Origin of the sequence: Arsenicicoccus sp. UBA2120, from assembly GCF_002330965.1 — a bacterium.
GTDB lineage: Bacteria > Actinomycetota > Actinomycetes > Actinomycetales > Dermatophilaceae > Arsenicicoccus > Arsenicicoccus bolidensis.
In genome coordinates this window covers 56311-111762 of sequence record NZ_DCYC01000070.1, presented here as the reverse complement: position 1 = coordinate 111762, position 55452 = coordinate 56311, and the positions used below count along the sequence as shown (strand labels likewise).

Annotated in this window: 56 protein-coding genes and 3 tRNA genes (2 of these 59 cut by a window edge); 37 read left to right on the top strand and 22 right to left on the bottom strand. The window is 69.9% G+C overall.

Annotated features, from left to right (window positions below; all coding sequences use genetic code 11):
* From gap to tpiA, 3 genes are all read left to right on the top strand, one after another.
* Window positions 1-383, top strand: the end of a protein-coding gene (gene gap, locus B2P18_RS10715; RefSeq protein ID WP_286958334.1) for a type I glyceraldehyde-3-phosphate dehydrogenase. It extends 619 nt beyond the left edge of the window; 383 of the gene's 1002 nt are visible here — the last part of the coding sequence; its start codon lies off the left edge, out of view; the stop codon is at window positions 381-383.
* 13 nt (window positions 384-396) lie between these two features.
* Window positions 397-1593, top strand: a complete 1197-nt coding sequence (locus B2P18_RS10710; protein WP_286958953.1) for a phosphoglycerate kinase — start codon at window positions 397-399, stop codon at window positions 1591-1593.
* A 102-nt stretch (window positions 1594-1695) separates the two neighbouring features.
* A complete protein-coding gene (tpiA, locus tag B2P18_RS10705; RefSeq protein WP_019286028.1) occupies window positions 1696-2484 on the top strand; it encodes a triose-phosphate isomerase in 789 nt (262 codons plus the stop codon).
* Between the two features lie 74 nt (window positions 2485-2558).
* Here tpiA and B2P18_RS10700 read toward each other — a convergent pair whose 3' ends face one another.
* Window positions 2559-3470: a DUF4349 domain-containing protein gene (locus B2P18_RS10700; RefSeq protein WP_286958951.1), complete on the bottom strand. Its 912-nt coding sequence runs from the start codon at window positions 3468-3470 to the stop codon at window positions 2559-2561.
* Between the two features lie 106 nt (window positions 3471-3576).
* Here B2P18_RS10700 and hemQ point away from each other — a divergent pair, with 106 nt between their 5' ends.
* From hemQ to B2P18_RS10680, 4 genes are all read left to right on the top strand, one after another.
* Entirely contained in the window at window positions 3577-4305 is a 729-nt protein-coding gene (gene hemQ, locus B2P18_RS10695) for a hydrogen peroxide-dependent heme synthase (RefSeq protein WP_029210517.1), read from the top strand.
* Window positions 4306-4529: 224 nt separating this feature from the next.
* On the top strand, window positions 4530-5231 hold the full coding sequence (locus B2P18_RS10690; RefSeq protein WP_019286025.1) for a hypothetical protein: 702 nt from the start codon (window positions 4530-4532) through the stop codon (window positions 5229-5231).
* A gap of 89 nt (window positions 5232-5320) precedes the next feature.
* Window positions 5321-6004 (top strand): GOLPH3/VPS74 family protein, encoded by a 684-nt coding sequence (locus B2P18_RS10685; protein WP_286958943.1) that lies wholly within the window; start codon window positions 5321-5323, stop codon window positions 6002-6004.
* Between the two features lie 46 nt (window positions 6005-6050).
* Complete coding sequence (locus B2P18_RS10680) at window positions 6051-6422, top strand: VOC family protein (RefSeq protein WP_286958939.1); 372 nt, start codon at window positions 6051-6053, stop codon at window positions 6420-6422.
* A 68-nt stretch (window positions 6423-6490) separates the two neighbouring features.
* Here B2P18_RS10680 and B2P18_RS10675 read toward each other — a convergent pair whose 3' ends face one another.
* Together B2P18_RS10675 and msrB are read right to left on the bottom strand one after the other, a co-directional pair.
* On the bottom strand, window positions 6491-7333 hold the full coding sequence (locus B2P18_RS10675) for a GIY-YIG nuclease family protein (protein WP_019286023.1): 843 nt from the start codon (window positions 7331-7333) through the stop codon (window positions 6491-6493).
* A gap of 183 nt (window positions 7334-7516) precedes the next feature.
* Window positions 7517-7927: a peptide-methionine (R)-S-oxide reductase MsrB gene (msrB, locus tag B2P18_RS10670; RefSeq protein WP_286958341.1), complete on the bottom strand. Its 411-nt coding sequence runs from the start codon at window positions 7925-7927 to the stop codon at window positions 7517-7519.
* 62 nt (window positions 7928-7989) lie between these two features.
* Here msrB and ligD point away from each other — a divergent pair, with 62 nt between their 5' ends.
* Window positions 7990-9024 (top strand): non-homologous end-joining DNA ligase, encoded by a 1035-nt coding sequence (ligD, locus tag B2P18_RS10665; RefSeq protein ID WP_286958342.1) that lies wholly within the window; start codon window positions 7990-7992, stop codon window positions 9022-9024.
* A 13-nt stretch (window positions 9025-9037) separates the two neighbouring features.
* On the opposite strand, the gene B2P18_RS10660 is transcribed toward ligD, so the two are convergent.
* Together B2P18_RS10660 and B2P18_RS10655 are read right to left on the bottom strand one after the other, a co-directional pair.
* A complete protein-coding gene (locus B2P18_RS10660) occupies window positions 9038-9316 on the bottom strand; it encodes a hypothetical protein (protein WP_286958343.1) in 279 nt (92 codons plus the stop codon).
* Window positions 9317-9440: 124 nt separating this feature from the next.
* Complete coding sequence (locus B2P18_RS10655) at window positions 9441-10502, bottom strand: ATP-dependent DNA ligase (RefSeq protein WP_286958344.1); 1062 nt, start codon at window positions 10500-10502, stop codon at window positions 9441-9443.
* 94 nt (window positions 10503-10596) lie between these two features.
* On the opposite strand from B2P18_RS10655, the gene B2P18_RS10650 reads away from it, so the two are divergent.
* Together B2P18_RS10650 and B2P18_RS10645 are read left to right on the top strand one after the other, a co-directional pair.
* Window positions 10597-11832, top strand: a complete 1236-nt coding sequence (locus tag B2P18_RS10650; protein ID WP_286958345.1) for an alpha/beta hydrolase family protein — start codon at window positions 10597-10599, stop codon at window positions 11830-11832.
* A gap of 5 nt (window positions 11833-11837) precedes the next feature.
* A complete protein-coding gene (locus tag B2P18_RS10645) occupies window positions 11838-13097 on the top strand; it encodes a PPK2 family polyphosphate kinase (RefSeq protein ID WP_313534548.1) in 1260 nt (419 codons plus the stop codon).
* Between the two features lie 100 nt (window positions 13098-13197).
* On the opposite strand, the gene glgX is transcribed toward B2P18_RS10645, so the two are convergent.
* The gene (gene glgX, locus B2P18_RS10640) at window positions 13198-15543 is read right to left on the bottom strand and encodes a glycogen debranching protein GlgX (RefSeq protein ID WP_286958347.1); all 2346 of its coding nucleotides are present in this window, start codon (window positions 15541-15543) and stop codon (window positions 13198-13200) included.
* 181 nt (window positions 15544-15724) lie between these two features.
* On the opposite strand from glgX, the gene B2P18_RS10635 reads away from it, so the two are divergent.
* From B2P18_RS10635 to B2P18_RS10620, 4 genes are all read left to right on the top strand, one after another.
* The gene (locus B2P18_RS10635; protein ID WP_286958348.1) at window positions 15725-16789 is read left to right on the top strand and encodes a YihY/virulence factor BrkB family protein; all 1065 of its coding nucleotides are present in this window, start codon (window positions 15725-15727) and stop codon (window positions 16787-16789) included.
* A gap of 48 nt (window positions 16790-16837) precedes the next feature.
* Window positions 16838-16910 (top strand) — tRNA-Gly (locus B2P18_RS10630).
* Window positions 16911-16968: 58 nt separating this feature from the next.
* Window positions 16969-17039, top strand: a tRNA-Cys gene (locus tag B2P18_RS10625).
* A 1-nt stretch (window position 17040) separates the two neighbouring features.
* Window positions 17041-17115 (top strand) — tRNA-Val (locus B2P18_RS10620).
* A 129-nt stretch (window positions 17116-17244) separates the two neighbouring features.
* On the opposite strand, the gene B2P18_RS10615 is transcribed toward B2P18_RS10620, so the two are convergent.
* The gene (locus tag B2P18_RS10615) at window positions 17245-18108 is read right to left on the bottom strand and encodes an alpha/beta fold hydrolase (RefSeq protein ID WP_286958918.1); all 864 of its coding nucleotides are present in this window, start codon (window positions 18106-18108) and stop codon (window positions 17245-17247) included.
* Between the two features lie 78 nt (window positions 18109-18186).
* On the opposite strand from B2P18_RS10615, the gene B2P18_RS10610 reads away from it, so the two are divergent.
* The 4 genes from B2P18_RS10610 to B2P18_RS10595 are packed head-to-tail and all read left to right on the top strand — an operon-like array spanning window position 18187 to window position 22076.
* A complete protein-coding gene (locus tag B2P18_RS10610) occupies window positions 18187-19095 on the top strand; it encodes a TIGR03619 family F420-dependent LLM class oxidoreductase (protein WP_286958351.1) in 909 nt (302 codons plus the stop codon).
* On the top strand, window positions 19092-19862 hold the full coding sequence (locus B2P18_RS10605) for an enoyl-CoA hydratase-related protein (protein ID WP_286958353.1): 771 nt from the start codon (window positions 19092-19094) through the stop codon (window positions 19860-19862). Before B2P18_RS10610 ends, B2P18_RS10605 begins: the two co-directional genes overlap by 4 nt.
* A 28-nt stretch (window positions 19863-19890) precedes the next feature.
* Complete coding sequence (locus B2P18_RS10600; protein ID WP_286958354.1) at window positions 19891-21462, top strand: AMP-binding protein; 1572 nt, start codon at window positions 19891-19893, stop codon at window positions 21460-21462.
* A complete protein-coding gene (locus B2P18_RS10595) occupies window positions 21459-22076 on the top strand; it encodes an isochorismatase family protein (RefSeq protein WP_286958355.1) in 618 nt (205 codons plus the stop codon). Before B2P18_RS10600 ends, B2P18_RS10595 begins: the two co-directional genes overlap by 4 nt.
* A gap of 135 nt (window positions 22077-22211) precedes the next feature.
* Here the strand turns inward: B2P18_RS10595 and B2P18_RS10590 are convergent, their stop codons facing one another.
* The 3 genes from B2P18_RS10590 to B2P18_RS10580 are packed head-to-tail and all read right to left on the bottom strand — an operon-like array spanning window position 22212 to window position 24333.
* On the bottom strand, window positions 22212-23135 hold the full coding sequence (locus B2P18_RS10590) for an SDR family NAD(P)-dependent oxidoreductase (protein WP_286958356.1): 924 nt from the start codon (window positions 23133-23135) through the stop codon (window positions 22212-22214).
* Window positions 23132-23566, bottom strand: a complete 435-nt coding sequence (locus B2P18_RS10585; RefSeq protein WP_286958910.1) for a Zn-ribbon domain-containing OB-fold protein — start codon at window positions 23564-23566, stop codon at window positions 23132-23134. Before B2P18_RS10585 ends, B2P18_RS10590 begins: the two co-directional genes overlap by 4 nt.
* On the bottom strand, window positions 23563-24333 hold the full coding sequence (locus B2P18_RS10580; RefSeq protein WP_286958358.1) for an enoyl-CoA hydratase/isomerase family protein: 771 nt from the start codon (window positions 24331-24333) through the stop codon (window positions 23563-23565). The genes B2P18_RS10585 and B2P18_RS10580 overlap by 4 nt, the downstream gene beginning before the upstream one ends.
* Window positions 24334-24614: 281 nt before the next feature.
* On the opposite strand from B2P18_RS10580, the gene B2P18_RS10575 reads away from it, so the two are divergent.
* Entirely contained in the window at window positions 24615-25235 is a 621-nt protein-coding gene (locus B2P18_RS10575) for a GntR family transcriptional regulator (RefSeq protein ID WP_286958907.1), read from the top strand.
* A 1-nt stretch (window position 25236) separates the two neighbouring features.
* Here the strand turns inward: B2P18_RS10575 and B2P18_RS10570 are convergent, their stop codons facing one another.
* From B2P18_RS10570 to B2P18_RS10560, 3 genes are read right to left on the bottom strand one after another with little or no spacing between them, the layout of a single operon-like run.
* A complete protein-coding gene (locus tag B2P18_RS10570) occupies window positions 25237-26268 on the bottom strand; it encodes an acyl-CoA dehydrogenase family protein (RefSeq protein ID WP_286958360.1) in 1032 nt (343 codons plus the stop codon).
* 10 nt (window positions 26269-26278) lie between these two features.
* Window positions 26279-27448: an acyl-CoA dehydrogenase family protein gene (locus tag B2P18_RS10565; protein WP_286958361.1), complete on the bottom strand. Its 1170-nt coding sequence runs from the start codon at window positions 27446-27448 to the stop codon at window positions 26279-26281.
* Window positions 27445-29025: a class I adenylate-forming enzyme family protein gene (locus B2P18_RS10560; protein ID WP_286958362.1), complete on the bottom strand. Its 1581-nt coding sequence runs from the start codon at window positions 29023-29025 to the stop codon at window positions 27445-27447. Before B2P18_RS10560 ends, B2P18_RS10565 begins: the two co-directional genes overlap by 4 nt.
* Window positions 29026-29206: 181 nt before the next feature.
* Here B2P18_RS10560 and B2P18_RS10555 point away from each other — a divergent pair, with 181 nt between their 5' ends.
* The 9 genes from B2P18_RS10555 (at window position 29207) to B2P18_RS10515 (ending at window position 38384) form a co-directional block, all read left to right on the top strand.
* The gene (locus B2P18_RS10555; RefSeq protein ID WP_286958890.1) at window positions 29207-30829 is read left to right on the top strand and encodes an AMP-binding protein; all 1623 of its coding nucleotides are present in this window, start codon (window positions 29207-29209) and stop codon (window positions 30827-30829) included.
* Window positions 30826-31971 (top strand): acetyl-CoA acetyltransferase, encoded by a 1146-nt coding sequence (locus tag B2P18_RS10550; protein ID WP_286958364.1) that lies wholly within the window; start codon window positions 30826-30828, stop codon window positions 31969-31971. The genes B2P18_RS10555 and B2P18_RS10550 overlap by 4 nt, the downstream gene beginning before the upstream one ends.
* A 9-nt stretch (window positions 31972-31980) precedes the next feature.
* Window positions 31981-33570, top strand: a complete 1590-nt coding sequence (locus B2P18_RS10545; RefSeq protein WP_286958885.1) for a class I adenylate-forming enzyme family protein — start codon at window positions 31981-31983, stop codon at window positions 33568-33570.
* Complete coding sequence (locus B2P18_RS10540) at window positions 33567-33995, top strand: FAS1-like dehydratase domain-containing protein (protein WP_286958366.1); 429 nt, start codon at window positions 33567-33569, stop codon at window positions 33993-33995. The genes B2P18_RS10545 and B2P18_RS10540 overlap by 4 nt, the downstream gene beginning before the upstream one ends.
* Window positions 33992-34417: a MaoC/PaaZ C-terminal domain-containing protein gene (locus tag B2P18_RS10535; RefSeq protein ID WP_286958367.1), complete on the top strand. Its 426-nt coding sequence runs from the start codon at window positions 33992-33994 to the stop codon at window positions 34415-34417. The genes B2P18_RS10540 and B2P18_RS10535 overlap by 4 nt, the downstream gene beginning before the upstream one ends.
* Window positions 34414-35493, top strand: coding sequence for a TIGR03857 family LLM class F420-dependent oxidoreductase (locus B2P18_RS10530; RefSeq protein WP_286958369.1), 1080 nt, complete (start codon window positions 34414-34416; stop codon window positions 35491-35493). The genes B2P18_RS10535 and B2P18_RS10530 overlap by 4 nt, the downstream gene beginning before the upstream one ends.
* Window positions 35490-36614: a phosphotransferase family protein gene (locus B2P18_RS10525; RefSeq protein ID WP_286958876.1), complete on the top strand. Its 1125-nt coding sequence runs from the start codon at window positions 35490-35492 to the stop codon at window positions 36612-36614. Before B2P18_RS10530 ends, B2P18_RS10525 begins: the two co-directional genes overlap by 4 nt.
* Window positions 36611-37141 carry a Uma2 family endonuclease gene (locus B2P18_RS10520; RefSeq protein ID WP_286958371.1) on the top strand — a complete coding sequence of 177 codons (531 nt, stop codon included), beginning with the start codon at window positions 36611-36613 and terminating at the stop codon, window positions 37139-37141. The genes B2P18_RS10525 and B2P18_RS10520 overlap by 4 nt, the downstream gene beginning before the upstream one ends.
* Before the next feature lie 97 nt (window positions 37142-37238).
* On the top strand, window positions 37239-38384 hold the full coding sequence (locus B2P18_RS10515) for an alpha/beta hydrolase (protein WP_286958372.1): 1146 nt from the start codon (window positions 37239-37241) through the stop codon (window positions 38382-38384).
* Window positions 38385-38393: 9 nt separating this feature from the next.
* Here the strand turns inward: B2P18_RS10515 and B2P18_RS10510 are convergent, their stop codons facing one another.
* A complete protein-coding gene (locus B2P18_RS10510) occupies window positions 38394-39287 on the bottom strand; it encodes a LysR family transcriptional regulator (protein ID WP_286958873.1) in 894 nt (297 codons plus the stop codon).
* Window positions 39288-39426: 139 nt separating this feature from the next.
* Between B2P18_RS10510 and B2P18_RS10505 the strand changes: the two genes are divergently transcribed.
* The 8 genes from B2P18_RS10505 (at window position 39427) to B2P18_RS10470 (ending at window position 47327) form a co-directional block, all read left to right on the top strand.
* Entirely contained in the window at window positions 39427-40308 is an 882-nt protein-coding gene (locus B2P18_RS10505) for an enoyl-CoA hydratase/isomerase family protein (protein WP_286958374.1), read from the top strand.
* The gene (locus B2P18_RS10500; RefSeq protein WP_286958376.1) at window positions 40305-41510 is read left to right on the top strand and encodes a CaiB/BaiF CoA transferase family protein; all 1206 of its coding nucleotides are present in this window, start codon (window positions 40305-40307) and stop codon (window positions 41508-41510) included. The genes B2P18_RS10505 and B2P18_RS10500 overlap by 4 nt, the downstream gene beginning before the upstream one ends.
* Window positions 41507-43201, top strand: a complete 1695-nt coding sequence (locus B2P18_RS10495) for an FAD-dependent monooxygenase (RefSeq protein ID WP_286958377.1) — start codon at window positions 41507-41509, stop codon at window positions 43199-43201. Before B2P18_RS10500 ends, B2P18_RS10495 begins: the two co-directional genes overlap by 4 nt.
* Window positions 43198-44226, top strand: coding sequence for an MDR family oxidoreductase (locus tag B2P18_RS10490; RefSeq protein ID WP_286958378.1), 1029 nt, complete (start codon window positions 43198-43200; stop codon window positions 44224-44226). Before B2P18_RS10495 ends, B2P18_RS10490 begins: the two co-directional genes overlap by 4 nt.
* Before the next feature lie 45 nt (window positions 44227-44271).
* Window positions 44272-44892, top strand: a complete 621-nt coding sequence (locus tag B2P18_RS10485; protein WP_286958379.1) for a VOC family protein — start codon at window positions 44272-44274, stop codon at window positions 44890-44892.
* A gap of 44 nt (window positions 44893-44936) precedes the next feature.
* Window positions 44937-46163: a cytochrome P450 gene (locus tag B2P18_RS10480; protein WP_286958858.1), complete on the top strand. Its 1227-nt coding sequence runs from the start codon at window positions 44937-44939 to the stop codon at window positions 46161-46163.
* The gene (locus tag B2P18_RS10475) at window positions 46156-46965 is read left to right on the top strand and encodes an enoyl-CoA hydratase/isomerase family protein (RefSeq protein ID WP_286958847.1); all 810 of its coding nucleotides are present in this window, start codon (window positions 46156-46158) and stop codon (window positions 46963-46965) included. Before B2P18_RS10480 ends, B2P18_RS10475 begins: the two co-directional genes overlap by 8 nt.
* Window positions 46966-47111: 146 nt before the next feature.
* A complete protein-coding gene (locus B2P18_RS10470) occupies window positions 47112-47327 on the top strand; it encodes a hypothetical protein (RefSeq protein ID WP_286958383.1) in 216 nt (71 codons plus the stop codon).
* Window positions 47328-47343: 16 nt separating this feature from the next.
* Here the strand turns inward: B2P18_RS10470 and B2P18_RS10465 are convergent, their stop codons facing one another.
* The 7 genes from B2P18_RS10465 to B2P18_RS10435 all read right to left on the bottom strand — a co-directional run bounded on the left by B2P18_RS10465 (window position 47344) and on the right by B2P18_RS10435 (window position 54930).
* Window positions 47344-48372 (bottom strand): acyl-CoA dehydrogenase family protein, encoded by a 1029-nt coding sequence (locus B2P18_RS10465; RefSeq protein WP_286958384.1) that lies wholly within the window; start codon window positions 48370-48372, stop codon window positions 47344-47346.
* Window positions 48369-49505: an acyl-CoA dehydrogenase family protein gene (locus B2P18_RS10460; protein WP_286958385.1), complete on the bottom strand. Its 1137-nt coding sequence runs from the start codon at window positions 49503-49505 to the stop codon at window positions 48369-48371. The genes B2P18_RS10465 and B2P18_RS10460 overlap by 4 nt, the downstream gene beginning before the upstream one ends.
* 4 nt (window positions 49506-49509) lie before the next feature.
* The gene (locus tag B2P18_RS10455) at window positions 49510-50310 is read right to left on the bottom strand and encodes a crotonase/enoyl-CoA hydratase family protein (RefSeq protein ID WP_286958824.1); all 801 of its coding nucleotides are present in this window, start codon (window positions 50308-50310) and stop codon (window positions 49510-49512) included.
* Window positions 50307-51482 carry a thiolase family protein gene (locus B2P18_RS10450; protein ID WP_286958819.1) on the bottom strand — a complete coding sequence of 392 codons (1176 nt, stop codon included), beginning with the start codon at window positions 51480-51482 and terminating at the stop codon, window positions 50307-50309. The genes B2P18_RS10455 and B2P18_RS10450 overlap by 4 nt, the downstream gene beginning before the upstream one ends.
* Window positions 51483-51601: 119 nt before the next feature.
* Window positions 51602-52672 (bottom strand): ferredoxin--NADP reductase, encoded by a 1071-nt coding sequence (locus B2P18_RS10445; RefSeq protein ID WP_286958814.1) that lies wholly within the window; start codon window positions 52670-52672, stop codon window positions 51602-51604.
* Window positions 52669-53637: a Rieske 2Fe-2S domain-containing protein gene (locus tag B2P18_RS10440; RefSeq protein ID WP_286958389.1), complete on the bottom strand. Its 969-nt coding sequence runs from the start codon at window positions 53635-53637 to the stop codon at window positions 52669-52671. Before B2P18_RS10440 ends, B2P18_RS10445 begins: the two co-directional genes overlap by 4 nt.
* A gap of 120 nt (window positions 53638-53757) precedes the next feature.
* Window positions 53758-54930, bottom strand: a complete 1173-nt coding sequence (locus B2P18_RS10435) for an amidohydrolase family protein (protein ID WP_286958390.1) — start codon at window positions 54928-54930, stop codon at window positions 53758-53760.
* A 172-nt stretch (window positions 54931-55102) separates the two neighbouring features.
* Between B2P18_RS10435 and B2P18_RS10430 the strand changes: the two genes are divergently transcribed.
* Window positions 55103-55381 (top strand): acyl-CoA synthase, encoded by a 279-nt coding sequence (locus B2P18_RS10430; RefSeq protein WP_286958392.1) that lies wholly within the window; start codon window positions 55103-55105, stop codon window positions 55379-55381.
* Window positions 55382-55422: 41 nt separating this feature from the next.
* Here B2P18_RS10430 and B2P18_RS10425 read toward each other — a convergent pair whose 3' ends face one another.
* Window positions 55423-55452 carry the end of a class I adenylate-forming enzyme family protein gene (locus tag B2P18_RS10425; RefSeq protein WP_286958808.1) on the bottom strand. Its footprint extends 1533 nt past the window's final position, so the window shows 30 of its 1563 coding nt (coding positions 1534-1563); the start codon falls outside the window, past its right edge; the stop codon is at window positions 55423-55425.

Below are 55452 nucleotides of genomic sequence, written 5' to 3'. Positions count from 1 at the left end.
CGACCACCACGGGTGCCGCCAAGGCCGTCGCCCTCGTGCTCCCCGAGCTCAAGGGCAAGCTGGACGGCTACGCCATGCGCGTGCCGACCCCGACCGGTTCCGCCACCGACCTCACCTTCGAGGCCTCGCGCGAGACCACCGTCGAGGAGGTCAACGAGATCATCAAGAAGGCCGCCGAGGGCGCCATGAAGGGCAAGCTCGTCTACACCGAGGACCCGATCGTCTCCAAGGACATCGAGACCGACCCGGCCTCCTGCGTCTTCGACGCGGGCCTGACCAAGGTCATCGGCAACCAGGTCAAGGTCGTCGGCTGGTACGACAACGAGTGGGGCTACTCCAACCGCCTCGTCGACCTGACCGCCCTCGTCGGCTCCAAGCTCTGATCGGAGTCCCGAGATGAAGACCATTGCCGACCTGGGTGACCTGCGCGGCAAGCGAGTCCTCGTCCGCTCGGACCTCAACGTGCCGCTCGACGGTGACCGCATCACCGACGACGGCCGGGTCCGGGCCTCCGTGCCCACCATCACGGAGCTGACCGACCAGGGTGCCCGCGTCGTCGTGGTCGCCCACCTCGGTCGCCCCAAGGGTGCCCCGGAGGACAAGTACTCGCTCAAGCCCGTCGTCGCCCGCCTGGGTGAGCTGCTCGGCCAGGACGTCGCCTTCGCCACCGACACGGTGGGGGAGTCGGCCAAGGCCACGGTCGAGGGGCTGCAGGACGGCCAGGTGGCCCTCCTGGAGAACCTCCGGTTCAACCCGGGCGAGACCAGCAAGGACGAGTCCGAGCGCCAGGCCTTCGCCAAGGAGCTCGCGTCGCTCGCGGACGCCTACGTGTCCGACGGCTTCGGCGTCGTGCACCGCAAGCAGGCCTCCGTCTACGACGTCGCGCAGATCCTGCCGGCGGCCATGGGCGGCCTGGTCAAGACGGAGGTGGACGTCCTCAAGCGTCTGACCGAGGACCCCGAGCGGCCGTATGCCGTGGTCCTCGGCGGGGCCAAGGTCGCCGACAAGCTCGCCGTCATCGACAACCTCCTCGGCAAGGCCGACCGCCTCCTCATCGGCGGCGGCATGGCCTTCACCTTCCTCAAGGCCCAGGGCCACGAGGTGGGCAAGAGCCTGCTCGACGAGGACAACGTCGAGACCTGCAAGGGCTACCTCGAGCGGGCCGAGGCGTCCGGCGTCGAGATCGTCCTGCCGGTCGACGTCGTCTGCAACGCCGAGTTCAGCGCCGAGGGCGAGGTCACGACGGTCGACGCCGACAAGATCCCGGCCGACCAGATGGGCCTGGACATCGGCCCGAGGTCCGCGGAGCTCTACGCCTTCAAGGTCGCCGACGCGAAGACGGTGTTCTGGAACGGCCCGATGGGTGCGTTCGAGATGGCGCCCTTCGCGGACGGCACCAAGGCGGTGGCCCAGGCCCTGGTCGAGGCGACCGCCAAGGGCGCGCTGACCGTCGTCGGCGGTGGCGACTCCGCTGCCGCCGTGCGGCAGCTGGGCTTCTCCGACGACCAGTTCGGCCACATCTCCACCGGTGGCGGCGCGAGCCTGGAGTACCTCGAGGGCAAGGACCTCCCGGGCATCTCCATCCTCGGCTGACGCCGGCTGCACGACACGAGGCGGCCCCGTGACCCCGACCCGGGTGGCGGGGCCGCCTTCTCGTCATACGACCCAACACTGTTGACTCCCAAGGAGACCCACATGGCATCCCGCACGCCGCTCATGGCCGGCAACTGGAAGATGAACCAGGACCACCTGCAGGCCACCCACCTCGTGCAGAAGCTCGACTGGACCCTGCGCGACGCCAAGCACGACCACGCCGCCGTCGAGGTCGCGGTGCTCGCGCCGTTCACCGACCTGCGCTCGGTGCAGACCCTGGTCGAGGGCGACAAGCTGGACCTGCGCTACGGCGCCCAGGACCTGTCGCAGCACGACTCCGGCGCCTACACCGGCGACATCTCCGGCGCGTTCCTGGCCAAGCTCGGCTGCACCTATGTCGCGGTGGGCCACAGCGAGCGCCGCGAGGGCCACGGCGAGACCGACGAGCTGCTCAACGCCAAGGTCAAGGCGGCCTACAAGCACGGCCTGACCCCGATCCTGTGCTGCGGCGAGGCCCTCGACGTCCGCAAGGAGGGCCGTCAGGTCGAGCACGTGCTCGCCCAGATCGAGGCCGACCTCGCGGGTCTGCCCGAGGAGCAGGCCAAGAGCATCGTCATCGCCTACGAGCCCATCTGGGCCATCGGCACGGGCGAGGTCGCGACCCCCGAGGACGCGCAGGAGGTCTGCGGCGCGATCCGCGGCAAGCTCGCCGAGCTCTACTCCGCCGAGCTCGCGGACGGCGTCCGCATCCTCTACGGCGGCTCGGTCAAGTCCGGCAACGTCGCGCAGATCATGGCCAAGGAGGACGTCGACGGCGCCCTCGTCGGCGGCGCGTCCCTCGACCCCGAGGAGTTCGCCAAGATCGCTCGCTACCAGGCCCACAACGCCTGACCCGACGTATGCCGAAGCCCCGGGACCGGTCGCCTGACGGTGACCGGCCCCGGGGCTCGTCGTGCTGGGGGCGCTCAGCCGCGTCGGCGGGCCCTGCGCCGGTGCCACCACAGGACCAGGGGCACGACCACCACGGCGAGCGGCAGGACCAGCGGGAGGCTGAAGCCCAGCAGCGCTGCGAGGGCGGTGAGCAGGCCGAGGACGGCGCGCCACCCCGCGTGCCAGCCGGCCTGGAACCCCGTCCGGTCCTCGGCGGCGCGGGCCTCGGCAGCGGGCTGGGTCAGCGAGAGGGTGATCGTCGACATGGCGGCCTGCGACCGCAGCGTCGCGAGCTGCGCCTGCAGCCCCTCCAGGTCGGCCTCGCGACGCGTGAGCTCCGACTCGAGCCGGGTGATGTCCTCGATCGACGCCGCGCGGGCCATCAGGGCCCGGGTGCGGTCGAGGCTGGCCTGCATCGTCTTGACGCGCCCGGCCGTGTCGGCGACCTGGCCCGTGACGTCCTCGGCCCGGACGGTCCGCGCCGTGACGGTGCCGACCTTGGCGAGGTCCTCGACCGCCGCGTCGAACCTCGCCTCGGGCACCCGCAGGGTGAACGTGTCGGTGGAGGAGGAGCCGGGGCCGGTGGAGCGGCGTAGCTCCTCGTTGGCGACGACCCCGTCGTAGGACGCCACCAGCGTCCGCACCCGCGCAGCGGCCGCGCCGAGATCGGTGACGGTGGCCTCAAGGGTGCCGGTGCGGACGACGTCGCGCTTCTGGACGGCCCGCGCTCCGGACGACGCCCCGGGTGCCGTGGCCGCGACGGAGCCGGTGGGGGTGGCCCCGGGCGTGGCCGCCGAGGAGGCGAGCTGTTCCCGGCCGGGGTCGCCCGGTGCGGCTCCGGAGGTGGACGACCCGGACCCGCTGGTGCAGGCGGTCATCGCGATCAGTGCGGCGACCCCGAGAGCGAGGGGTGCGGCATACGGCCTGGGAGCTGCGTTGCGCCTCATGCCAGGTGAGACCGGACGGCCGGGCGAGAGCGTTCCGACCTGCGCGGTCACGGTCGGGTGACGATCCCGGTGCCGGGCTGTCAGTCCCGGATGGGATGATGCGGGCATGAGTCTGAAGCCCCAGCAGCACCGCCGTCCGTCCCCCGCCGAGGTCCGCGCGATCAACGACTCGATCCGCTACACCATGTGGTCCGTCTTCCAGGTCACCGACTCCGTGGGTGACGAGGCGGAGCGTGAGGCGCTGCTGGCCGAGGCGCAGCAGTTCTTCGCCGGGCTGGCCGAGGCCGGTCAGGTGACGGTGCGCGGGATCTACGACGTGGCGGGGCTGCGGGCGGACGCCGACTTCATGGTCTGGTGGCACGGCGAGTCGGTCGAGGCCGTGCAGCGCGCCTACCACGCGTTCCGCCGGACCGGGCTGGGCCGCGCGTGCGACCCGGTCTGGTCCAACGTCGCGATCCACCGCCCGGCCGAGTTCAACAAGAGCCACATCCCGGCGTTCATGGCCGACGAGACCCCGCGCGCCTACGTCTGCGTCTACCCCTTCGTGCGGTCCTACGAGTGGTACCTCCTGGCCGACGAGGAGCGTCGCGACCTGCTCGTCGAGCACGGCAAGATGGCCCGCGACTACCCGGACGTGCGCGCCAACACCGTCGCCAGCTTCGCCCTCGGCGACTACGAGTGGCTGCTGGCCTTCGAGGCCGACGACCTGCACCGGATCGTCGACCTCATGCGTCACCTGCGCGGGGCTGCCGCCCGTCGGCACACGCGCGAGGAGGTGCCGTTCTTCACCGGCCCGCGCGTGGAGCTCGAGCAGCTCGTCGCCGACCTGCCCTGAGCCGCCCCCGGCGGTTACATCGACCGGCCTTCGTCCCCCAGGCTGATGGGACGAAGGCCGATCGATCTGGCGTGGCCAGACCACTCTGTGCACGTTTCCGGGCCCGGTGGTGCGACCGTGCCGGCTGCATGGCAAGGTAAGCAATCCAGCGCGACGATGCCTCGGACGTCTCTCTACAACGCCACCGGTGTCGCCATCCCAGTCAACCGTTCCAGGAGCCGTCCATGTCATATCGTCGAGCGTCCACCGTCATCCTCATCGCGCTGGCCATGGGTGCTGCCATGCCGGCCGCACAGGCCGAGACCAGCAGCAATGGATGCGTGGTCACAGGGCCCAACCAGCTCAACGTGTACCAGCAAGCCATGAACTTCTCCGTGAACGTCGACCCCACACCCGTCGCGGGCCACGGGGGCTTCGAGGTGGTCAACCTGGTCAGCCCGTCGGCTGGCCTGGTCAACTCCGTGTTCATGGATCTGGACACCTCCAAGAAGTCCATGTTCATGTTCTCTACCGCGCACGGCGCGCACTACGGACTCACCTACGGAACCATCCATGAGGTGATGGATGGAACCGGCGGCTGCGGCGCCCTCTCTCGCCCCATCACGGTGAAGGCGGCCACGAGGCCATACGTCAGCTCCGCCCGCAGCGGCCGCTATGTCAAGGTGAACGGCACCGTGGAGTTCTACAACAAGGACGCGACGACTAACTACTACAACTACGGGCGCTGGGACCGGATCAACCGAACCTACCTGGACTTCCAGCGGCTGGAGGGCGGGCGCTGGGTGACGAAGAAGTCCGTCCTGACCGACGCGCGGGGCAACGCCAACACCGGCTGGATGAACTATCCCTCCGCCAGCACCTGGCGAGTTCAGTACCGCGGCGGCTGGTGGCTCCAGGCCACGAGCACCGGTTCGTCCGTCCGCTGAGGCAGGTCATCCCGCAGGGGGAGGTTTGGCGGGGCGAGCCATCCTCACGGGGGATGCCCCACGCCGCCGGCCCGCCTAGCGTCGTGGGTATGACGACGAACCAGCCCACCACGACCACCTCACTGTTCCTGCTGGTCCTCAAGGACAACGGCAAGCCCGAGTCGATGGGGCAGCAGACGGGCTACGGCCTCGCCGGGGCACTGCTCTCCGACCTCGTCGCGGCCGGACGGCTCGGCGTGAGCGACGACGGCAAGAAGCTGCGGGTCCTCGACGCCGGACCGACCGGGGACGACCTGCTCGACGAGGGTCTGCGCAGGTTCGGTGACAAGGACGGCAAGCGTCTCTCCTCGGTGATCCCCGGCGCCGCCCGCAAGCTCGAGCGTGAGGTCGGCGACTACCTCGCGCGACGTGGGGTCGTGCGCGTCGAGGAGGCAGGCATGCTGGGCCTCAAGCCGCAGCGCTACCCGATCGTCGACACGAGCCGCGAGGCCGAGCTGCGCCGCGGGCTGGGCGAGGTGCTGCGCGGAGCCTCGCCGACGGTCGAGCAGCACGCGCTGATCGGGCTGGTCCACGGCCTGGAGCTGGGCACCAAGGTCTTCGACCCCGACGAGGTCGGCCTGGACAAGGGCGACCTCAAGCGACGGATCAAGGCCGTCGCGGAGTCCGCGGGGCCCGGCGCGGACGGCGTCGCCCGTGCGGTGCAGTCCGCCAACACCGCGATGATCACGGCGATCACGGTGGCGACCGTCTCCTCCACGAGCGGCTCCAGCTGATCTCGGAGGCGCGACGGGCCTGGCGGGCGATCGCTAGGCTCGCCGCATGATCACCGCCGTGCACACCCTCATCTACTCCGACGACCCCGACGCGACCAGGGCGTTCCTGCGCGACGTGCTGCAGCTGCCCAGCGTCGGCGGCGACGAGTGGCCGATCTATCGCACCGGTCCCTCCGAGCTGGGCGTCCACCCGACGGTGTCGGAGCAGGACGGTCAGGCCTGGACCACCGGCACCCACCACGAGATCGCGCTGATGTGCGACGACGTCGCCGCCACGCGCGCCGAGCTGGAGGCGCGCGGAGCGACCTTCACGGGCGATACCCAGGACATGGGGTGGGGGATCGGCGCGACGGTCGAGGTCCCCGGCGCGGACGGGATCCTGATCTACCAGCCGCGCCACGCGATCGCCCACTCCTGACGGAGCAGACGCCCGGCCCGTGTCGGGGAGCGGGCGCGGGACGGCATACGGTCGGAACGCCGAGTAGTTCAGTTTCGGTTCAGGCCGAATAGCTGGGTCAGCATCGCTTGCTTGTAGTGACTCTCCGCCCGGGCGACCTCCTGCGGGGTGGCAGCTGGACTGAAAACGCGCAGGATGGAGAAGACGAAATGTCGGGGATGGGCTGGGTCCCCTTGGATCAGCCGCTTCAGCTCGACATTGCCCCCATGACCGGTCTGGGCATAGGCCGTCCAGCGCTGGAGCAGTGTGTCAGTCCCATCAGCCCGTCCGACGTAGAGCCTGCCCGAACTTGCGTCGGAGATCAGGTAGACCCCCTTGACCGATCGCAGGGCCACCCGCCAGTCCCTGTAGCGGCCCTCCTGCTCGTTCACCACTGACTTGAGCAGGTCATGCCCGATGAGCAAGTTGTCGAACCCGGGGAACGGCACCTTGTCGCGGTCGGCGATCTCGAGGACTGGGAGCTTTGCTGCGGAAGCCCCCTGCTTGGCCCAGTTGACGGGGTCCTTGGACCACTCGATGACCAGTCGTTTCTGCATGGACGCCAAGGTGGTGCTGGGGCGCAGATCAAAGAAGCGGTGGGTGTCCGTGCGCTCGGCGTCCATCTCTCCATGGTTCTCGTAGGAGGCATGGAACCGCGAGCGGCGGGCACCGTCAGCCACGAAGACGAGCCAGATGCGCGGCGGACGTGAGCCCACCTTGTTGCCATGCGACTGTGCCCGGGTGTAGTCGAGCACTTCCTCGTCAGAAGCGGCATCAATCTCCAGCACCGCGTTCTTGAAGGTGTGCCTCAAGACCAGAACGTCAGAAGCGTCGAGACCCGACAGGCTCAACAGGTGGCCCAAAGTCAGGGGGATGTCATGGTCGAGGCTCATGGGGTTCACTGTGTCGGTGTTAGAGCCTGAGCGACCCGGATCACCTGCAAAGTCCCACGACTGGAGCATCGTTCGTCTTGTCCGCGGGCGGGGACGGCATACGGGCACGACCACGAGATCCGCCGGCCCTCGGATCATCAGCCTGGGGAACGAAGGCCGGTCGATGCCTCGGCCCCCGGCGGGTCAGCGGGGGGCGAGGCGCATCGAGACGGAGTTGATGCAGTAGCGCTGGTCCGTCGGGGTGGGGTAGCCCTCGCCCTCGAAGACGTGGCCCAGGTGCGAGCCGCACTGCGCGCACAGCACCTCGGTGCGGGTCATCCCGAGCGAGCGGTCCTCGTGCAGCTCGACGTTGTCCGCGTCGGAGGGGGCGTAGAACGACGGCCACCCGCAGTGCGAGGGGAACTTCTCGGTGTGGGTGAACAGCTCGGCGCCGCACGCGCGACAGCTGTAGACGCCCTCGGTGGTCGTGTCGGTGTACTCGCCGACGAAGGGCCGCTCGGTGCCGGCCTGGCGCAGGACGGCGTACTCGCTCGGGCTCAGCTCGGCCCGCCACTGCTCGTCGGACTTGGTCACGGGGTACTCGCGCTGGGTCATACTGGGTCCAACCGCGCGGGGTCGCCGCAGATTCCGCTCAACCGGGCCGACAGGAGCACGTCGTGGCGAGCAAGGCCATCTCGATCGAGGTCCCGGGGCCGGACGGCGAGACGCGGCAGGTGCGGGTCTCGAGCCCGGACCGGGTGATGTGGCCGGACGACGGCATCACCAAGGAGGACCTGGCCCGCTACGTCGTGGCCGTGGGGGACCGGCTGGTGGCCAGGCTGGCGGACCGTCCGGTGACGCTGCAGCGCTTCCCCGAGGGCGTCACCGGCGAGGAGTTCTACTCCAAGAACCCTCCCCGCGGCGTCCCCGACTTCGCCCGCACCGTCGTGTGCACCTATCCCTCCGGCCGCCAGCACCCGCAGCTCGTCGTCGACGAGGTCGCGACCGCCGTGTGGGCCGTGCAGATGAACACCGTGACCTTCCACCCCTGGCCCGTGACCACGGCGGACACCGACGACCCGGACGAGCTGCGCATCGACCTCGACCCGCAGCCCGGCACCGGCTTCGCGCAGGCCGTGGAGGCGGCGACCGTGCTCCGCGAGGTGATGGTCGAGGCGGGCCTCACTCCCTTCGTCAAGACGAGCGGCAACCGCGGGCTGCACGTGTTCGCACCGATCGAGCCGACGCACGAGTTCCTCGAGGTGCGGCACGCGGTCATCGCGATCGCCCGCGAGCTCGAGCGGCGGGTCCCCGACCTGGTCACCACGGCCTGGTGGAAGGAGCTGCGGGGCGAGCGGATCTTCGCCGACTTCAACCAGGCCTGTCGCGACCGCACCCTGGCCGGCGCCTACAGCCCGCGCCCCCTGGCGGGTGCGCCCGTCAGTATGCCGATCGCCTGGGACATCCTCGGCGAGATCGCCCCCGGCGACTACACCGTGCGGACGACGCCCGAGATCGTGGCCTCCGAGGATGACGCCTGGGCGGGCTTCGACGACGCCCGGGCACGCGTGGACACCGCCCTGCAGTGGTGGCAGCGCGACGTCGAGGAGCACGGGCTGGGGGAGCTCAACTTCCCGCCCGACTACCCCAAGATGCCGGGCGAGCCACCCCGCGTGCAGCCGTCGCGGGCCCGCAAGGTCGACGACGCCTGAGCAGCGGCTGGGGTCAGCAGGCGAGGTCGTTGTCGGCCTGCATCGCGAGCATCGCGGCGCCGATGGCGGTGACGTGGCCGATGCGGGTCCGCTGACCGTCGAGGACCTCCACCCGGACGGCCCGCAGGCTCTGGAGCGCCTCGAGCGCGGCGAGCACCTCGTCGCCACGCAGACCCGTGCGAGCCACGACCGCGGAGATCTCGTGGGTGGGGCCGCCGAGCAGGTCCAGCTGCTCCACGGCGCGGAGCACCGGGAGGTCACGGCTGTCCCAGGTGGCGGCAGGCGAGGTCATGACTTCACTGTCACACGGCATATCCGCAGGTCGGGGCCACTATCGGGGAACGCGGACGGGGTTCACCTAGATGCAGAGTGACCCGGTGACGTTCGGTCGCGAGAACTTGACTGGCTGTCGTGCGTCACTCGACCAGGACGCGCCCCAGGTCATAGCTCGGCGCCCGGCTGACCTGCGCCAACGTGCACGACATCGGCTCGCGGTCGGGGCGCCAGCGCAGGAAGGTCACGGCGTGCCGGAAGCGCGACTTCTCGAGCTGGTCGAAGGCCACCTCCACGACGCGCTCCGGTCGCAGCGGAACGTAGGACACGTCCTTGGACGAGCTGAACCGCGACCGGTCCGTCTCGGCGGCGACCACGGAGCCGTCCTCCTCGCGCAGGACGTACGGCTCGAGCTCGTCGACCAGCTCGAGGCGCCGCGCGGCCGTGAACGCCGCGATGCCACCGACGTTGACGATGCGGCCGCCCTCGTCCACGAGCCCGAGCAGCAGGGACCCGACGCCCTGACCGCTCTTGTGCACCCGGTAGCCCACGACGACCGCCTCGGCCGTCCGCTTGTGCTTGATCTTGAGCATGGTGCGCTTCCCCTGCTCGTAGGTCCCCTCCAGCGGCTTGGCGACCACCCCGTCCAGCCCCGCCCCCTCGAAGTCCTCGAACCACGTCCGCGCCAGCTCGGGGTCGTCCGTGACCCGGGTCAGGTGGATGCCGGACGCGGGTGAGACGTCCTCCAGCAGCGACTCCAGGGCCGCGCGGCGCTCGCGGAAGGGCCGCCCCATGAGGTCCTCGTCGTCGGCGGCCAGCAGGTCGAAGCAGATCAGCTCGGCGGGCGTCTCCTGCGACAGCTTGGTGACGCGGGAGACGGCCGGGTGGATCCGCTGCGAGAGCAGGTCCCAGTCGAGGTGCTCGGCGCCGGCCTCGCCCGCGCGCACCACGATCTCGGCGTCGACCACGCAGCGCGCCGGCAGGTGCTCGCGCACGCGCTCGACGACCTCGGGGAAGTACCGCGTCAGCGGCTTGGACCCCCGGCTCGCCAGCTCGATCTCGTCGCCGTCGCGGATCACGATGCAGCGGAAGCCGTCCCACTTGGGCTCGTAGGACAGCCCGCCCGGGACGGAGTCCGCGGCCGGGACCGTGGGGACGGCCTTGGCCAGCATGGGGGAGACCGGGGTGGCGATCGGCAGCGTCATACGGCCCATTGTGTCCCTCGCCCGAGGGCCGTATGCCGCGCCACGCTCGCGCCACCTGCCCCACCCGCACGCCCGCGGATGTCACGATGGACGGGTGAGCACGCGCGACAGGGCCGGGGGGCCCGCCGGGGTGCTGCGCGCGCACCCTCGGGCGGTCGCGGCAGCCGTGGCGGGCGGCGTCGTGGCGGCCGGAGCCGCGACGGGGTGGCTGAGCGCCGCGGTCTACCTCGCCAAGAAGGTCGTGACGCCGGAGCGCCGACGGCCCGACGACACCGAGGTGGTGGCCTTCGACGACCGCAGCGTCACGCTGAGCCGCACGGCCGAGACGGTGATGCCCGGCAAGTACGGCCTGTTCCTCGACGGCGGGCAGTCGCACGTGAGGTTCGGCCGGATCCTCGCCGACCACCCCGGGCAGGGCACGATCACCCGGCGGCTGCACGGCGTCGACCTCGGGCGCCTGCGCACCGGACCGGCCCGGTTCCACTCCTACTACTACGCGCTCGGGCCGGAGCAGGCGCTCGGTCTGCCGACCCTCGACGTGGACGTCCCCAGCGAGATCGGTCCGCTGCCGTCCTGGTTGGTGCCCCCGCCCGACGGCCCCGTCGACGGCACCCGGTGGGCCGTCCTGGTGCACGGCCGTGGCGCGGGACGCGAGGAGACCGTGCGCGGGGTCGCCGCGCTGCACCGCGCCGGTCTGACCTGCCTGACCCCGTCCTACCGCAACGACCAGGTGGCGCCCGCGAGTAACGACGGGCTCTACGGCCTCGGGCTGTCCGAGTGGCGCGACGTGGACGCCGCCGTCGCCTACGCCCTGGAGCACGGCGCCCGCGACGTCGTGCTCGTGGGGTGGTCGATGGGCGGGGCGATCGTGCTGCAGACCCTCATCAACTCCACCCACGGGGACCGCATCTCGCAGGTCGTCCTGGACGGGCCCGTGGTCGACTGGCCGGACGTCCTGCACCACCACGCGCGCGCGATGCGGGTCCCCGGCCAGCTCACCACGCTCAGCATGCGGCTGCTCGGCGTGCCGCCCGGCCGCCATCTCGTGGGGATCGAGTCGGTGATCGACCTGGCGGCGACCGACTTCGTGCGGCGGGCCGACGAGCTGCGGCACCCGATCCTGCTCATCCACTCGCTCGACGACGAGTTCGTGCCCGCCCAGCGCTCGATCGACCTCGCGGCGGCGCGGCCCGACCTCGTCCAGCTCGAGACCTGGCAGGTCGCCCGGCACTGCAAGGAGTGGAACGTGGACCAGCAGCGGTGGGAGCGACTCGTCGAGGCCTTCGTGGCCCAGGATGCCGCCCCACCTGCGCAAAGGGTGCAACCATAGGCCGCATGGCAAAGACCTCCAAGAGCAAGAAGGCCGCCGATCGGGCCGACGAGGCCGTCGAGACCCTCGTCCGGGGCGCCGGCACCGCCGCCGCCACCTCGGACGCGGGGGACGCAGCGTCGGACGACGCCAAGCCCGGCACGGCGTCCAAGGGCACGGGCAAGGACAAGGACCAGGGCACGGCCGAGCAGGAGATCGCCAGGGACACGGCGAAGAAGTCCAAGAACGACAAGGGCAAGAAGGCCAAGGACGGCAAGGCCAAGGACGACAAGGCCAAGGACGACAAGGCGTCGAAGAAGTCCAAGGACGACGACAAGGGCAAGAAGGCCAAGGGTACGAGGGACAAGAAGGACAAGGGCGCGAAGCGCGACGCCGCGCTGGACGGTGCCTCCTCGGCGGCGACCACCGGGTCGCTCGCCTTCGGTGACCCTGACTTCACCTTCAGCGAGACCCTGCGCGCCGAGCGGGGACTCGTGCTGGCCGACGTCGACACCCGGGCGACCCCGGGCTACGAGGGCGACAAGAAGTCGGCTGCGATGGACCTCGTCGAGGGTCAGACCGAGCTGTCCGACCTGCAGGAGCGCCTCTGGGCCAACGGCAAGGACGGCGACGGGCCGTCGGTCCTGCTGCTCGTGCAGGGCATGGACACCTCCGGCAAGGGCGGCATCATGCGCCACGTGGTGGGCGCCACCGACCCAGGCGGCGTCAAGTACACCGCGTTCAAGGCGCCCACGCCCGAGGAGCGCGCCCACGACTTCCTGTGGCGCATCGACCGGGCCCTGCCCGACCCGGGTCAGCTCGGGGTGTTCGACCGCTCGCAGTACGAGGACGTGCTGGTCGTGCGGGTCAACGAGCTCATTCCGCGCTCGGAGTGGATGCGGCGCTATGCCCAGATCAACGCGTTCGAGCGGGCCGCCCTGGCGCGCGGCATCACCGTCGTCAAGGTGATGCTGCACATCTCCTCCGACGAGCAGAAGGCGCGGCTGGGGGAGCGGCTCGACCGGCCGGACAAGTACTACAAGTACAACCCCGGCGACATCGCCGAGCGCGCGCGCTGGGACGACTACATGGAGGCCTACCAGGCGGTGCTGGCCAAGACGAGCACCAAGGGCGCTCCCTGGCACGTGGTGCCGGCGGACCGCAAGTGGTACGCCCGCCTCGCGGTCCAGCAGATCCTGCTCGAGCACCTGCGGGGTCTCGACCTCGAGTGGCCGGCGGCGACCTTCGACGTCGCGACCGAGCAGGAGCGCCTCGCCCAGACCTGATGCGCGCCGCGCCCGGCGCCCACGCCAGGTGCCGGGCGCTTCGGCATACGAAGGAGCCCGCCTCGTCCAGGACGAGGCGGGCTCTCTCGTGCGAGCTGCGTCAGGCCTTCTTCTTGCCGGCCTTCTTGGTGCCCGTGGACGAGTCGGCCCCCGAGCCGTCCGTGTCGTCACCCGTGGCGCCGTCCGCCTGCTCCTGCGCCTGCGGCTCCGCCTTCGAGGTGGCGGGCTCGGTCGGAGCCGGGCGGGCGGCAGGATCGGTCGCGACCTGGCCGACGATGCCGACGCCGGTCTTTGCCGTGAGCGGCGAGGCCAGGCCGGGGGAGGCCTGCTCAGCCGGCTGGTCCGAGCGCAGGACCACGACCGAGCGGGCCGGGACGCGGTTGACGCTGCGGGCCGCCCAGACGCGGGGCTCGGTCAGCTCCGGGTCGGCGGTGTCCAGCACGACGGTCCACTCGGTGCCGTAGTCCTCGGGCGGCATCGTGAAGTCGATGCCGTCGTGGTGGGCGTTGAACAGCAGCAGGAAGTCGTCGTCGACGACCATCCGGCCACGCTGGTCCGGGGCCGAGATGGCGTGGCCGTTGAGGAACACGCTCAGCGTCTTGGCGTAGCCCGACTCCCAGTCCTGGTCGGACATCTGGGTGCCGTGGGCCGTGAACCAGGCGATGTCACCCAGGTCGGACATGCCGCCGTGGGCGGCGTCGCCGGCGAAGAACCGGCGGCGGCGGAACACGGGGTGGGACGAGCGCAGGGCGGTCAGCCGGGCCGTGAACTGCTGCAGCGCCAGGTCGTCCGCGTCGAGGTCCCAGTCGATCCAGGAGATCTCGTTGTCCTGGCAGTAGCCGTTGTTGTTGCCGCCCTGGCTGCGACCGAGCTCGTCGCCGTGCGCGAGCATCGGCACACCCTGGCTGACGAGCAGGGTGGTGAGGAAGTTGCGCTGCTGCTGGGCGCGCAGGGCGTTGACCTCGGGGTCGTCCGTCGGACCCTCGACACCGCAGTTCCAGGAGCGGTTGTGGCTCTCGCCGTCGTTGTTGCCCTCGCCGTTGGCGTCGTTGTGCTTCTCGTTGTAGGACACGAGGTCGCGCAGCGTGAAGCCGTCGTGGGCGATGACGAAGTTGATCGACGCGATCGGCTTGCGCGCGGAGTGGGCGTAGAGGTCGCTGGATCCCGTGATGCGCGAGGCGAACTCGCCGATCGTGGCCGGCTCGCCGCGCCAGAAGTCGCGGACGGTGTCGCGGTACTTGCCGTTCCACTCGGTCCACAGGGGAGGGAAGTTGCCGACGTGGTAGCCGCCGTCCCCCACGTCCCACGGCTCGGCGATCAGCTTGACCTGGCTCACCACCGGGTCCTGCTGGATCAGGTCGAAGAACGCGGACAGCTTGTCGACCTCGTGGAACTGGCGGGCCAGGGTCGCCGCCAGGTCGAACCGGAAGCCGTCGACGTGCATCTCGGTGACCCAGTAGCGCAGCGAGTCCATGATGAGCTGCAGCACGTGCGGGTTGCGCATCAGCAGCGAGTTGCCGGTGCCGGTCGTGTCGTAGTAGCTCGCGAGGTCGTCGCCGACCAGGCGGTAGTAGGCGTTGTTGTCCAGACCGCGGAAGGCGAGCGTGGGGCCCATGTGGTTGCCCTCGGCGGTGTGGTTGTAGACCACGTCGAGGATGACCTCGATGTCGGCCTCGTGCAGCGCCTTGACCATTGACTTGAACTCCGTGACCTGCTGGCCGCGGGTGCCCGACGCGGAGTAGTCGTTGTGCGGGGCCAGGAAGCCGATGGTGTTGTAGCCCCAGTAGTTGCGCAGCCCCTTCTCCTGCAGCGAGGTGTCCTGGACGAACTGGTGCACCGGGAGCAGCTCGATCGCGGTGATGCCCAGCTGCTTGAGGTGCGCGATGACGGCGGGGTGCGCGATCGCGGCATACGTCCCGCGGATGTCCTCGGGCACCTCCGGGTGGGTCATCGTCAGGCCCTTGACGTGGGCCTCGTAGATGATCGTGTCGTGGTACTCCCGGCGCGGGGGACGGTCGTGGCCCCAGTCGAAGTAGGGGTTGATGACGACGGACAGCATGGTGTGCCCGAGCGAGTCGGTGTCGTTGAACGCCGACGGGTCGTCGAACTTGTAGGAGAACAGCGCCTCGTCGTTGCTGATCTGGCCGTCGATCGCCTTGGCGTAGGGGTCGAGCAGCAGCTTGGCCGGGTTGGACCGGTTGCCCTTGGCGGGGTCGAACGGGCCGTGCACGCGGTAGCCGTAGCGCTGCCCGGGCTGCATCTGCGGGATGTAGCAGTGCCAGACGTAGCCATCGACCTCGGTGAGCGAGACGCGCTGCTCGGCGCCCTCGTCGTCGATGAGGCAGAGCTCGACGTGCTCGGCGACCTCCGAGAAGACAGCGAAGTTCACGCCGCTGCCGTCGAACGTGGCGCCGAGGGGATACGGCTTGCCGGGCCAGATTTCCATGAAGGGGTCGTCCTCGTGGGAGTGGGGATGGAGATCGATCAACCCGCCACTTTACGCGGTCCGAGAGACCCCCCGGGGGATTGAGCCTTGCGGCGAGACGACATCACGTCTCGACAACAGGCCCCACCCGCCCCTCGTGTCCCACCCGTCCCAGCCCCGGGCGGGCCCTAGCGTCGTGCCCATGACCACTCGGACCGCCCTGCGGCACCTGCTCCAGCAGGTGCCCGGTGGCCTGTCGGTCGCGCGTCTCGTGCGCGAGACCGTCCGGGTCTGCCTGCGCTACCGCGTGACCGGGCTCGCCTCCGAGGCGGGCTTCTTCGCCCTCCTCTCCCTGCCGCCTCTGGTCCTCGGCCTCATCGGGGGACTGGGGTATGTCGGAGCATGGGCCGGGCAGGGCACGGTCGACCAGGTGGTGGCCGGCCTCGCGTCCTACGCGCAGCGGTTCCTGACCGACGAGAGCGTGGGAGCCGTCATCGTCCCCACGATCGACGAGGTGCTGCGAGGTGGCCGTATCGACCTGGTGTCGCTGGGCTTCGTCCTGTCCCTGTGGTCCGGGTCTCGGGCGCTCAACGTCTTCATCGACACGATCTCGATCATGTACGGCCAGAGCGGGGTTCGCGGCATCGTCCGCACCCGCACCCTGTCCTTCACGATGTACTCGATCGCCGTCCTCGTCGGTGCCGTCGTGCTGCCGCTGGTCCTCCTGGGGCCCCTGGTCCTGTCGCGCGTCCTGCCCGGGCCGTTCGACGGCCTCGTCTACTGGACGCTCGTGACCGGTGCCGTCATGGGGGCGGTGACCTCGCTCTACCACGTCGCCACGCCACGGCGCTCGCCCTGGCGCCGCGACCTGCCGGGGGCCGCCCTCACGGTGGTGCTCTGGGTGGTCGTGTCCTATGTCGTGCGGACCTGGCTGGGCGCGTCCATCGGTGGGACGTCCGTCTACGGCCCCTTGTCCGCACCCATCGTCCTGCTCGTCTGGCTCTACTTCCTGGCCATCGCCGTCCTGATCGGAGCCGCCATGAACGCCGCCGTCCGCCACCTGTGGCCCGTCCCCGACCGTCCCAGCGCCCGCGCGCGGGTGGTCGAGGCGGTGCGGACCGAGCTCGAGGTGCGCCGCGAGCCACGCCCAGGGACCTCGCCGTTCGGGCCCGTGATCGCCGGTCTCGTGGCCGACGCGCGAGGTGCTCAGGAATTGGACGTCCCGCGCCGGCATCGGTTAGTGTCGGTCAGCACGCACGGCGGGTGAAGTTACACGCTTCGGATTCACCAAGATCCAGCGACCGCACGGCAGCACGCGGACATAGCTCAGTTGGTAGAGCGCAACCTTGCCAAGGTTGAGGTCGCCGGTTCGAGCCCGGTTGTCCGCTCTGGGGGTCCTCGGACCTTCCGGCGATGCGTTTGTTAGCATGACGGATGCATCGGCACGGTGGAGTGGCCGAGAGGCGAGGCAACGGCCTGCAAAGCCGTGTACACGGGTTCAAATCCCGTCTCCACCTCGGGCGATTGGCGCAGTGGTAGCGCGCTTCCTTGACACGGAAGAGGTCACTGGTTCAAACCCAGTATCGCCCACCACCTCCCAGCAGGCCCCGGACCACGCGGTCCGGGGCCTGCTGCTGTGGAGGCCGGGTACGCATCGCCTGCGCGTCCGCGCACTGCCTCCGCCTGCCACGCAGGCGGAGGCAGCCTCGCGCCCCTCGGCGATCAGCCGGGGAGCAGGAAGTCCCTGACGGCGTGGGTGAAGGCGTCGTTGTCGTCAGCGGCCGCGGTGTGCGCGGCGTCCTGCAGCCGGACGACCTGCGCACTAGGAGCCAGACCCCGGAAGTGCTCGACCCCGTCGTCGCTGACCACGTCGCTCAAGGCGCCCTGGAGAAGCAGCGTGGGCATCGTCAGCTCGCGGGCGGCCGTCTCCAGCTGCTCCTGGATCCGCTCGGGGTCGGGGTGCGAGTCGGTGGTGAACATCGCCGGGTCCCAGTGCCAGTACCAGCGGCCGTCCTTCCCCTGACGGAGGTTCTTGCGCAACCCGTCGGTCGATCGGGGCCTGGTGCGATGGGGTAGGTAGGCGGCGATGGCGTCGGCGGCCTCGTCAAGATCGGCGAACCCATGGGGAGCACTGCGCATGAACCCGGTGATCCGGACGGCCCCAGCTCGTTCGATGCGTGGGACCACGTCGACCAGCACCAGGCGTGAGACGAGCTCCGGTCGCTCGTGGGCCACGAGGAGCGAGGTGAGCCCACCCATGCTGGCTCCGACCAGGGCGGCGGGGCCGCCTATCTGGTCGAGCACACAGATGACGTCGTCGCGTATCGCTTCGAGGCCGTAGTCCGCGTCCGGGGCCCAGTCAGAGTCGCCGTGACCACGGAGGTCTGCTGAGACCGTGTGCAGCCCGGCCGCGGCCAGGTCGGCGCCCGCGCTCTTCCACGAGTGCCGCGTCTGACCCCCACCGTGCAGGAACAGGACGAGCGGGTCGTCAGGGCTGCCCCACTCGTCGACGGCGATCCGGACACCGCCCACGCCATCGAGCTGTCGGGTGCGGGCGGTGAGCTCCGAGCTCCTGCGGGGTTGCATGGGTCCTCCCACGGTATAGAGTGCAATTGTCCAACTAATTCGGCCATTGTAGGCCCGAGTGGCAAGCAGGAGGCCTTCGTGAGGTTCGCCTTCGAGTATGTGGTGGATGGCACAGCCGACGGCGGCTCCCTGGCGTCGGCTGACGGGCTCGCCGCCGTCGCCCGGGCCGCCGACGAGCTGGGGTACTCCGGGCTGGCGCTGCCGGAGCATCCGGCCCCGTCGTTGAAGTGGTTGACCCACGGTGGCCACGAGACGTTCGACCCGACCGCGGCTCTCGGTTTCGTCGCCGGCATCACCCGACGCATCCAGATCATGACCCATCTGCTGGTCGTGCCCTATCGCAGTCCCTTTCTCGCAGCCAAGGGCCTGGCGACGCTCGACCGACTCTCCGGCGGACGCCTCGTCGTCGGCGTCGGGAGCGGGTACCTGAGCTCGGAGTTCCTTGCACTGGGCGTGGACTTCGAGCAGCGCAACGCACTTTTCGACGAGGGGATCGAGGTCATGCGGGGAGTGTGGACCACGGTGCCGTACGACCATGTGGGCGAGCACGTGACGGCCAAAGGTGTGGCTGCGGTGCCCGGACCCATCACGCCCGGTGGCCCACCCATCCTCGTGGGTGGGAACAGTGGCCTCAGCAGGCGACGGGCGGCTCGGCTGAACGGCTGGTCACCGATGCTGCTGTCGGAGGAGGTGGCGACCTCCACCAGGACCCGGCCGCTCACGTCCATCGCGGAGCTGGCCAGGGGGATCGCTGAGGTCAAGCAGCGTGCGGCAGATCTCGGCAATCCCGGCCCGTTGACGTTCAACGCGGCCACTCCGCACCTGGAGTTTCCCACCAGCGGAGGATCCATCGAGGAGCACCGCGACCACGTCGGCCAGCTGGAAGAGGCGGGGGTGGATCAGTTCCTGGTCCGCCCCAGCCACGCGGGCGCTGCGGCTGCCGTCGACTCCCTCCGCGGGTACGCCGACCTGATGGGAATCTCATGACCGTCGACGCGCGCGTCCTGATCGAGCGTGATGGCCCGGTCGCGCGCATCACGTTGAACTCGCCGAGGAGCCTGAATGCCGTCGACGCACCGATGCTCGGGTCCCTCGCGGACGCCGTTGAAGAAGCGTCGGCCGAGGACGGGGTCAGAGTCATCGTCGTGACCGGTGCGGGCCGGGGTTTCTGCTCGGGGGCGAACCTGCTCGACCCGTCGGTCCCTGTCGACCTGGCCACGTTGCAGGCCGCCGGTCGCGTCGTGCGTGCCCTCACGACGGCTCCGCAAGTAGTCTTGTCCCGGGTCAACGGCGTGGCCGCAGGGGTCGGACTGCCGATCGCGCTGGCGGGCGACATCGTGCTGGCCGCCGAGTCGGCCACCCTGACGCTCGCCTTCAGCAACATCGCTCTGCTTCCTGACGGCGGTGCGACCGAGCTCGTGGCGGCCTCCATCGGCCGGGCCCGTGCCGTTCGCCTGGCCCTGCTGGGTGAGCGGTTGACCGCACGGGAGGCCGAGGGGATCGGCCTGATCAGCGAGGCAGTGGAGGACGCCAGGCTGGAGGAACGCACGACCGAGCTGGTCGCCGTGCTGGTCTCGCTGGGGGCGCGGGCGACCGCGCTGACCAAGGAGGCCATCAACGGGGCGACCCTCGACCTCGAGCGGACCCTCGCCCGCGAGGAGGCGGGCCAGGCCGAGCTGCTCGACGCCCCGGAGTTCGCCGAAGGAGTGGCAGCCTTCCGCGAGAAGCGATCGCCGCGTTTCCACACGACCTGAGCCGGACGCACCGACCCGAGGAGATCGCATGGGCGCGCCCATGGACCTGACATCGCTGGCGAGCGAGCTCGCCGACAAGCCCGCCTACCTGCTCGCCGAGACCGGAGAGACCCTCAGCTATCGCGACCTCGAGGACCGCTCCAACCAGGTGGCGCACCTGTTCCGGTCTCTCGGACTCGGTCGCGGAGACCACGTGGCCGTCCTCATGGAGAACCGCCTCGATCTCTTCCCGATCTACTGGGCCGCGCAGCGCAGCGGGCTCTACTACACCCCGGTCAACTGGCACCTGACGGCCGACGAGGCGGCATACATCGTGGACAACTGCGGGGCCACGGTGCTCGTGTCCTCGGCAGACCGGGAGGAGCTGGCCGCGCATGCGGCGAGTCGGGCGTCCGCGCTGCGACACCGGCTCGTCGTAGGCGGCGACGTCGACGGTGTGGACTCGCTCGCGGACAGGACGGCGGACCTCCCCACCACCCCGGTCCACGACCAGTCCGAGGGTTACTACATGTTCTACAGCTCCGGTACCACGGGGCGACCCAAGGGGATCCTCCCGGCCATGCCCGACGTTCCGTTCGGGACAGGTCTGACGCTGGATCACCAGCTCTCGCAATTTGGGTTCTCGCACGATGCCACCTACCTGAGTACCGGCCCGCTGTATCACGCGGCCCCCGTGGGCTGGTCCATGGCCGCGGTCCGCCACGGAGCCACCGCGGTCGTCATGACGAGGTTCGACGCGGAGCTGACCCTCGCGGCGATCGAGGACCACCAGGTCACTCACGCGCAGTTCGTGCCCACCATGTTCGTCCGCATGCTCAAGCTTCCTGCGGAGGTGCGCAGCCGCTACGACCTCTCGTCGCTGGTGCTCGCCATCCATGCTGCGGCCCCCTGCCCCGTGCCGGTCAAGGAAGCGATGATCGAGTGGCTGGGGCCGAAGGTCCTGGAGTACTACGCGGGCAGCGAGGCCAACTGCTTCTTCGCCATCTCGGCGCCGGAGTGGTTGTCCCACAAGGGTTCCGTCGGCAGAGCCGTCATCGGCGCGGCCCACGTCCTCGACGCTGGGGGCGACGAGCTCCCGGCCGGGGAGGTCGGCCAGCTCTGGTTCGACGGGCCTGGCTTCGAGTACCACCGCGACCCGGACCAGACTGCCGCTGCGCACGACGCGCGGGGGTGGAGCACCATGGGCGACCTCGGCTGGGTCGATGGGGAGGGCTACCTCTATCTCGCCGATCGGCGGACCGACCTGATCATCAGCGGTGGGGTCAACATCTATCCCCGCGAGGTCGAGGAAGCGCTGGCCATGCACCCTTGCGTGCAGGACATCGCGGTCATCGGCGTGCCGGACGACGAGATGGGCCAGCGTGTGCACGCCGTCGTGCACGCCGTCCAGGGAGTGGCGACCGGGACGGAGCTGGCAGCCGAGCTCGTGGGTGCGGCTGCGAGGACGATCGCGGGATTCAAGCTGCCCCGGAGCGTGGAGTTCGTCGAGGACTTTCCGCGTCTCCCGAGCGGCAAGGTGCTGCGCCGCCGGCTCGTCGACACGTACTCACCCGAGAACGCTCACCGCGTCCCCCACCCCCCCAAGAAGGAGCAGTCATGAACCAGCCAGCCCGTCATCGCCTCGGTGCGCGCGACAAGGCCGCCGTCGTGGTCGTCGAGTGCCAGGAGGGAGTGCTCGGGGAGAGCTCCATGCTCCCGGCGCTCAGCGGCCCGGCTGGGGACATGATCGGCCCGTTGACCGCCCTGCTCGAGGAGGCCCGGCGCGCGGGTGTCCCTGTGGTCCACGCGACCTACGCGGGTCCGCTCGGTGGCTCGGCCAGGGGCACCGCACCGCTCTGGAAGGCGCTCGCGCCGGCGACCGACGGGTGGACCGACGATCACCGCGGGACCCAGGTCCTGCCTGCGCTCCTCGGTGAAGGGGATCTGGTGCTGCCTCGGCACCATGGGCTCAACCCGGCCAAGGGAACCGAGCTTCTGCCCGTGCTGCGAGGCAAGGGAGTGGACACGATCATCCTGACCGGCGTCTCGGTGAACCTCGCGCTTCCGCTGATCGCGGGGGAGGCGACCGAGGAGGGCTTCTACGTCGTCGTTCCCCGGGACGCGGTTGCGGGCACTCCCGCGGACTATGCTCGGCAGGTCCTGCCCAACACCCTCGGGATGCTGGCGACGTTGACGACGGTCAGCGATCTGGCTGACCACTGGCACGGAGCCTGACCGACGAGCCCGACCCCTGCGCGTCCACGGACACCCCCCCCGGGAGCGTGGGTGGGGATCACGGCCCGATCGAGGGGTACGTGGACCCAGGCGGGATCCACCGCCCGGCGACATGGCCTCGCCGGGCGGGTGGAGTCAGCCGCCCATGCGCAGTCCGGGAGCCCGAGTGCCGAAGACGTCCACGGCGAAGACGCTACCGAGCTTTGTCGCGTCCCAACGCTTCTCGCCGTTGCTCGCGGTCCGCACCGGTGCCCATCCGCTCATGAGCTGGATGTTCTCTCCGATGGCCTTGATGACCTGTCCGCTCACGTGGCCGGCTTCCGGGCTGGCCAGCCACGCGACCACCGGTGAGGCGAGTGACGGGTCGAAAGGATCGAAGTCGTCCTCTCCGCGCTCGTCGGGCTCCACGACCTCCGCCTCCGCCATCGAGGTCGCCGAGATGCGGGTGATGCCGCCGGGGCCGATGCAGTTCGCGGTGACGCCGATGCCGGCGAGCTCGAGACTCATGCTGAGGGTCATCCCAACGATGGCCGCCTTGGCCGCCGCGTAGTTGGTCTGCCCGAAGTTTCCGGAGAGCCCGGCGCCCGAGGTGGTGTTGATGATGCGTCCGTAGGTCCTGCCGTCGCCGGCCTTGGCCGCGGCGCGCCAGCGCGCGGAGGCCTCCTGACTGAGCAGCCAGGTGCCACGGGCGTGCACTCTCATGACCAGGTCGAAGTCAAGGGTCGACATGTTCCAGATGGCCTTGTCGCGCACGATGCCAGCGTTGTTGACGAGAATGTCGAGCTGCCCGTACTCCTCGTACGCCTGGCCGACCAGTGCCCGCGCAGCCTCCTCGTCCCCCACGTCGGCGAAGTTGGCGCTGGCTCGGCCACCCCGCGATCGGATGATGTCGACGACGACCTCGGCATCGCGCCCCGCTCCGTCTCCCGATGCGCTGGAGCCCAGGTCGTTGACGATGACGGTGGCGCCATGCTTGGCCAGCTCCAGGGCGTGGCCACGACCGATGCCGTGCCCCGCGCCCGTGACGACGGCCACCTTGCCGTCGAGCAGTCTGGTCATGAGGTCTCCTTGAGGGTGCGCGATGTGGTGGGCTGGAACTGCACGATGGTCGTGTCCTCGTCGAGGTCCGCGAAGACGGCCTCGACGCTCATGCCGATCCGGAGGTCGGCGGGGGCGCAGCCGACGATGCGGGTGACCACTCGCGGCCCTTCGTCGAGATCGACGACCGCAGCGACGTAGGGGACCTGCTCGTCGAAGGGGGGCAGGTCGTTGAGGTGGACCGTCGAATGGGTGTAGAGGGTCCCGCGGCCGCTGGCATCCTCCAGCACGACGTCGGTGCTCCAGCACACGACGCACATGGGCCGGGGGTAGTGGTGCGCCACGCCGCACGTGCGGCAGCGCGCAATGACCAGTCGGTGCTGCTTCGCCGCGGCCCAGGCTGCGGTGTTCTCACCCTCGATGGTGGGTAGGTCGCTCCTGCTCGTCATCATCGTCCCTCGAACGTGGGTGTGCGTCGCTCCATGAACGCGGTCACGCCCTCGGTGGAGTCCCGGGCCCCGGACTGCAGCTCCTGAGCCATCGCTTCCAGGGCGAAGGAAGCAGACCGGTCGCCGTCCAGGGATCGGTTGAAGAGCCGCTTGGTGAACGCGAGGGCCGTGGTCGGGGCCGCGGCCAGCTGCGTCGCTAGCGCCTGGGCCGTCGCTGCGAGGTCGGCTGCAGGCACCACCCTGTTGACCAGTCCGAGGGCTGCCGCATCCGCGGCGGACAGCTTGCTGCCGAGCAGGGCGAGCTCCTTGGCGCGCTGCATGCCGATGAGCCGTGGCAGCAGATAGGCGCCCCCGGCGTCCACGACCATACCCCGGAGCGCGAACGACTCGATGAAGGTCGCATCCTCCGACGCGACCACCAGATCGCTGGCGTAGGCGATATGAGCGCCCAGACCCGCCGCCGTTCCCTGGACCACGGTGAGGATCGGCTTGTCGCAGTCGAGGATCGCCGCGACCAGCCGTTGCGCTCCCTGCATGATGAGCCGCGCTCCCGCACCCGTCAGTCGTGGCCCGGCCTTCATGCCACCGATCCGCTCCACATCTGCCCCAGAGCAGAAGTGACGACCGGTGCTGGCGATCACGACGACGCGCACGTCGGCCCTGTCGCCGGCCTCCTCGAGCAGCGAGATGAGGTGCTTGCGTTGCTCCGGCGCGATCGCGTTGGCAGCGTCGGGGCGGTTGAGCGTGATGCGACCGATCCCGCCTTCCACGGACCATAGGACGGGTGTTTCGTCGGCGACAGGTCGCGCGGCGTCGGGCACTGGGCTCATGTGGACCTCACGGATGGGTGGGATGTCCTGTCCCCCGAGGAGGAGGATGAGATCAGGGTACGCCTGACAGGGCGTGCTGTCATCTGTTGACAGTTCCCGGCGTCAACAGTTGACGATATGCTGACGTGGATGGCCCGAACGGTCGGGCCGGGCGAGAGGGCCTCATGCTGAACACCCCCGGCGTCACCCCGATCGGAGGGGCACGCAACACCTACAGCTCCTTGGCCGAGGGCGCGATCCGAGCCATGATCACGGACGGTCGCCTTGCGCCCGGGACACGGGTCAACGAGGTCGAGCTTGCCGAGTCCCTCCGGATCAGCCGTGGGCCCTTGCGCGAGGCGATCCAACGGCTCGCGACCCAGGGCCTTCTGACGACGCGAAGTCACCATGGCTCGTACGTCGCCTCGATCAGCGCCCCCGAGCTCGCCGATCTGTACGACCTCCGCACGGCGTTGGAGACGCATGCGGTCCGCACCATCGGTCACGCCGGATCCGCGCAGGTCGCAGGAGCGGTCGCCGATCTGTTGACGGAGACGGAGACGTTGCTGGCGGCCGCACAGGTGTCCGGCGACGCCTACCAGCTCGACTTCCACCACGCGCTCGTCCGGCTCGCCGGCAACGCCGCCATCACCCGCGTCCATGACGACGTCCTGCAGCAGATCGCCCTGGCGCGCTCGCGCGCATCGGGTGAGCAGCTCGTCGTGAGGCACGCGCTCGAGCAGCATGTGCGCGTGCTCGTGCCCTTGGCCGCAGGGGACGGCGATGCCGCCGCTGCCGCGCTCGCCGAGCACCTGACCTCGTCGCGCGACGAGGCAGTCGCCCTCCTCGCCCCTCACGACTGAGTCAGCGCGGGCTCGGCAGCTCGATCAGGCGTCCTAGGAGCCCCGCTCGCGGCCCGAGCAGATGGGTCAGGACCTCGGCGCGCTTCACATAGAGATGTGCGTCGGCCTCGGCCGTGAACCCCATGCCCCCGTGCAGCTGCACGTTGGCCGCGGCGTTCTCGCGAGCCGCCGTCTGGGCCATCAGGAGAGCCGAGACCGCGTGGAGCTCGGCATCGGGGCGGCCCCCTTCGAAGGCTGCTGCCGCGAACGCGGTCTGGCCGGCTGCGGCCTCGGCTCGCAGTGCCATGTCGGCGCAGCGATGCTTGACGGCCTGGTTGACCCCGATGGGGCGGCCGAACTGCTCCCGCACCTTCGCGTGCTGGGTCGATGCGGCAAGGGCGCCTTCCGCCACGCCCGTGAGCACGGCGGCCGTGAGGACCATCGCACGGGCGAAGATGTCGGAGGCTCCCGACGTGACCTCCGTGAGCGGCTCGGCGCCGAACATGGAGACCCTGGCCAGGGTGCTGGCGGGGTCGAGGCTCGGCGCAGGGTCGAGCGCGGCCAGACCCTGGGTGTCGTACAACGCGGCGCGCTCCCGGGCGAGCATGATGACGAGACCCTCGGGCCGGGCGTCGAGGGCGTAGGCCGAGTCGCCGCTCGCAGCGGTGACCATGTCTCCCCTCCGCGCTGGCCCGGGCAGGACCAGGCCGGCCCGGGTCTCGCCAGTCACCAGGGACTGGGCGAGTGACATGTCCCCCGACGCCGCCGCCACGTGGGCGGCAAGGATCGTGGAGACGAATGGGCCGGGGGAGGGAATGCGTCCCACCTCGCGCAGGACGAGGTACTCCTCGACGAGCCCCAGCCCAAGGCCTCCGGCCGGCTCGGGCAGCCCGGCTCCGAGCAGCCCGAGATCAGCGGTCCGGCGCCAGAGCTCGGCAGACACGACCTGCGCGTCGTTCCGTCGGTGGACCAGCTCCGTGCCCAGCTGCTCGCCCAAGAACTCGGCTGCTGCTCTGACCAGCTGGTCCTGGTCATCGGTAGGAATGAGTCGCACGAGCGTCCTCTCAGCGTGGGAGACCGAGTACGCGGTCTCCGATGATGTTGCGTTGCACCTCCGAGGTGCCGCCGCCGATGGTGTAGGAGAAGGACTCCAGGAACCGTCCGGACCAGCCGTCGGGGGCCGACAGGGGGACGAGCTCGAGGCCCCGTGATCCGACGAGGTCCATGGCCAGGCGGGCCACCGACTTCTGCAGCTCGCTGAAGTAGAGCTTGACGATCGATCCCTCCGGACCCGGGACCCCCGTCGCGTCGGTGCGCGAGACCCCGACATAGGTCATGGCCTGGAGGGCCGCCACCTCCGCCCGGGCGGTCGCCAGTCGACGCGCCATCTCGTCGTCGGCCAACGCACTGCCTCGACCGAGCGAGGACGGGAGCTCACGAGCCAGCTCGATGAGCTGCTCGACCGTCGTCGCGAGGCGCACCTGGCCGGCGGTGAATGCGGTGCCGCGCTCGAACGCCAGCGTGGACATGGCCACGCTCCAGCCGTTGCCGAGGCCTCCCACGACATTGGTCAGCGGGATGCGCACCTCGTCGTAGAAGACCTCGCAGAAGTGATGCGCGCCGTCGATGGTCTCGATGGGCCGCACCTCCACCCCGGGAGAGTGCATGTCGCAGATCACCCAGGTGATGCCCTGGTGCTTGGAGCCCGAGTCGTCGGTCCGGACGAGGAGCTCCTGCCAGTCGGCGACGTGAGCGTAGCTGGTCCATACCTTCTGACCAGTGACGACCAGGTCGTCGCCGTCGACCACGGCCCGAGTCCGCAGCGAGGCCAGGTCAGATCCGCTCCCAGGTTCGGAGAAGCCCTGGCACCACAGGACGTCCCCCCGCAGGATCGGCGGAAGGTGCTGAGACTTCTGCTCGTCGGTGGCCCGGGCGATGAGAGTGGGGCCGGCGTGGTTCAGCCCCACGAACCGCGTGTCCATCGCCGGCAGGTCTGCGCGGCCGTACTCCTCGTGCCAGATGAGCTGCTCCAGCAGGGACAGCCCCCGACCGCCATACTCGACCGGCCAGTCGATGCCCGCCCACCCTGCCTCGTGCAGGGTGCGCTGCCAACCGAGGTCGTACTCCCGTGCATCTTCGTCCTCTGGACGGGTGTCCCGGGGTTTGTGCTCCTCGAGCCACGTACGAACCTCCTCGCGGAAGGCGTCCTGGTCGGGGGTGAAGTCGAGGTTCATGAGCTCGCTCCAGGTCGAAGGTTGCGTTTGAGGATCTTTCCCATGGCGTTGCGGGGGAGAGCGTTGATGAGCTCGACCGTCTCGGGAAGCTTGCGCTTGTTGAGGCCCTGCGCCAGCAGCTGCGGCGTCAGCGACTCGAGCGACGGAGGGTTTGCCGGGTCGGCCGGCACGACCACAGCCACGACTCGCTCGCCGGTGATGGGGTCCGCGCGGCCGACGACGGCTGCCTCGGCCACCCCCTCGCAGCGAACGAGGTGCTCCTCCACCTCGCGGGCCGAGATGTTCTCCATGTTGCGGATGATGACGTCCTTCAGCCGCCCGGTGATGGTGACGTACCCATCGACGTCGATGGTGGCGACATCACCAGAGCAGAAGAACCCCAGCTCGTCGAAGGCCGCGGCGTCCAGGGCGGGGTCGACGTATCCCCTCATCAGCTGTGGTGCGCGCACGCGCAGCTCGCCCGGTTCGCCGACGGATGCCAGCCGACCGTCAGCCCCGACGATGCGGATCTGCACGCCGGGGCTGGCGCGCCCGTCGCTCAGGGCAAGGTGGTCGTCGTCGTCCGTTGGGCTTGCCCAGGAGATGTACGGGCATTCGGTCAGGCCGTAGCCGGAGACCGTTCCCACCCCGCCGAGCCCCTCCTTGACCTCTCGGTGCAGGCTCGCGACGCGGGGCGCGCCCCCCATCATGAAGGCCTTCATCTCGGGGAAGAGGCGGCGGTTCGGGTCGGCCTTCTGCTGCGCGATGAGCATCCGGGCAAAGGGCGCTCCCGTTCCGCCGTGGGTCACTCCCGCCGAGGTCAGTGCTCGAGTCGTCGTCTGTGGATCGAAGATGTCGGCGAAGATGAGGCTGCAGCCAACCTGGAGGGCTTGCAGGAGGTGGACGATCCCACCGATGTGGGCGATGGGCGCCAAGGCGGCCAGCCGGTCGGTCGGCACGGGGCGGATCGCGTTGCAGTAGGCGTCCGAGGCCGTCAGGAGCCCCTGGTCGGTGTGCTGGGCACCCTTGGGGTCCGAGGTGGTGCCCGACGTGTAGAACGCCCAGCGGATCTCCGGCTCGGGCGCGGGAGGAGGAAGGGTGGCCGGGTCGCCGTCCGGGAGGTCCCGATCCACCACGAGCACCGCGACGGAGCCGTGATCCGTCGCCAGGCTGCGTGCCATGTCCAGGTGGCCGAACCCCCGGTACTCCACGGGCACGATGATCACCTGGGACCGCAGCTGTCCGCAGATGAAGCGGACCTCTTTGTCGCGCAGCATCATGATGAGCGGATTCTGCACCGCGCCGATCCGGCTGAGGGCCAGGGTGAGGACGGCCGTCTCCAGCCAGGTGGGGAGCTGCCAGGAGACGATGGACCCCCGAGAGATGCCCAGCTCGTGCAGGCCTGCCGCCGCGCGCTCCGCCTTGAGGAGCAGCTCCTCGAAGGTCAACCGTCGGTCGTGCTCGTCGACGGCGAAGACGTCCTCGGGGGTGGCCCGAGCCCGCTGGACCGCGAGGTCCCAGAGACTGTTCGCCTGGATGCCGAGCCGAGGCTCGGTCGACGTCCCCAGGGCTGAGAGCGTGATGTCAGCGTCTGCCATGTCAGCCTCCGGGGCGTCGGTCACGAGGGATCAAGCTTGCGTCTGCGAAAGCCATCCACCACGCATGCTGCCCCGGCGGCCGTCATCTGTCAACAGTCGACAAACTCTGCTAGAGTCGCCGACGACCCGCTCCGATCAGGACGACCAAGCAGGAGCTGGTCCACAGGGAGAGGGGCAGGACATGACCAACGTGGGGTCTCTCCTCACCACGGCGGCGGTTCACCATGGCGAGCACGTGGCGCTGCGGTTCGGCTCGCAGCGCTGGTCCTTCGCCGAGCTGGACGCCCGGGTGGATGCACTCGCCGCGGGGCTGCGGGAGCTCGGCGTCCAGCCGGGCGACCGGGTCGCCTGCCTGTCGTGGAACCGGCCCGAGGTCATCGAGACGATGTTCGCCGTGTTCAAGCTCGGCTTGGTCCTGGTGCCCCTCAACCCCCGTTACACGGCGGGGGAGGTGGCCTATCACCTCCAGGACTCGCAGGCTGCGGTCCTCGTGCACGGTCCGGGTTTTGCGACGGTGGTCATCGAGGCGGTGCGCCAGTCGACAAGCGTGCGGCACGTCCTCGCGGTGGGCGGCGAGACGGCCGACCCTTCCGCCGGCGACCCGGCCGACCCTGGCCGCATGCTGGACTACGAGCGCGAGATCGCTCGCCACGCAGGGGCGGTCCAGGAGGCGGCGGACGTCGCCGACGACGACTGCTGCTGGCTCTTCTACACCTCGGGCACCACCGGTCGGCCCAAGGGCGCGATGCTGACGCACGGCAACCTGCTCTTCGCCGTCGTGGGCTGGGTGGCGGACCTCACCCCCCTGACGCCGGACAGCGTGGTGCTGCACGTGGCGCCGCTGAGCCACGGCGCCGGGTTCCACGCCCTGGTGGCCGTCGCCAAGGCCGCCACCCAGGTCATCCCGGCACCCGAGACCGTGACCGCGGCCGAGACACTGGAACTCCTCGTCGAGCATCGCGTGACGGACACCTGGATGGTGCCGACCCAGATCACTCGGATGGTCGCAGAGATCGATGCGCGCCGGGTGAGCGGCCAGCCGCCGGACCTGAGCTGCCTGCGGTCGATCGTGTATGGCGGCGCGCCCTTCCACGTCGAGGACCTCAGAGCGGCGATCAGCTCGCTCGGGCCCGTCCTCGTCCAGCTGTACGGACAGGGAGAGACTCCGATGACCGCCACGTTCCTGTCCCATGCAGAGCACCGACTCACCGGGCCGGAGTCGTCCCGCCTCGGGTCGGCGGGCCACGCTCGGACCGGCATGCAGGTGCGGGTCGTCGACGCCGCCGGCCGGCAGGTGCCCGACGGCGCCAGAGGTGAGATCGTCGTGCGTGGCCCAGCCGTGATGAAGGGCTATTGGGGCCGGCCCGAGGAGACCGCTGACACCCTGCGAGGCGGCTGGCTGCACACCGGTGACGTCGGCACCTTCCAGCGCGGCTACCTGTACGTCCTCGATCGCTTGAAGGATCTGATCATCAGCGGCGGCTCCAACGTGTACGCCCGGGAGGTCGAAGAGGTCCTGCTCGAGCACCCGGTCGTCCACGAGGTCGCCGTCGTCGGCATCCCCGACCGGGACTGGGGCGAACGCGTGGTGGCGGTCGTCGTGCCCGTGGGCGGATCCACCGTGAGCGTCGGCGCGCTCCAGGAGCATGTCCGGTCCCGTCTGGCGTCCTACAAGCGGCCGAAGGACTACGTCAGCGTCGACAGCCTTCCCCGAAGCGGCTACGGCAAGGTCCTCAAGCGGGACCTCCGGGAGCGGCTGACCGCTGATCGTCCGATCGATGTCCACTCCCCGGAGGAATCGTGAACCGCAGAGTCGCCGTGGCCGGTGTGGCCCTCTCCGACGTCGGCAGGGTCGACGACCTGTCTCCTTGGGCGCTCGTCGCCCAGAGCAGCCAGCGAGCACTGGCCGACGCAGGGCTGCAGCCCGCAGACATCGACGGCGTAGCGTCGACCTCTCTCGGCATGCTCCCCCCGGCCGACGTGGCCGAGTACCTCGGCCTGCGGCCCCGCTGGTTGGACTCCACCGCCGTCGGGGGTGCCTCGTGGGAGGTCATGGCTGCCCATGCCGCCGACGCGATCTCGGCCGGGCACGCTGACGTCGTCCTGCTCACCTACGGCTCCACGGCCCGGGCGGACATCCGCAAGCGGCTGCGCACGGCCAGCCTGGCCTGGGGAACCCGCGGGCCGGTCCAGTGGGAGGCGCCGTACGGTCACACGATCATCTCCAAGTACGCCATGGCCGCCCGCCGCCACATGCACGAGTACGGCACGACCATCGAGCAGCTCGCAGACGTCGCGGTGTCTGCACGCTTCAACGCGGCCGACAACCCGGAGGCCATGTTCCGGGACCCGATCACGGTGGAGGATGTCCTCGCCGGTCCGATGATCGCGGACCCCTTCACCAAGCTCCAGTGCTGCATCCGCTCGGACGGTGGCGCCGCCGTCGTCCTCGTCGCGGAGGATCGGGTCCCAGACCTCAAGCACGAGCCGGTCTGGATCCTTGGGTCAGGTGAGGCGACGAGCCACGTGTCGATGTCGCAGTGGGACGACTTCACCGTGGGTCCGGCGACCATCGCCGGCAAGCGCGCCTTCGAGCGCGCGGGCGTCACCCCTCAGGACATCGACGTGGCGCAGCTGTATGACGCCTTCACCTACATGCTTCTGCTGACTCTCGAGGACCTGGGGTTCTGCGAGCGTGGTGGAGGAGGAGCATTCGTCGAGTCGGGCGCGCTGCGTCTGGGCGGGAGTCTCCCCACCAACACCGATGGTGGCGGGCTGTCGGCCTGCCACCCCGGCCAGCGCGGGCTCTTCCTCATCGTCGAGGCGGTTCGGCAGCTTCGTGGTCAGGCCGGGCCGCGCCAGGTGAACGACGCGCGTCTGGCCTGCGTCAGCGGTACCGGCGGCTGGTTCTGCACGAACGGGACCATGATCCTGGGTACCGAGTAGGCGATCGTCGTGTGCATCCCCACCCCGACACCAGGCCCTCCGCTCACGTTCGGCGAGGCCATGCGGGCTGCCGTGAGGGAGCACGGTGATCAGCAGGCCTACGTCGAGGGTGCGCGCACCCTGACCTTCGCGGAGTGGGACCGAGCGGCCGCCGGGGTGGCCGAGCGGCTCGCCGGGCGGGGCGTCCGGCCCGGCGAGGTCGTCGCCCTTCTCCTGCCTTCAGGGATCGACTTCGCGATCGCGTATGCCGCAGTGCTCAGGCTCGGCGCGGTGGTCACCGCCGTCAACACCCGGCTGGGCGCGCACGAGGTCGGCGCGATCCTGCGCGCAAGCTCGCCGGCGCTCGTCGTGCGCGACGACACCGTGCCCTGGCCGGCGATCGACCCGGGCACGAGGGTGATTGGCCATGACGACATCGACTGGGCGGCAGCCCCGACGCGCGAGCCGGGGCCGGCGTCGACATCGCGACCGGACGACGCGGCCGTCATCATCTGGACGAGCGGGACGACGGGGGTCCCCAAGGGGGCGTGGTACGACCACCGTGGCCTGGCCGCGGCGGTGGCCTCGGCAGGCGCCATCGGGGGTCGGCGTGAGCGCCGACTGTTCAGCACCCCCTTCGCGCACGCTGGATACCTCGCCAAGGTGGTCGAACAGCTCGTCAGCGGCTCGACCCTGGTCGTCAGTCCCCAACCGTGGAGCGTGCAGGACATGGCACGGCTCCTGGTCGACGAGCGCATCGACCTCGCGGGCGGGGTGCCGACCCAGTGGGCCAAGCTGCTGACGGTGCCCGGCCTGGACCGGGCGGTCCTCCCGCACCTGCGTGTCGGTGTCGCCGCCACGGCTCCGGCCTCGCCCGAGCTCGTCGAGGCGGTTCGTGAGCGGCTGGGGTGCTCGCTCGTGGTCCGCTACGCGATGACCGAGGCGCCCAGCATCACCGGTACCGATCCGGCCGACCCGCCGGCGGTGCAGAGCCGGACCGTGGGGCGCCCCCAGGCGGGCATGGCGGTGCGGATCGTCGACGCGGACGACGTCGAGGTGGGTGGTGGCGAGACGGGTCACGTCCAGGTCCGGGGTGCCTGTGTGATGCGCGGGTACTGGCAGGCTCCCGCCTTGACGGAGGCCGCCTTCTGCGGCGACTGGCTCCGAACGGGCGACCTCGGCTGGATCGGCCACGGTGGCAACCTGGTCCTCGTCGGCCGCAGCAAGGAGATGTATATCCGTGGCGGCTACAACGTCTACCCGCTCGAGGTCGAGCACGAGCTGGCCGACCATCCCAAGGTGGCGAGGGTGGCGGTCATCGGCGTGGAGACGCCGGTGCTCGGCGAGCGGGGCATGGCCTGGGTCGTCCCCACTGATCCGGATGACCCGCCGACCCTCCGCGAGCTGAGGGAGCACGTCGGTGCCCGGCTCGCGGACTACAAGTCCCCAGACGATCTGCGCCTCGTTCCGGAGCTTCCGGTCACCGCCATGCTCAAGGTCGACAAGACGGCGCTCCAGCGGCTCGGCGACCCCGGGTCGGTCGACGTGCGCGTCGGGGGCGCCCCCACCGCGCCAGGTTCCACACCCCCTGCGCCAGCACCCCCACGAGGAGACTCATGACAACTACCGCACCGACCGACGCGCCATTCGACATGCTCGTCGAGAAGGGCAAGGTGCGCGAGTTCGCCACCGCGACCCTGGCCACCGACCCAGAGCTGCTCTCGGGCGCGGTGTCGCCACCGACCTTCCTGGTGTCCTCGGTGTTCTGGAGCGGAGTCTCGCCCGTGGCCCTCGCGGGGTTCGACCGCAGGCGACTCCTCCACGGTGAGCAGGAGTACCTCTTCCACGGGCCGCCACCAGGAGCAGGTCAGCGACTCACCGGCCGGCACCGCCTCGACAAGACCTACGAGCGCCCGGGCAGACGAGGCGGCACCATGCGATTCGCGGTCGTGGTGACGGAGTTCGTGGACGACAGCGGGAGGCTGGTGGCCGAGCAGCGGATGACCTTGGTGGAGACGGAGCCGATCGGGGAGGACCAGCCATGACCGGACCGATCACGATGGGATCGGGGGCCGAACGAGCCTTCGGACCCATCACGCGCCAGATGCTGGTCCGCTACTCCGGGGCCTCAGGTGACTTCAATCCGATGCACTACGACGACGGCTTCGCGCGCGGAGCCGGGTTTCCCTCGGTGTTCGCCCAGGGGATGCTGACGGCCGGTCTGCTCGGGACCTTCGCCAGCGAGTGGCTGGGTCCGCACAACATCCGTGGCCTCAAGGTTCGCTTCAAGGAACAGGTCTGGCCGGACGACGTCCTCACCTTCGCCGGACGGGTCGTCGCCATGAGCGAGAGCGACGAGGGTCCGCTGGCGACCGTCGAGGTGACCTGCACGCGTCAGACCGGCGCGACGGCGCTGTCCGGCACGGTGCGCTGCATCGTGCCGGAGACGACGGACGGAGCGCCGTGAGCGACTCGTCCTCGGCGTCCAGCAGGCAGGGGGTCACCCGCGAGCGGGTGGGCTGCTACGTCCTGCCCGGTGCTGCTACCGATCCTCGGCGCGGCCTCGACGAGGCTCGCGCCGCCGAGCGGCTGGGCCTGGGGACGGCCTGGCTCGGCGAACGCTACGACACCAAGGACCTCCCGTCCTTGGCCGGAGCCATCGGCCAGGTCACCGACCGGATCCGGATCGGCGCGGCCGTGACCCACCCGGTGCTGCGTCACCCGATGGTGCTCGCCTCGATGGGACAGACCCTCCAGGCGTTGACGGGCGGCCGCTTCGTCATGGGGTTCGGCCGGTCGGCCGCCTGGCGGTGGGCCGCGTACGGGGCCCAGGCTCCGACCCTGCGGGCTCTGGAGGACATCGCCTCGATCCTTCGTCGCCTGTGGGCTGGTGACACGGTCAGCCACGAGGGTCCGCTGGGCAGCTTCCCCCGGTTGCGCCTGGCCCAGCATCTCGAGCTGCCGCCGCCACCGCTCCTCCTCGCGGCCATCGGGCCCAAGACCCTCGACCTCGCCGGGCGGGCCTACGACGGCGTGATCCTGCACCCGCTGCTCACGCCGGAGGGCGTGCGGCGGTCGATCCTGCGGGTGCGCGACGCCGCGGCCGCGGCAGGTCGGGACCCGGACGCGATCCGGTGCGCGGCAACGCTCGTCGTCGCGCCAGACCTGGCCCCGGAGGCGGCCAGGGCGGCGGTGGACGCCCGTGCGGCGGGTTACCTCTCGGTGGCGGGTCTGGGGGACGCCATCGTTGGTGCCAACGGATGGGCGCGGGACGCCCTCGCTGCCTTTCGCGACCAGCCGGCGCTGAGAGATCTCGCCGGGCTGCCGGCCGACAAGAACCTCTCTCGGGACCAGCTCGCGGAGCTGGCCGAGGCGCTCCCGCACCACTGGCTGCCCGATGCGACCGCCGTCGGCTCTGCGGACGCCTGCGTGGCGCGGATCGGCGACTACCTGCTGGCGGGGGCGGACGAGATCATCCTGCACGGCGCCCGGGTCACCGAGCTGGATGCGCTGGTCGGGGCGATCCCGGCGCGACCGTCATGACGCCTGATCGACCGGGGCACGACACGCTCGTCGCGCGACTCACCCCCTGGTTGCTGGACCGACTCGTCGAGGACCACGGTCACGGTGTCGACGAGGTCTCCCTGCACGACGTCGCGCGGCCGGTCGTGGGACAGTCGTCCGACTTGTGGACCTACCGGCTGACCTGGCAGCTGCGCGGCCGGCAGCACGAAGCTCGCCAGGTGGTCCGGCGTGAGCCGGCTCCCGACGGAATCTTCCTGCGGCCGGACGTCCTCCGAGAGGCGGCGATCCTGCGAGGCCTGGCCGGGTCGAGCGTCCCGGTCCCGAGCGTGCGGTGGACGGAGCAGTCGGGTCGCGTGCTCGACCGGCCCTTCTTCGTCATGGACCTGGTGCCGGGTCGAGTGCCCGGCGCCAAACCGTCCATCCACTCCACCGGCTGGCTGACCGGCCTGTCGCCGACGGAGCGCCGGACCTTGTGGGACAACGCCATGGACGCGCTGGTGGGCGTCCACCAGGTGCGATGGGAGGACGACCTGGGGTTCCTCGCCCCAGCCGGGGACGCGACAGGTGCTGGCGCTCACCTGCGTCGGCTCACCGCGTGGTACCGCTGGGCCGCCCGAGAGCGGAGCTTTGCGATACCCGACGTCGCGCTGCGGTGGCTGCAGGACAATGTCTCGCGCGCCGGTGGCGGCCCGGACGCCTTGGTGTGGGGCGACGCGCGCGTGGGCAACATGATCTTCGGACCGGACGGCACCGTCGAGGCGGTCCTGGACTGGGAGGTCGCCAGCATCGGACCACGTGAGATCGACGTGGCCCACTGGCTCGTCTTCGACGAGCTCGCGACCGACGCCATCGGCGTCACGCGGCTCGAGGGTCTCCCAGGCCGGGACGAATCCATCGACACCTACGAGGAGCGCAGCGGTCACGCCCTGGCGAGTCTCGACTTCTTCGAGGTTCAGCAAGCCTTCTTCCTGGCGACGACCCTGATCAGGCAGGCGGACCGGCGCGTCGCCAGGGGCGAGCTGGAACCCGGCACCCGCATGGCGCACGAGAACGCCGCGACCATCCTCCTCGCGCGGCGTCTCGGCCTCGAGGTCCCCGAGCTGTCCGCGGACTACCAGCGCCACCGAGGCGGGTCGTGAGCGCGCAGATCGACGTGGCTCAGCTGCAGCATGCCCGCGGGCAGTGGCCCGCTCATCGCTGTGAGCTCGTCGCAGGAGCGATCACCATCTCGCCGCCCAGGGGGCGCTGGCAGGAGCTCGCCGTGTCCCGCCTGTCGACCCTGCTCGACCGGGCGACGCCCGCCGGTGACGGTCAGGTCCTCGTGGACGCCGAGGTGGTCCTCGGTCCCACCACCGTGGTCCGGCCCGACCTCGTCGTGGTTGGCGGGGGTCACCCGCACGGGCTGCCGGAGCTCGTGGTCGAGGTCCTCGACCGATCCCGACGTGCGGTGGTGACGGCCAACATGCGGGCGTACGCCTCGGCCGGCATACCTGCTGTGTGGTTCGTCGACCCGTTGGCCCCGTCCTTGACGGCGTTCGCGCTGACCACCGATACGTCCGGCGTCGTCGACCTGGTCGAGCGGGCCTCGGCGCGCGGGGACGAGGTGCTCGTCCTCACCGAACCCTTCCGAGTAGCCGTCCGGCCGTCCGGCCTGGGGATCGAGTAGCCGCAGCACACGAGCAAATGTAAACTGTTGACAGTTAGCTCTCACTGCGGGAGGATGCGTTCATCCGCAACCGCGACGGTTCGACCGGAGGTGCCACGTGCAGGCCGATCTCGAGGAACGCCTGATCCCGGTTCCCATGGACGCGTCGGGGGCCGTGGACATCTACTCCGGCGTCGCTCGCATCTCGGGTCGGGTCTGGGCTCGTGAGGTGCGCGTCAAGGGGTCGAAGCCGCGCACGGCGGTCGTGCTCTGCCACCCGACCGCGAACTTCCTCGGGCACTACCTGCTCGATGATCTTGCGCGGTCGGGAGTGGCGGCGGTCGGCATGACCACGAGGTACATCGGCAATGACAGCGCGCTACTCCTGGAGAACTGTGTCCTCGACGTGAGTGCGACCGTGGCCCGGCTGCGGGCGGACTACGACAAGGTGGTGGTCCTCGGCAACTCGGGGGGAGGGGGACTCGCCCCCCTCTACCAGTCGCAGGCCGAGCGGCCCACCATCCGCCAGGCTCCCGGGGGAGGAGGGCCCGACCTCACCACATCCGGCCTGGTGGCGGCCGACGCCCTGATCCTGCTGAACGCCCACCCCAGTCGCGCGTTGCTGCGAGCTGAGTGGATCGACCCGGCCATCGTGGACGAGGCGAAGCCGTTCGTCCGCACACCGTCCCTGGACATGTTCGACCCGGCCAACGGTCCGGCCTACCCGGAGCACTTCATCGCCGCCTACCGTGCGGCCCAGACGGCTCGCGTCGAGCGGATCACCGCGTGGGTCCTGGGCCAGGTCGAGGGTCTGGCGCGTCGTGGGGACGGCCTCACGGACCTGCCCTTCGTCGTGCACGGGACGACCGCCGACCTGAGGTTTCTCGATCCCGCGATCGACCCGAACGACCGTGACCTGGGGGTCACCTTGTGGGGTCCTCCGCAGACGGCGAACTACCTACCCGCGTCGCTGGCCCACTTCACGACGCTTCGTTCATGGCTGAGCCAGTGGAGCCTGGAGCACACCAATGCCGGTGTGCAGAACTTCTCAGAGATCGCGGCGCCGATCCTGGTCGTGCTCGGCACGGCGGACCCGACGGTCATGCCCTCCCACACCAGGCAGATCACCGATGCCATCGTGCACACGGACTGGGAGCGGATCGACGTCCCGGGCGGGACGCACTACTTCGAGGGACGGCCTGATCTCGTGCGCGACGTCGCCAGGTTCATGGCGGACTGGCTGGGGCGCCACGACATGCTCTGACCCGTCGCCTCACCGGGTCGCCGGAGCCCGGTCGAGTGCGCAGGCGACGAAGTCCGACTGGGCTGCGGAGAGCTGGACGCCTCTGCGCGTCAGGATGCTGAAGGGCATCTTCAGGTCCAGGTTGGAGACCGTGAGCTCGGCGAGGCTGCCGCACTCGAGCTCACGTGCGACGCTGGGCCGTGGGAGGCAGCTCAGGAGGACCCCTCCGGCCACCGCGGCCTTGATGAGCGAGATGCTGTCGCTCTCGAGAGTGATGTCGATGGTCTCGAGCAGGCTCAACAAGGCGTAGGTGAACTGGCGGCGGGAGTCGGAGAACCGCGGTTGGAGGCACCATGACTCGCTGGCTAGATCCGTGGCACTGAGCGCTGCCGATGCCGTCAGCCGGTGGCCAGGCGCGCACACGATGGCGAAACGATCGTTGAACCATCGCTGCTGCGCCAACGATCCACGGGCGGTCACCATCTCGATCAGGCCCACGTCCAGGGACATCTCCTCCATCCGCTCGATGACCGCCAAAGAGGGGAGGGCCGCAACGGTCACGTGCACCCGGGGGTGCATGCCCATGAAGGAGAGCAGGACCTCCCCGAGAAGGTGGTCGGCGACAGTGGGGCTCGCGCCGACGAGAAGGGACTCCCGAGCGGAGTCCGCGGCGACCTCTCGGTCGAGCTCGCCGGCGGACGTCAGCATCGATCGGGCTCGCGGCTGGAGCGCGCGGCCCTGCTCGGTGAGCTGGAGCGAACGCCCCTCTCGCCGGAACAGGGTGCGGCCCAACGCCTTATCGAGCGCGTGGATCGCCATGCTGGTCGCGGACTGCGTGAGGTGCAGCTCGTCGGCCGCTCGGGTCACGCTGCCATGGCGAGCCACGGCGTCGAAGACCTCGAGCTGGCGCAAGGTGAACCGCATCCGCCCTCGAATCATCAGGGATGTTGATCTGCTGAATCAATAATATCAGTTGGACTAATGCGTTGCGCGGACCTAGGTTCGAGGGAAGCAGCTGGGCGGGCGCGTCCCGTCGAGGGTCGTCCGAGCAGGAGTGAAGCCCATGGAACTACCGGGGACGTTCGAGCATGTGCGGTACGCCGTGGCCTCCGGTGTGGCCCAGATCGTCCTGGCACGTCCCGAGAGACGCAACGTGCTCGGCGTAGGTCCTGGGTCCAGCCGCACCGAGATCCTCCAGGCGCTGCTCGTGGCAGACCATGATGACGCGGTGGGCTGCATCCTCCTGCATGCCGAGGGGGACGCCTTCTGCGGAGGCGGGGACCTCACCGGCGCGGCCCTGCCCGAGGGGATCGACGGAGACCTCTGGCTCGTCACCCAGGTGGACGACTTCCACGCTCGCGTCCGTGCGGTGAGCAAGCCGGTCGTCGTGGCGGTCCAGGGCAGCTGCTTGGGCGCGGGTCTCGGCATGATCGTCCAGGCCGATCTCGTGCTGGCTGGCGACGATGCCCGCTTCGGCCTGCCCGAGGGCCGGTTCGGACATCCCGGCGGCGCCGAGCTGGCTGCCGTGGTCGGCGCCTCCTGGGCGAAGTTCCTGATCTTCACCGGGGAGACGATCGGCGCCCAGCAGGCGGTGGAGTGCGGTCTTGCTCTCGCCGTGATCCCCCGCGAGATGCTCCTGACAAGGGCTCTAGACCTGGCGCAGCGCATCGCGACGATGCCCCCCACCTCGCTCCGGCTGAACAAGCGCGCCATCGACGCCGCGGTGGAGTCGGCCGGCAGGGCGGCGGGACGTGTCGCGGGGCGCGCGGTCGACGTCCTGACCAAGTCGGCGAGCCACGCAGCCACGGCTCCGGACGGTCGCCGGTTCGAGGACATCGTCACCGCCCAGGGGGTGCGGGGCCTGAGGACCGCGACGGCGCAGCAGGTGCGGGGGAGCTGGTTGGACAGTGTCGCTGGTGACGGTGGAGGGGAGCAGACCTCATGACGACTCCGTTGGACGGCCTACGCATCCTCGACCTGACCAATGTGGTCATGGGCCCCTACGCCACCCAGGTCCTCGCCGACTACGGCGCGGACGTGATCAAGGTCGAGACCCCGGCGGGGGACACGACGCGGCAGATCCCGCCCATGCGCAACCCCGACATGGGCACGACCTTCCTGCACCTGAACCGCAACAAGCGATCCGTGGTGCTGGACCTGCGGGAGCCCGACGGTCGCGACGCCTTCCTGACGCTCGCCGACTCGTGCGACGCCTTCATCAGCAACGTCCGTCCCGCTGGCCTCGCCCGCCTGGGGATCGACTACGCCACGCTGTCAGCCCGGAACGCCCGCTTGATCTGGGTGGGGCTCACCGGGTTCGGGGAGGACGGACCGTACGCCGGCCGGCCGGCATACGACGATCTCATCCAGTCGCTCACCGCGGTGCCCGACATGCTCGTTCGCACCGGGTCCGACCACCCGCACTTCGTGCCCCTGGCCTTCAACGACCGTGCCGTGGGGCTGCACGCCGCCGTCGCCCTGCTCGCCGCCGTGCACCAGCGCGCCTCGACGGGGGTCGGCCAGCAGATCGACATCCCCATGTACGAGACGATGGCGCAGTTCACCCTGGGCGATCACATGGGTGGTCATACCTTCGAGCCGCCGATCGGGCCGCCCGGCTACCAACGGACGCTCAACCCGGCTCGGCACCCCTATCGGACCCTGGACGGCTACATCACGGCGATCGTGTACACCGACGCACACTGGCGCTCCTTCTTCGACCTCGTGGGCCGTTCCGAGGAGTTCTCGACGGACCCCAGGGTGGCGACCCTGCGCAGCCGCACCGAGCACTCCGAGGCGCTCTACCGCGAGGTGGGGGAGGCGGTGGCGACGGGCACGACGCAGGAGTGGCTCGCCCGGTTCGACGCGGCGGACATCCCGGCTGCTCCGGTCCACAGCCTGGAGTCGGCCATCTACGACGAGCACCTGGAGAGGGTCGGCTTCTTCCGTCTGGCCGAGCATCCCACCGAGGGTCTGGTGCGTGAGATGGCCATCCCGAGCCGCTGGCCCGACGTGAGCTTCCCGGCCCCGCGACCGGCCCCCTCGCTGGGGCAGCACACGGTCGAGGTGCTGCGCGAGGCGGGTGTCTCGTCCGAGGTCATCGCCCGGCTGGAGAGTCCCGCGGCGTCGGCGGAGCACTGCTCATGACGACCGACGTCCGCACCAGTCCTCCCGTCCTCGTCGTCGGCGCCGGTCCTGTCGGCCTGGCCCTGGCCCTGGACCTCGCCCAGCGAGGGGTCCGATCCGTCGTCCTCGAGCGGGGGACGGCCCAGTCCGCGCTGATGCCGGCCAAGGCGGGAACCCTCAACGAGCGAACCATGGAGCTGATGCGCCGGTGGGGACTGCGAGACCAGATCGTCGGCTGGGGTTGTGACGACGAGTACCCCAGAGACACGGTCTACCTCACCAGCCTCGTCGGCGGCCACCTCGTGGGGCGCTCGGCGATGCCCTCGGCCGCCGAACGCTGCGAGTCGCCCGGCAGCCCTGAGATCCTGCGCAAGTGCCCGCAGTTCGTCCTGGACCCCCTGCTGGCGGCGGCAGCGACGGCCACCGGTCTGGTCGACCTGCGTCACGAGACCCGCTTGGTCGACGTGGTCGACCTGGGTGACCACGTCGTGGCCGAGGTGGTGGATGGTGACGGACGCCACGAGCGCCTTCGGGCTGACTACCTCGTCGGCTGCGACGGGGCCGGCAGCACGGTTCGTCGGCTGATGCACATCCCCTTCGAGGGACGCACGCTGGACCACTCCGTGACCGTCGTCGTCGAGATCGACGAGCTCGAGCGCCACCACTCTCATGGCAAGGCCGAACGATTTCTCTTCCTGGGCCCAGACGGCGCGTGGTCCAACGCGACGTCGATGGACTACGACCGGATCTGGAGGTTCACGCTGCTGGGCTTCTCCGAGGCGCCGGACCTGGACACGATCGATGCAGCAGCCCAGGTGCGTCGGGCGCTCGGGAGCGACGAGATCCCGTTCCGCATCCTCGGGGTGGTGCCCTGGCGCCGGAGCCAGTGCGCTGCCAGGACCTTCGACCACGGGCGGGTCCTGCTCGCCGGCGACGCTGCCCACACCACATCCCCCACCGGCGGTCACGGCCTCAACACAGGCCTCGGCGACGTCTCCGACCTCGGTTGGATGCTGGCTGCCTGCCTCGAGGGATGGGGTGGTCCCGGGCTCCTGCACGCCTACACGCAGGAGCGGCGGCCGGTCGCCGTTCGCAACAGCACGCTGTCGAGCAGGAACTACGAGCAGTGGGTCGAGCCGCTCGACTACTCGCAGATCCTGGCATCGGGAGCCGAGGCCGATGCAGCCCGCCGCACCGTGGGGGACCGGCTCGTGACCTCCCTGCACGGCGAGTTCAACTCTCAGGGGGTCGGCCTCGGCTTCCGCTACGAGGGGTCGCCCATCGTCGTGCCGGACGGCACACCCGAACCTCCGGACGAGGTGAGCACGTTCGTCTCCACCGACCGCCCCGGTCACCGGGCCCCCCATGCTTACCTCGAGGACGGCCGGTCGACCCTGGACCTGTTCGGCGAGGGTTTCGTGCTGCTCAGGCTGGGGCCCAGGCCGCCCGACGCCAGGGCACTCGTCGTGGCCGCGGCCTCCGGGGGAGTGCCTCTGACGGTCATCCACATCGATGAACCGAGTGTCGCGAGGGCCTACTCGCGCGCGCTGGTTCTCGTGCGCCCGGATGGCCACGTCGCGTGGCGCGGTGACGTGGCGCCCGACCTCGACGACGCCGCCGCCATCATCGACACGGTGCGCGGCGCGCGTGTCGATGACCGTCGCCCCAGCACCACTCAGCCTCTCTCACGTCCCACCAAGGAGCATGCATGAACAGCACCGAGCCTGCACGACGCTGGCCCGCCTATGTGATCCGCGAGCCTGGCCCGGCCGCGCTCGTGGAGCTGACCGAGGCCGACCTCCCCCCGGGCGACGTCACCGTGGAGATCAGCCACTCGTCGTTGAACTTCAAGGACGGGCTGGCGGTGACCGGCAAGGGCCGGATCGCGCGCCGCCTCCCCATGGTGTGCGGCATCGACCTGGCGGGCACCGTGGCGGCCTCCGACAGTCCCGACTGGTCGGTCGGTGACGACGTGATCGTCACCGGGCACGGTCTCTCGGAGACGGAGCAGGGGGCCTACACCGCTCGTCAGCGGGTGCAGTCCGGATGGCTCGTGCGTCGTCCCGAGACGCTCACGGCCGAGCAGGCGATGGGGATCGGGACGGCGGGCCTGACGGCGATGATGTGCATCCTGCGGCTGGAGGAGGCCGGGGTGGTGCCAGGAGGCGGACCCGTGGTGGTCACCGGAGCGGGGGGTGGTGTCGGGAGCGTGGCCGTCGCCATCCTAGCCAAGCTGGGCTACGAGGTCGAGGCCGTGACCGGCCGCAGCGAGACCCATGACTACCTGAGTGCCCTCGGTGCTGCGGCCATCGTGGACCGGGCCCAGCTCGCCGAGCCCGGCAAACCCCTGCAGGCGGAGCGGTGGGCGGCGGCGGTGGACACGGTCGCGGGAGTGACCCTGGCCAACGTCCTGAGCCAGATCCGCTATGGCGGGTCGGTGGCGGCGTGCGGCCTCGCCAGCGGCAACGACCTGCCCACGACGATCCTGCCCTTCATCCTGCGCGGCGTGAACCTCCTCGGTGTCGACTCGGTCATGGCCCCCATGCCCGTGCGGATCGAAGCTTGGCGACGTCTCGGGACCGACCTGCCGGCACCCGCGCTGGCCGAGATCTCCCGCGTGGAGCCCTTCTCCGCCGTCCCCGCCCTGGCCGAGGACATCCTCGCCGGCCGAATTCGTGGCCGGGTCGTCATCGATATCGCCGCCGAGTCCGGCACGACCGACTCCTCCACTGACTGATCCACCGGCCCCACCAACGATCCATCCACGAGCAAGGAGAGACCCATGAGCACCCATACCTCGGTCGCCACCTCGGCACCAGCCCTCGTGCCCACCACCCCGACGATGTTGAACCACCTGGCGTACGTGACGCCGTGCGCCGAGGACACCGTCGACTTCTACACCCGGGTGATGCAGATGGACTTCGTGCAGGCCGTCATGGACGACCGCGTGCCCTCCACCGGCGAGCCCTTCCCCTACTTCCACATCTTCTTCCGGATGCGGGACGGGTCGACGCTGGCCTTCTTCGAGGCCCCCGAGCTGCCGCCGCGGGCCAAGCCGAGCCACCCGGCGTACGACACCTTCGACCACCTGGCGCTGCACACCGAGTCGGTCGAGGACGTCGACCGCTGGCACGCGCACATCACGGCCCAGGGCATCGACGTCGTCGGGCCGGTCAACCACGGCATCATCTACAGCATCTACTTCTACGACCCGATCAACGGGATCCGGCTCGAGATCACCACACCGCTCGACCCCGACTGGAACAACCAGGGGGCGGAAGCAGCCGTGGCGCTGAAGCGGTGGGTGGACGCCAAGGACCGGGCTCGGGCCAAGGGCACCTCGGTGCTCGACGAGATCGAGCTCAAGCACCGGATCACGACCGCCCTGGAGTCGGACTCGTGACCGGGGGGACTGGCCGTTGCCCGGTCGCTCATGACGTCGACCTGATGGACCCCGACTTCCTCAGCGTCCCTTTCGACTACCTGACGCAGCAACGGCGCGAGACCCCGGTGTTCTACGTCCCCGAGGTCGATCTCTACTTCGTCACCAGGTACTCGGATGCCGAGCGAGTCTTTCTCACGCGGGGTACGTACAGCGCCGGGAATGCCTCCTCTCCCATCTGGCAGCCGTGCGAGGCGGCCAAGGAAGTCATGCGCGCGATACCGCTCGTGCCGACCTTGAACAACGCTGACCCCCCTCGCCACGGCTTCATGCGCAAGGCCGTCCTCAAGGGGTTGACGCCGCGCAGGGTCGCTGCCATGGAACCCGTTCTGCGCTCGATCACCGAGGAGCTCGTCGCCGCGCTCTCCACGGAGCCCGTCGCTGACCTCATGAGTGGGCTGGCCGTTCCTCTGCCGGGATATGCCGGCTTCTCCCTGCTGGGTTTCCCCGAGCAGGACTGGGACATGGTCAAGGGATGGTGCCGGGGTCGGGTCCAGCTCACCTATGGTCGGCTCCCGGAGGACGAGCAGGTCGCCGTCGCCCGGACCAACCTGGCGTTCTGGACCTACTGCGAGGACCACGTGTCTTTGCGGGAGCGACAGCCCGGTGACGACATGACGACCGAGCTCCTGGCGTATGCCGCCGGCCGTCCGGACGAGGAGATGTCGCGCCTGGACGTGGTCCGCATCGTCTATGCGCTCGCTCTCGCCGGTCATGACAGCACGACCGCCGCCATTGGTGGTGGCATGCGGTACCTGCTGGGTCACCAGGACCAGTGGGCGGCCCTTGTCGGCGATCCCGACCTGATTCCAGGCGCGGTCGAGGAGATGCTGCGCTACGACCCGCCCATCCTCGGACACCGCCGGATCGCCCTCGAGGATGTCGAGATCGGCGGGGTGACCATTCCCGCCGGGTCGGGCATCATGCTCACCCTGGCTTCCGCGCACCGCGACGAGGCACGCTTTCCCGACCCGGACGTGTTCGACGTCACCCGGGAGGACGCCAGGGCCCATCTCTCCTTCGGCAAGGGCGTGCATCTGTGCCTCGGTGCGCCGCTCGCGCGTCTCGAGATGAAGGTCATGCTCGAAGTGCTGGTCTCGCGCCTGCCGAGGCTGCGGCTGGTCGAGGACCAGGCGTTCGCCATCGTGCCGAACCTGGTGTTCCGCAACCTGGAGCAGCTGCTGGTCTCGCCTCAGGGCGACGCTGAGCTCGCCGAGGCGCGTCATGGGTGAACGCCTCTCATCCCAGGGCGCGGACTTCCGCCGCACCGAGCGGGAGGGGGTCCTCACGGTCACCTTCACCAGGGATGCCAAGCTCAACGCGGTCAGCCAGGAGATGGTCGACGCGCTTCGATCGGCTGCAGTGGACCTCGGAGATCGCGACGACCTTCGGGCGCTCCTCATCAGGGCAGAGGGCAGGTTCTTCTCCGCAGGCATGGACATCGGCGAGACGATGGCGGGCCGCGACGACACCGATGGGCGCGACACCCGTCGGCTTCGTCGTAGCTATCGCCGGCTTCATCTGCTCTTCGACGAGCTGGAGGCGATCGAGAAGCCTGTCGTCGTCGCCGTCCAGGGTCCGTGCTGGGGGGTGGGGCTCGAGCTGAGCTCGTCCTGCGACTTCCGTCTGGCCACACCTCGGGCGACCTTCGCGTTGCCCGAGGTGCCCAACCTCGGCGTCATCCCTGGGTCGGGGGGGATCAGTCGGGTGACCCGACTGATCGGCCCTCACTGGGCCAAGTGGCTGACCATGGCCGGTGAGGTCGTCGACGCCGACCGGGCTCTGGCCATCGGCCTGGTTCACGCCGTCCACCCGAAGGATTCCTTCGACGAGGAGGTCGACGCGTTCATGCGCAAGCTCGTCGACCTCCCCGGCGATGCTGTCGGGCTGGCCAAGCTCGCGGTGGATACGGCGGCGTCGGTCGACCGCGGGACCGCTCGTGACTTCGACCGGGTAGCGAACACCGTCCTGCTCCTCTCCGAGGACCACAAGGCTCGCGTACGAGCCTTCGAGGAGCGACAGCACCGCGCCTGAGGCCCCTGCCAACCGCGCTTCAACCTGACGCTGGCGGGTCAAGGAGTCGTCAAAAATCTGACGTCGCCTTGGCGCTCACCCGAGCCTATGTCCGCACGACGAACACGTACTTGCGTGACGAGAAGTGGCAGAAGGACACGGGGTTCATGAACAAGCTGAGTGAACGACTGAAGACTCCTGTCGACGTGCTCAGGGCCGTCCCCGGGCAGGTGTACAACTGGGATATTCCTGTCGGTGCTGCCACCAGGCTCGAAGAGCTGTACATCGAGACCAAGACCCTCAAGGCCAAGCGCCCGATGCCCGAGTCCACGTTCGTGGACCGCTCGTTCGTCGCGACGGTCGTGGGCCAGCCGCGCCCCTGAGGGGAGCGAGGCAGACTCAGCTCTGGGTCACGAGCGGCCAGACGTGACCACCGGTGGCCAGGACCGCGCGCGTCACCGTGTCCTCGGACTCTGCGACGGTGCCGTACTCATTGGTCCAGGCGAGGATCGGCATCGTCAGCTGGCGCAAGGAGTGCTCCCACGTGGTGCCGATCGCGCCATGCAGCTGGTGGGCCGCCCTGACCACGGCCGAGCCGGCCTGGCCGGCGCAGGATCGAGCCACGGCGATGGATACGGGCAGCCCCTCACCGGTGAAATCGGTCTCGACCGCCTCGTCGAGGGCGGCCCAGGTGGCGGCTCGGGCCAGCGCCGCCTCGGCTGCAGCGTCGGCCAGTCGGTGCTGCACAGCCTGGAACTGCGCCAGGGACCGACCGAACTGAACGCGCTCGCCGACGTGCCGCACGGTGGCCGCGACGGCTGCGTCCATGGCTCCGCACATCTGTATGGCGCGTACGAGGGCGGCCCGATGACGAAGCGCCGCGACGACGTCTGTGGACACGGCGACGGCCGTCGGCCCCGGGGCTCCGGCTCGCACGGTGTCCCGCGGGAGACCTGCGAGGTTGGTCCCCGTCTCGATCTCCACCTCGCCCGGAAGCACGGCCTCCACCGAAGCGCCGTGGTGTGCCTCGGAGTGGATCAGCACGATGTGCTCGGCCTGAGAGGCCCAGGGCACGGCGCGTGCCTCCCCTGACCCGTCGAGCAGGGCCACGGTGGCGATCCCAGGGAGAGGGGGCAGGCTCGCTGACTCGAGTGCCCAGGAGGCCAGCAGGTCGTGCTCGGCCAGGGGCAGGTGTATCCCGTGCGCGGCCGTCCCCTCGTGCAGCGCCGCGGCGTCGTGCCAGGAGCCGCCCGAGCCGCCTCGCGCCTCGGCGCTGGTCAGGAGGGTCAGGCCCAGCCCCTCGAGCAGGTTCCACCGCGTGCGATCGAGGCCGGACACGTCATGGTCGGGTCCTGGTCGATGCTCGCGGAGCACCTCGTCCAGCAGGCCCACCAGCTCTGGATCGGCCTGTCGCGGAATCGAGCTCATCGCAGCCCCAGTCCTCGTGCAATGACGCCCCGAAGGACCTCGTTGGTGCCACCACGCAGGGTGAACCCTGGTCTTTGGAGCAGGCCTGCGCCCAGGAGCGGATCGTCGGGGTCGACACCGCCGGACAGGTGCACCTGCTCGATGAGGTCGCCCTCGAAGGTCGTCCCCAGCACCTTGACGACCGCAGCGGCGGTGTCGGCCTTGTCACCGCGCTCGACGGCCGCGTTCACCGCCATCGACATGTGGTGCAGCCCGCGCAGCCGAGCGAACGATCGGCCGACGGACAGGTCCGCCGACTGCTCCGGGGCTGTCGCGGCACGCGCCACCTGAACCTCGTACAGCGGGAACGCGCAGAGGAAGCGCTCAGGGCCGCTGCGCTCGTAGGCGAGCTCGGAGGTCACCTGGTGCCACCCCGCCCCGATGTCGCCGAGGACCCGTGCGTCCGGGACGAAGACGTCCTCGAGATGAACCTCGTTGAAGTGGTGCTCGCCGGTCATGGAGACGATCGGCCTGACCTGCAGGCCGTCGGAGCCCAGATCGACGATGAGCTGGCTGAGGCCGTGGTGCCGCTGTGCAGGGTCGAGCGGGCTGGTGCGTGCGAGCACGAAGAACGCCTCGGAGGCGTGGGCTCCCGAGGTCCATACCTTGGTGCCCGTGACGCGCCAGCCCCCGTCGACCTGACGGGCTCGGGTGCGGACGCTCGCGAGGTCGGAGCCGGAGTCTGGCTCGCTCATCCCGATCGCGAAGAAGCACTCACCCGCGGCGATCCGCGGGAGGTAGAACCGTTTCTGCTCCTCGCTCCCGAACCGGAGCAGGCTGGGGGCTGCCTGGCGGTCGGCTACCCAGTGGGCGGCGACGGGAGCCCCGGCCGCGAGCAGCTCCTCGGTGACGACGAGCCGTTCCACGAACGTCCGTCCGTGCCCGCCGTACTCCGTGGGGATCGTCATGCCCACCCATCCGCGGGACGCCAGCTGGCGGGAGAACCCAGGATCCCACCCCGTGATCCACGCATCGATCCCTGGACGGAACCGTCCGGCCAACCGCTGCTCGTCGAGGAATCCGCGCACCTCGTGCCGGAGGGCTGTCAGCTCCGCTGTCGCGGAGACACCCGGTGGGACAAGGGTCTGGGTCATGTCATCACTTCCCGGTGAACATCGGCGGGCGTCTGCCCAGCAGCGCGTCCACGGCCTCGGTGTGGTCCGCCGATCGTTGGGCCAGAGGTTGTAGTGCCGCGGCCAGCTCGAGGTGAGCCGCCAGCGTCTGCTGCCCCTGCTCCCGCAGCAGGCGCTTGGCCATCCTCACGGTCGTCGGCGGGTTGGCCGCGATCAGGTCCGCGACGGACCGGGACGTGGCGAGCAGCTCGCTCGAGGGCACCACGCGAGACACCAGACCCCACTCGAGGGCCGTGGAGGCGTCGATCGTGGCGCCGGTGAGGGTCAGCTCCGCGGCCCGGGCGATGCCTATGGCGCGGGGGAGGAGCCACGCGCCTCCGTCGCCGGGGATGAGCCCCACGCGGACGAAGCTCTCGGCGAAGGTCGCGGTCTCGGCGGCGATGCGGACGTCGCACATCAGAGCGAGGTCCAGGCCGGCGCCGATGGCCGGCCCGTTGACCGCGGCGATCAGCGGCACCTCGCACCCGTGCAGAGCGAGCGGGATGCGCTGTATGCCGTGCCGGTAACCGTCTCGAGCATGGCTGAGCGGCCCCCCGAACGGGACCTCGTCGCTACGGACCTGGCTGAGGTTGGCGCCCGCCGAGAAGGCGCTGCCCTCCCCGGTCAGCACCACGGCGCGGACCGCACGGTCAGCGTTGGCCCGATCTGCACAGGCCACCAGGGCGTCGATCATGTCATCGTCGGAGATCGGGTTGCGGATCTGCGGACGGTTGAGCGTCCAGGTCTCGACGTGGCCGTCCCGTTCGACCCGGACCGGCTCGGTCATGGAGCGGGGACCTCGACGACGACAGCGCCGCCCTGGCCGCCCCCCGCGCACATGGCAGCGACGCCGGTGCCGCCCCCCCGGCGACGCAGCTCGTGCGTGAGGGTGGTGATCATGCGAGCACCCGTGGCGGCGACGGGGTGTCCGAGGCTGCAACCGCTGCCGAAGATGTTGACCTTGTCCTCGTCGATGTCCAAGAGGCGGCAGGCGGCGAGAGGGACGGAGGCGAAGGCCTCGTTGATCTCCCAGAGATCGACGTCTGCAACCGTGAGGCCGGCCCGCTCGAGCACCAGGGGAATCACCTCGACGGCACCCATGCCCGTGCGGGCCGGCTCGACCCCGATGGAGGCCCAGGCGCGCACGGTGCCGAGGGGGGTGAGCCCCTGCGCGGCCGCCAGATCGGCGTCCCCCAGGACGATCGCGGCCGCCGCGTCGTTGATGCCGCTGGCGTTGCCCGCCGTCACGCTGAAGCCCTCGATCTCAGGGTGCAGCGGCTTGAGGGTGGCGAGCTTGTCCACCGAGCTGCCACGGCGGGGACCTTCATCGGTGGAGAAGGTGAAGGGGAGTCCGTCTGGGCCCTGGACCTGCACCGGCACGACCTCGTCGCGGAACGTGCCGTTGTCGATCGCCTCGACGGCGCGCTGGTGGGAGCGCGCTGCCCAGGCGTCGACCTCCTCGCGGGACAGACCCACCTCCTGAGCGGTGTTCCACCCCACGTTGATCGAGACGTCGTCGTTGACGTCCTCGGTGTAGGGGAAGGTGGGTGGCATCGCCTGGACCGTGTCCTGCGTGCCAGGCACCCGCCAGGTGAGCTGCGGCATCAGGGAGGTCGACTGCACCCCACCGGCGATGACCACCTTGTCCATGCCGGAGCGGATGCTGCCGGCCGCGTTGGCGATGGCGGTGAGGCTGGCCGCGCAGTGCCTGTTGACGGCCTGGCCCGGCACCTGGGGCATGCCGGCGGCCACGGCGGCGTGGCGAGCCAGGTCCCCGCCGCCATACATCGACTCGGCCAGGACCACGTCGTCCACGTCAGCAGCCGACAGGCCGGAGCGCTCCAGCGCCTCGGTCACGACGAGCTGGGCGAGCGCCTCCGCCGGAGTGTTCACCAGGGAACCCTTGAAGGCCACCCCGATCGGGGTGCGGACAGCGCTGAGGATGACTGCGTCAGGCATGGTCATCGGCTCCTTGGATTCGTGGCGAGTGATTTGACGCTTTCGTCAAGAATGTAGTTGCTGTCGCCCGCCCCGTCAAGGTCGGAGGGGCCCGTCCGTGGTCCCTGACTGCCGCCCGGTCAGAACTCGATGACCACGTGGTCAGAGGTGGGACGGGACTGACAGCCGAGGATGTAGCCGTCGGCGACGTCGGCGGGATCGAGGGTGTCGCAACGAGCCATCTCCACGGAGCCATCGACGAGGGTGCACACGCATGATCCGCACTCGCCCTCGCGGCACGAGTAGGGGACGTCGATGTCGTGAGCCACGAGGAGGTCGACCAGGGACAGGGAGCGGGGCCACCCGAGCGAATGGGTCTGCCCGTCGAGGGAGACGGTCAGGCCAGATGTGTCGACCTCATCGCGAGAGGCGGACGCGCGATCGACCTCGGGCTCGTCGAACGGGTCCCCGCTCAGGGAGGTGAACCGCTCGGTGTGGATGCGGTCGCGAGGCAGCCCGATCTCGTCGAGCGCAGCATGGGCCGTGTCCATGAACGGCTCGGGGCCACAGACGAAGGCGTCGTGGCCACCGTAGGGCTCGAGGAGATCGCGGAGCCCTGCCGCGGTGGGCAGTCCCTGGACGGAGCTGAACCAGTGGATCACGGTAAGTCGATCGGGATGTCGAGCGGTCAGCTCCCGGAGGGAATCAGCGAAGATCACGGAACCCTGGTCGCGATTGGCGTAGAACAGGATCACCGACGCGGTCCCGCGCTCGAGCGCCGTCCGCAGGATCGACATCAGGGGGGTGATTCCGCTTCCCGCGCCGACGAGGAGCAGGTCGTCGTCCACGGAGGCGGGCACGAAGGTGCCGGAGGGCGGCAGCACCTCGATGGTGTCTCCAGGCGTCAGGTTGTCGCACACCCAGTTCGAGCCGAGGCCACCAGGGGTCCGCTTCACCGTCACGGCCAGCTCCTGGTCGTGCGGTGCGCTGGACAACGAGTAGCAGCGGGCCACCGAGCCTGTGCGGCCGCTCGGCAGGCGCAGCGTCAGGAACTGCCCAGCCCGGTGGGTAAACCGCGGGTCGGCGGGTCGGTCGAAGACGAGGCTGACGGCGTCAACGGTCTCGGGGACGACCTGCCGCACGGTCAGCCGGGCAGATCGCGGAGCGGGGCCGCCCTGCGACACCCCCGAGTCGGGATCTGACCGTGTCATGTAGCCACCGCCGGCTCTGCCGCTTCGGGATAGAAGCCGCCGGCCCACGTCCGCAGCTTGCGGAAACCTGCGGCCTCCGAGGGCGAGAGGCCGGGAGGATCCAGGTATCTCTGCGTGTCCCACACGGCGATGTCGTCGGGGAGGGCCAGCTTCGCCTGCCCGAGTCGCTCGTCGCCGTTCCCGTGCTCAGACGAGATCCAGTACGTCCCGAAGATGTCGGAGGTCGTGGCGTCGACGGGGGTGGCGCAGATGGCGATCACGCGGAGCCCGTCCCGGGTGTGCTCGCCGCTGAAGGACGTTCCCAGACCGGACCACACGATCTCGATGGTGCTCGACGTCTCGTCGGGCATGTCAACCGCATCGGCCCACCGACGGCCGAACCCCACCTTGGCGCGCCACTCCTCCGCCTCCTGGGCCTCTCGCAGGACGACGGGGCTGTGGGGCGTGTGGTGGACGAACCGGAAGTGGTGAGGGTCGACGGCGTTCTCCGCGATCACCTGCGGATGGACGTGGATCCCGGGGTGACGCACTCGGGCCGCGTCCGTCAGCGGGTAGTAGTCCGCCGCCTCGAAGATCTGCCCCAGGGTGCTGAATGCCTCGGGTACCTCCCACTGGGGTGGGCGCGACGCCACGTCGTGCCAGACGTAGATGCTGTCGTTGCGCTCGGTGACCGGCCAGCTGCGGACCCGTCGCACACGATTGGGCCTGGCCTCGTAGGGAATCTCGACGTTGCGCCCGTTCCCGTCCCAGACCCAGCCGTGGAAGGGGCACTGGATGCCCTGGTCGACGATACAACCGCGGCTGAGGTTGGCGCCCAGGTGCTGGCAGTGGGCGTCGAGCACGTTCACCCTGCCGTCGCGACCCCGGAAGGCGACCAGCTCGCTGCCGAAGTAGGAGAGCGGCACGATCTGACCGGTGGCTAGGTCCGAGGACCAGGCCACCTGGAACCACCCGGTCGGCTTCATGGCACGTGGCATGCGCGTTCGGACCTGCTTTCGTGACGGGTGCGAGGTGGTGCTGATGCGCGTGAGTTCGGCCCGGTCCGCAGCGGGCGCCAACGGACCGGGCCGAAGTGGTGGGAGAGCTCAGCCGACCCGGGGGAAGTGCAGCATGGTGCGGGCGTTCGTCTCGGTGATCTTCGCGACCTCGTCGTCGGGCACGTCGGCCAAGACCTCGGCAGCGCGCTTGCGGCTGTTCGGCCAGTTCGAGTCGGAGTGCGGGTAGTCGATCTCGAGCATGATCCGGTCGACCCCGACCTTGTGGCGGTTCTCGACGCCGAACTCGTCGTCGATGAAGCAGCCCCAGAAGTGCTTGCGGAAGAGCTCGGACGGCGGTGTGTCGAAGTCGATGTTCTTCATGTAGTAGCGGTGCCGGGACCACACGAAATCAGCACGCTCGAGGATGTAGGGGATCCAGCCGATCCCACCCTCGGCGAGGGAGAACTGCAGCTTCGGATACTTCTGGAGGATGCCGGAGAACATGAGGTCGACCGCCGACCACATCAAGTTGGACGAGAAGAGTGTGATGGCGACGGCGAACGGCGCCTCCGGCAGGGCCATGTTGTTGGTGGCCTCGGTCTTCATGAACGAGAAGCCGGGCACGTAGGCGCTGGAGCCGAAGTGCAAGGAGATGGGCATCTCCGTCTCCGAGCACGCTTCCCACAGCGGGTTCCAGTACGCGTTGTGGAAGCTGGGCAGCCCCAGCGGCACCGGGCTGTCGGGGAAGGTCACCGTGCGACTACCCATGGCGGCGGCGCGACGAACCTCGGCCGCGCACAGCTCGACGTCCCACGTCGGCAGGATCGCCATGGGGATCAGCCGGGCGGGGTCGGTGGCGCACCACTCCTCGACGTTGAAGTCGTTCCAGGCCTTCACGCACTTGAGCGCGAGGTCCTTGTCGGGGGCCCGGTGGAAGACGCCACCGCCGAAACCCGGGAAGGACGGGAAGGCCAAGGTGGCCTCGACCCCGTCGGCATCCATGTCCTTGAGCCGCTCGATCGGGTCGTAGCACCCGGGGATCATGTCCTCGTAGCGGACGGGGTCCATTCCCCACTCCTCGACGGGCTTCCCTGCCACGGCGTTCAGGCCGATGGTGGGTGCGACCAGGCCGTCGTAGTGCCAGAGGTGCTTGCCGTCCTTCTCGACGATCCGCGGCCCCTTCTCCTGGTCGGCCTTGGACAGTCGGTCCTGCCACACCCGAGGGTGCTCGATGAGGTGGTCGTCGACCGAGATGATCTGGTGCTGTTCCTGAAGCGGCATTCGAAGCTCCCTTGCTCCCTGGACGGTGCTCGCTCCTCCGACGATATCCCCAGTTGACGAAACTGTCACCCCAGCGACGTGCGTTTTGTCCGCGAATGGTTCTGGTCAAACGGGGCGACTCACGACTACAGTTCTGACGAGATCGCCAATGTGGTGAGAGGAGCCGACCGCCATGAGCAACACCTTCGACGGACCCATGCCGGAGCGTGAGGACGAGGACGACCACGACCTGCTGACCTATGGGGAGGTCAAGGTCCGCATCCACGAGGAGGTGCGCACTCAGCGCGCCCTGGTCGCAGAGCTCGAGGCGACAGGAGGGGATGCGTCGGGAGCACGGCGTCGCCTGGACGCCTTGGTCGACGCAGCGGAGCGCAACAGTCGCAGCCGCATCAACGACGACAACTTCGAGAAGTTCTTCGGTTACCGGGGCACCCCTCGGCGCAACACCTGACGAGTCGGTCCCAGGCGCACCGTGCGCCGGCTCAGCGTCGGTCAGGTCGACTGCACTCTGAGCGCCTTCTT

Coding starts and splice junctions, on each gene's coding strand:
- B2P18_RS10710 (WP_286958953.1), top strand. CDS start 397: ATGAAGACCATTGCCGACCTGGGTGACCTGCGCGGCAAGCGAGTCCTC.
- tpiA (WP_019286028.1), top strand. CDS start 1,696: ATGGCATCCCGCACGCCGCTCATGGCCGGCAACTGGAAGATGAACCAG.
- B2P18_RS10700 (WP_286958951.1), bottom strand. CDS start 3,470: ATGAGGCGCAACGCAGCTCCCAGGCCGTATGCCGCACCCCTCGCTCTC.
- hemQ (WP_029210517.1), top strand. CDS start 3,577: ATGAGTCTGAAGCCCCAGCAGCACCGCCGTCCGTCCCCCGCCGAGGTC.
- B2P18_RS10690 (WP_019286025.1), top strand. CDS start 4,530: ATGTCATATCGTCGAGCGTCCACCGTCATCCTCATCGCGCTGGCCATG.
- B2P18_RS10685 (WP_286958943.1), top strand. CDS start 5,321: ATGACGACGAACCAGCCCACCACGACCACCTCACTGTTCCTGCTGGTC.
- B2P18_RS10680 (WP_286958939.1), top strand. CDS start 6,051: ATGATCACCGCCGTGCACACCCTCATCTACTCCGACGACCCCGACGCG.
- B2P18_RS10675 (WP_019286023.1), bottom strand. CDS start 7,333: ATGAGCCTCGACCATGACATCCCCCTGACTTTGGGCCACCTGTTGAGC.
- msrB (WP_286958341.1), bottom strand. CDS start 7,927: ATGACCCAGCGCGAGTACCCCGTGACCAAGTCCGACGAGCAGTGGCGG.
- B2P18_RS10660 (WP_286958343.1), bottom strand. CDS start 9,316: ATGACCTCGCCTGCCGCCACCTGGGACAGCCGTGACCTCCCGGTGCTC.
- B2P18_RS10655 (WP_286958344.1), bottom strand. CDS start 10,502: ATGACGCTGCCGATCGCCACCCCGGTCTCCCCCATGCTGGCCAAGGCC.
- B2P18_RS10645 (WP_313534548.1), top strand. CDS start 11,838: ATGGCAAAGACCTCCAAGAGCAAGAAGGCCGCCGATCGGGCCGACGAG.
- glgX (WP_286958347.1), bottom strand. CDS start 15,543: ATGGAAATCTGGCCCGGCAAGCCGTATCCCCTCGGCGCCACGTTCGAC.
- B2P18_RS10635 (WP_286958348.1), top strand. CDS start 15,725: ATGACCACTCGGACCGCCCTGCGGCACCTGCTCCAGCAGGTGCCCGGT.
- B2P18_RS10615 (WP_286958918.1), bottom strand. CDS start 18,108: ATGCAACCCCGCAGGAGCTCGGAGCTCACCGCCCGCACCCGACAGCTC.
- B2P18_RS10605 (WP_286958353.1), top strand. CDS start 19,092: ATGACCGTCGACGCGCGCGTCCTGATCGAGCGTGATGGCCCGGTCGCG.
- B2P18_RS10600 (WP_286958354.1), top strand. CDS start 19,891: ATGGGCGCGCCCATGGACCTGACATCGCTGGCGAGCGAGCTCGCCGAC.
- B2P18_RS10595 (WP_286958355.1), top strand. CDS start 21,459: ATGAACCAGCCAGCCCGTCATCGCCTCGGTGCGCGCGACAAGGCCGCC.
- B2P18_RS10590 (WP_286958356.1), bottom strand. CDS start 23,135: ATGACCAGACTGCTCGACGGCAAGGTGGCCGTCGTCACGGGCGCGGGG.
- B2P18_RS10585 (WP_286958910.1), bottom strand. CDS start 23,566: ATGATGACGAGCAGGAGCGACCTACCCACCATCGAGGGTGAGAACACC.
- B2P18_RS10565 (WP_286958361.1), bottom strand. CDS start 27,448: ATGAACCTCGACTTCACCCCCGACCAGGACGCCTTCCGCGAGGAGGTT.
- B2P18_RS10560 (WP_286958362.1), bottom strand. CDS start 29,025: ATGGCAGACGCTGACATCACGCTCTCAGCCCTGGGGACGTCGACCGAG.
- B2P18_RS10555 (WP_286958890.1), top strand. CDS start 29,207: ATGACCAACGTGGGGTCTCTCCTCACCACGGCGGCGGTTCACCATGGC.
- B2P18_RS10540 (WP_286958366.1), top strand. CDS start 33,567: ATGACAACTACCGCACCGACCGACGCGCCATTCGACATGCTCGTCGAG.
- B2P18_RS10535 (WP_286958367.1), top strand. CDS start 33,992: ATGACCGGACCGATCACGATGGGATCGGGGGCCGAACGAGCCTTCGGA.
- B2P18_RS10525 (WP_286958876.1), top strand. CDS start 35,490: ATGACGCCTGATCGACCGGGGCACGACACGCTCGTCGCGCGACTCACC.
- B2P18_RS10510 (WP_286958873.1), bottom strand. CDS start 39,287: ATGCGGTTCACCTTGCGCCAGCTCGAGGTCTTCGACGCCGTGGCTCGC.
- B2P18_RS10505 (WP_286958374.1), top strand. CDS start 39,427: ATGGAACTACCGGGGACGTTCGAGCATGTGCGGTACGCCGTGGCCTCC.
- B2P18_RS10500 (WP_286958376.1), top strand. CDS start 40,305: ATGACGACTCCGTTGGACGGCCTACGCATCCTCGACCTGACCAATGTG.
- B2P18_RS10495 (WP_286958377.1), top strand. CDS start 41,507: ATGACGACCGACGTCCGCACCAGTCCTCCCGTCCTCGTCGTCGGCGCC.
- B2P18_RS10490 (WP_286958378.1), top strand. CDS start 43,198: ATGAACAGCACCGAGCCTGCACGACGCTGGCCCGCCTATGTGATCCGC.
- B2P18_RS10485 (WP_286958379.1), top strand. CDS start 44,272: ATGAGCACCCATACCTCGGTCGCCACCTCGGCACCAGCCCTCGTGCCC.
- B2P18_RS10480 (WP_286958858.1), top strand. CDS start 44,937: ATGGACCCCGACTTCCTCAGCGTCCCTTTCGACTACCTGACGCAGCAA.
- B2P18_RS10475 (WP_286958847.1), top strand. CDS start 46,156: ATGGGTGAACGCCTCTCATCCCAGGGCGCGGACTTCCGCCGCACCGAG.
- B2P18_RS10470 (WP_286958383.1), top strand. CDS start 47,112: ATGAACAAGCTGAGTGAACGACTGAAGACTCCTGTCGACGTGCTCAGG.
- B2P18_RS10465 (WP_286958384.1), bottom strand. CDS start 48,372: ATGAGCTCGATTCCGCGACAGGCCGATCCAGAGCTGGTGGGCCTGCTG.
- B2P18_RS10460 (WP_286958385.1), bottom strand. CDS start 49,505: ATGACCCAGACCCTTGTCCCACCGGGTGTCTCCGCGACAGCGGAGCTG.
- B2P18_RS10455 (WP_286958824.1), bottom strand. CDS start 50,310: ATGACCGAGCCGGTCCGGGTCGAACGGGACGGCCACGTCGAGACCTGG.
- B2P18_RS10450 (WP_286958819.1), bottom strand. CDS start 51,482: ATGCCTGACGCAGTCATCCTCAGCGCTGTCCGCACCCCGATCGGGGTG.
- B2P18_RS10445 (WP_286958814.1), bottom strand. CDS start 52,672: ATGACACGGTCAGATCCCGACTCGGGGGTGTCGCAGGGCGGCCCCGCT.
- B2P18_RS10440 (WP_286958389.1), bottom strand. CDS start 53,637: ATGAAGCCGACCGGGTGGTTCCAGGTGGCCTGGTCCTCGGACCTAGCC.
- B2P18_RS10435 (WP_286958390.1), bottom strand. CDS start 54,930: ATGCCGCTTCAGGAACAGCACCAGATCATCTCGGTCGACGACCACCTC.
- B2P18_RS10430 (WP_286958392.1), top strand. CDS start 55,103: ATGAGCAACACCTTCGACGGACCCATGCCGGAGCGTGAGGACGAGGAC.